The organism is Streptomyces similanensis, assembly GCF_039543625.1.
Taxonomy (GTDB): Bacteria; Actinomycetota; Actinomycetes; order Streptomycetales; family Streptomycetaceae; genus Streptomyces; species Streptomyces similanensis.
The window spans coordinates 54,491-108,570 of the sequence record NZ_BAABKC010000013.1; the positions used below are offsets into that span (position 1 = coordinate 54,491).

Here is a 54,080-nt window from a genome sequence, read left to right on the forward strand (position 1 = left end):
TCGCCGATGTGGACGAGAGCGAGCTGCGCGCCGGTCCAGAGCAGCGCGGTGAGCGTCGTACCGGCCTCGCCGGGGAAGGCGACGCCGCGTACCGCTTCCCTGGCCCGGTCGACGGCGTCCGCGAGGACGTTGAGGAGGTCGCCCGCGGGAACGCCGTCGGTCTCCAGGCGCCTGAGCGCCTCGACGGCCGCCGCGCTCGCGGGGGCGCCCTGGCTGCCGTAGCCGTCGGCGACGGCGAGCAGCCGGGAACCGGCGTGCACGGTGTCCTGGTTGCTCGCGCGGACGAGGCCCGGGTCGGACAGGGCGGCGTAACGGATCTTCAGGGGCTGGGAGGTCGCTGGCATGGCGGGGTCCTTCCTGGTCAGGTGGTCGACGAGGAAGGCGGCCAGGTCACGCCGGGCGGCGGTGTCGGCCTCGACTGCGGCCCAGAACGCCCGGATCTCCCGGGCCGCCTCGGCCGGTTCCAGCGCGCAGACATGCCGGATGCGGGCCAGCGGCAGGCCCACGCGGCGCAGCCAGGCGACCAGCCGGGCCCGGTCCAGCTGGTCCAGCGCGTAGAAGCGGTAGCCGGTGACCGGGTCGACGCGGGCGGGGGTCAGCAGCCCCAGCTCGGCGTAGAGCCGCAGCGCCTTGGGCGACAGCCGGGACGCCCTCGCGAACGCCCCGATGCTCAGCAGCTCCGTGCCCGCGCCCATGCCCAACCCCTCCTCGTACCGGGCGCCCGCCCGGCCCCACCGATGCTGTGGCTTCCCCCAAGGTGAAGGTCAAGACCGACGGAACTGTCCGGTCTCGCTCAAGGCGAGGCAGCGTGAGGACCTGACCTGGGGTGCCTCACCTTGAGCGAGACGGAGGCGGGTCGGCCGTCTCGCTCAATCCGAAATGTCGCGCTGAATGCCCGAGGTCATCTGCGTAGGGGCAGCGGCGACCAGCAGTGCGGCGAACACGATGGGGGCGGCTGTCTGGTACCCCATCCAGACTTCACCTCCGGCGCTGCTGCCCTGCCACGCCATCAGGAGGCCAGCCAGGGCCGTCAACACCCAGCCGCTGTCGTAGGCAATCATGAGTCGCGTGTAGGTGCGCATCGACCGGCTGCGTGTGTATCTGATCTCGAGTCCGCCGCCGATCAGCAGGGCCATGCCTGAGACGACCATCAGCCAGGCTGGCGTGCCGAGTAACAGCCCGAGCGGGGCGGCGCCGGCGATGTAGACAGCGGCGAGCAACACCTTGAAGGCGCCATCGGCGATGGCCCCCACCGTCTGGCGGGTCACCCGCGATGCCACGACCTGGGCCATGAGTGTTCCTCCTTGAAGCTCTCCAGACGGGTTCCGTAACAAGATTACGGTAATAATCAAGCTATGAGAATGACGAGAGCGGAGGCCAGGGAACGCAACCGCCGTGCCTTGCTGGATGCTGCGTTCCAGGTTGTTTCCCGAGACGGGTACCGGGCCAGGCTTGACGAGATCGCGGAACGGGCCGGCCTGACCACCGGCGCCATCTACTCGCTGTTCGGGAGCAAGAACGGCCTGGTGGTCGCCCTCGTCGCCGACTACCTGCGGCCGTACTACGAGGAGATCGAGCAGGCGGTTCCAGCTGGACTTGATCTGCTGGAAGCGGTGGACGCCTTTGCCCGGTACTACCGGCGCAGCTGTGACGCCCCCGACGCGCGGTCAGGTCTGTCGCTCCAGATCACCTTGCTGGACATGGCACTGCATGACCCTGACCTGGGGGCCCAGCTCGCCACGTCCATCCGGTCGCAGGAGAGCCACCTGATCGCGCTGTTCACTGGAAGATCGCACAACGGGAGCGTCGTGACGTCACATCAGGCGCAACGTCTGACCACCGCACTCAGGGCACTGTTCGTCGGCCTCAGCCAGGGCGTCCCCCTCGGCCTTGCCCCTGGTGCCGACGAGCAGTACTTCGCCGACGCTGCCCGGGCACTGGCATCTGGGATGTCCCTCATCGATCACGATGCGGATGCTTCGTGACGGGCAGTCAGGATGAGGCGTCTTCGGGTTCACCGTCGTGAGTCAGATCTGTGACGACTTCCACCAGGCCGACAAGGCCGTTGCGGAGCCAGGGGAGTGTGATGCCTCGGGGGCGGCGGTCCAGGTGGAAGGCTTGCTCGAACTCGATCTGGGTGGTGCCGGTGAGGTGTGCGACTTTGCGTTCGGTCTCCGGTCGCTGTGCCAGGGAGATGATCAGTTACGTGAACCTGGCGACCTGGGGGTAGTTGGCGGCCCGGCGGAAGCGCTGCGATCGGATGAGGTCGAAGCGGTCCGGGAGGGTCTTGGAGTCGGGCCGGTAGATGCGCGCGAGCACGGAGTCCCGGTCGCCGCGCACCAGTGCCCGTCGGTCGATCTCTCGCCAGAACCGCTCGCAGTGGCGGTAGGTGGTTCCCAGGGCGAATGCCCCATGCCGGCGTTCCAGCCGGTCAAGGAGGCGCCGGGCGCGGACGACTTCTGGAGCGTGGGAGAGGTCGATCTGCTCGAAGACGTTCGCACGACGGCAGCTGAGCCAGCGCCGGTGACGGATGCAGACGTTGTCGTGAAGCCCGCGGAGGTAGACCTGGCTGGGCTGGCCGTTGTTGCCTGAGCGCTAGCTGCAGAGATCACAGGCGGCGCGCGTGTTGAAGATGAAGACTTCGGGCGGCGCGACGACGTCCGGTGCGTGCCGCCGCAGCTCGGGAAGCGCCCAGAGCAGGGTCGTGCGGGGCTGCCCGCTGAGTATTTCCAGCCGTTCGAGTTCGTTGAGCGGGCACTGGAGCCAGCGTGAGGGGTTGTGCATGGTGCGGAATCCGGTCTGGTTCGCGGCGGCGAGGCGGTGGCGGTAGGAGTCGAGGGTCTCGTTCGCGAACGGAGTGACCGGATTCGGCAGCGGACGCAGCATGGTCGGGACGAAGGGCAGCGAGGTGACCGGAGCGAGCCCTCGGCGTCGGCCGTTCATCCGGCTGCCCTGCCGCGCCGGGCTTCACCGCGGAAGGCCCTTTCACTGGCATGGTCGACGTGGATCGTGTCGAGCTGGCGGCGGGTGATGCGCTCGCTGCCGTCAAGGATCGCGGAGATGGCGGCGGCCCGGATCAGGTGAGAGAGGCTTCCGATCATGCCTCCGGTGCGTTGGTGGAGGTAGGGGTGCAGGCTGGCGAGGGTCTCGGCCTTGTGCTGGTGGAGCCGGAGCGTGGCCTCCATCGTCGCCACCAGAGCCTCCCACTCGGAGTTGAGCGGGAACGGCCCGGTGTGCAGCAGCGTGCACCGGCCGGCGATCTGGTCGCCTCGGATGCCGGTGAACAGCCCGGAGTGTTCGACGTCGATCCCCGCATAGATGAAAGTCGCGGGCAGGTGCTCGGTGAAGTACTTGAGATGGTCCGAGAGCTCCTCGCCGGCGGTGGTGGCCAGGTTCAGAACGGTTCCGCGGCGGGGACGGCCGTCCGGAGGTGTTTGCGCGCTGTTGCAAGCGGTGTGCTTGCAATTGTTAGCGGGGTGGGTGCATGGTGGAGGCATGGCATCGCTCAACGTCGGCAACCTCGGTGAGTACCTGCGCGAGCAGCGGCGCAACGCGCAGCTGTCGCTGCGGCAGCTCGCCGACGCCGCCGGGGTGTCCAATCCGTATCTGAGCCAGATCGAGCGCGGGCTGCGCAAGCCGAGCGCGGAGGTGCTCCAGCAGGTCGCCAAGGCGCTGCGGATCTCCGCCGAGACGCTGTACGTGCGGGCCGGCATCCTCGACGCCGAGCGGGACGGGGACGAGCGCCGTCGGGAAGGCGCGACGCGCGCCGCCGTCCTCGCCGACCCCGCGCTCACCGAGGGGCAGAAGCAGGTGCTGCTCCAGGTCTACGAGTCCTTCCGCAAGGAGAACGGCTTCGGGACCGGTGAGACCGGCAAGACGGGCAAGACAGGCAAGGCGGAGACGGGGCACCGCTCGGAGCGCGCCCACGGCGACGGCGCCGACGGCCTCCGGACCACCGACGGCCCTGATGGCGCCGACAGCGCCGACGGCGTCATACGGTCCGCCGCCGTCCCCGACCCGGACGGCGGCCGTCGCGGAGCCGAAGCCGAAGCCGGAGCCGAGGCCGGGCGCCGTACGCGCAGATCCGGCGGCGACGCCGACCCGCGGGAGGCGGCCGGTTGATCCGCCGGCCCCGTGGAACCGGCCGGTGCGGCGGCTCCCCCGGGGTTGGACGGCCGGGCAGGCCACCGCGGCAGAGCACGCAGACCACAACCCTCAGCCGAAAGCGATCCGGGAGGATCATCACCATGGCCATCACCGACGACCTGCGCAAGACCCTCAGCGACCCCAAGCCGCTCTACTTCGCCGCCGGCACCGCGGACCTCGCCCTGCGGCAGGCCAAGAAGGTGCCCGCCCTGGTGGAGCAGCTGCGCGCCGAGGCCCCGGCGCGGATCGACGCCGTGCGCAACACCGACCCGAAGGCCGTCCAGGAGCGGGCCACCGCGCGCGTCAAGGAGACGCAGGAGACCGTCCAGACCCGCGTCACCGGCTTCCTGAACTCCCTGGACACCGACCTGAAGAAGTTCGGCACCAACTTCGACGCCGACCTGAAGAAGTTCGGCGAGAGCGCCCAGGACTTCGCCCTGCGCGGCGTCGGCGTCGCCGCCGAGTACGCCGTCCGGGCCCGCGAGACCTACGAGAAGCTCGCCGAGCAGGGCGAGCAGGCCGTGCGGACCTGGCGCGGCCAGGCCGCCGAGGGCATCGAGGACATCGCCGAGGGCGTCGAGGAACTCGCCGTCGCGGTCGAGCCCGAGCGCGAGCCGAAGCCGCGCCCCGCGGCCGCCGCCGCGCCGGTGAAGCCGGCCACCCCGGCCGCCGCAGCCACCCCGGCCACCGTGGCCAAGCCCGCCCCGACGGTCCAGCCGGTCCGGGTCGAGGAGGCCAAGGCCGCCGAGGCCCGGGGCGCCGAGGTCAAGGCCGCCGCCGCCCCGGCCGCGAAGAGGGCCGCCACCGCTCCGGCGGCGAAGAAGGCCCCGACTCCGCGCAAGAACGCGGCCCCCGCCGCCAAGAAGACGACGCCCCCCGCCAAGTAACGCCCCGCGCTTTCGCGGCGGACGGCGGCAGGCGTCACCCGTACGGGCGACGGACGGGCGGGCCGGGCACCCTCGGGGTGCCCGGCCCGTTCTACGGGTACGGTGACGGGACGAGTCGGAGAGAACGGGCGGTGGACGGCATGCTGATGTTGGGCTTCGCGGGCTTTCTGGGGATCATCAAGATCCTCCTGATGGCCCTGGCCGCGTTCGGGCTGTTCGACGCCGCGTTCCGGCGCGAGGACGCCTTCCGCGCGGCCGACAAGCAGAACAAGGTGTTCTGGCTGATCATCCTGGCGCTGGCGCTGATCGTGAGCTACCTGTTCTCGATCATCGGCATCCTGCCGGCCATCGGCGCGGTCGCGAGCATCGTCTACATCGTGGACGTCCGGCCCGCGCTCAAGCAGGTCTCCGGCGGCGGCAACCGCTGGGGCCGCCGCAGAGGCGGCAGCAGCAGCGACGGCCCGTACGGCCCGTACAACGGCGGCCGCTGACAACGGCGGGCGCGGAGCACCGCGCCCGCGCGGCCCCGCAGCACCGCGCCCGCGCGGGCCGGCGGGCGGCCGGGCCGCCTTACCGCTCCCGGTCCAGCAGGACCACCGCCACGTCGTCGGCCAGCTCGCCGCCGTTGAGTTCCTGGGCCTCGTTCACCGCCGCCCGCAGCAGCTCCTCGCCGCGCAGGCCCTGGTCCAGCTGGCGGCGGACCATCTCCAGCATCCCGTCCTGGCCGAGCCGCTCGCCGTCCACGCCGGTGCGGCCCTCGATCAGACCGTCGGTGTACAGCATCAGCCCCCACTCGGCGCCCAGTTCCACCTGGGTCCGGGGCCAGCGGGCGCCGGGCAGCAGCCCGAGGGCGGGGCCGTTGTTGTCGTACGGCAGCAGCCGGGCGGGCCGGCCGGGCGTGATGACCAGCGGCGAGGGGTGGCCGGCCAGGCACAGGCCGGCGCGCCGGCCGTCCGGCGCGATGTCCACCGTGCACAGCGTCGCGAAGATCTCGTCGTCCGCGCGCTCGTGCTCCAGCACCTGCTGCAACGTGTTCAGCAGCTCGTCGCCGCACAGCCCCGCCAGGGTCAGCGCCCGCCAGGCGATGCGCAGCTCCACGCCGAGCGCCGCCTCGTCGGGGCCGTGCCCGCAGACGTCGCCGATCATGGCGTGCACGGTGCCGTCGGGGGTGCGGACGGCGTCGTAGAAGTCGCCGCCGAGCAGCGCGCGCGAGCGGCCGGGCCGGTAGCGGGCGGCGAAGCGCAGCGCGGCGCCGTCCAGCAGCGGGGTCGGCAGCAGGCCGCGCTCCAGCCGGCGGTTCTCCTGCGCCCGCAGCCTGCCCTCGGCGAGCCGGCGCTCGGCGGTGTCGGAGCGCTTGCGCTCCACGGCGTAGCGGATGGCCCGGCTCAGCAGGGGGCCGTCCAGCTCGTCGCGGAGCAGGTAGTCCTGGGCGCCCACCCGTACCGCCTCGGCGCCGCGCTCGGCGTCGCCGGAGGCGGTGAGCGCGAGGACGGCGTGCCGCGGCGCGAGTTCCAGTACGTGCTTGAGCACGGCCAGCTCGTCCTCCGCCTCGCCCGCCCGGCCCGGCGCGGGCAGCGCGAGGTCGAGCAGGATGCAGTGGACGTCGTCGGTGAGCAGCCGGCCGGCCTCGGTGAGGTTGCGGGCGGTGCGGATGCGGATCGGCTTTCCGGCGGAGTCGGTCAGTTCGGGCACGATCGGCGAGCCGCCGGGGTCGTCCTCGATCAGCAGCAGCGTGAGCTGACCGCCGCCGTGGGCGTGGTGGCCGGCGGTGCGGCTGTCCTTCTCTACCGTGATGTCCTTCGTGGCTTCCTGCGGGGCCGGTGCCGCGGCGGGGCCGCCGGCACCGTGGGACACGGTCTGCGCCGGACCGCTCTCCGCGGCCGGGATCGCTCGCTGCCGCGGTACGGGCACGGGCATGTCCTGGGTTCCTTCCCTCCCCCCGAGGGCGTGGTGGGCACGAGGGACCTCGCCCCACCGACGGGGACCATAGCGGTAGTCGGCGCCGCAGCGGAATGGTGTGAGGCACGTCGCTCGCGCCGCGGCCGCTGTCATATGCCGCGATTCCTGCCGGAGTTGGACAGCGCGACCGCGGCCCCGGGATGACGTAGCTCACGCCGGCCCCTGGTTCGGCGGGGACTTGGGGTGCGGTGGGTCACATGGCCCAGGTCACCGGGCGCCTCGGGCCCGCCCCCGGCCCCTCGGGCCTACGGCCCCCGGAGTCTCAGTCCGCGTCCGGCCGGTGTCCCGGAATCTCGGTCGCGTCCGGCCGCACCACGCCCAGGATCGGCATCTCGCCCGCACCGGCGAGCGTCACCGTCCGGCCGGGGCGCGGGGCGTGCACGATCCTGCCGTCGCCGACGTACATCGCGACGTGGCTGGCGTCGCCGAAGTAGATGATCAGATCGCCCGGGCGCATGTCCTGCACGGCCACGTGCGGCAGCTGCCGCCACTGCTCCTGGGAGGTGCGCGGGATGGGCCGGCCGGCCGCCGCCCACGCCTGCGAGGTCAGCCCGGAGCAGTCGTACGTCTTCGGCCCCTCGGCGCCCCACTCGTACGGCTTGCCGATCTGCGCGGTGGCGAACCGCACCGCCGCCGTGCCCGCGCCGGTCGCCTTGCCGGCGACGTCCTTGAGGACGCCGGTGCCCAGCCAGGCCGTCTGCGCCTGCTCGGCGGCCTGCTTCTCCAGCTGCGCCAGCCGTTCCCGCTGCCGCGCCTCCAGCGCGTCCTGGAGCTTCTCCGCCTCCTCGATCCGCTCCTGGACGCGTTTTTGCGCGGCGGCCCTGGCCTTGCGGTGGGCCTCCAGGTCCTTCAGGCGGTCGGCGGCGTCGTCGGCGTAGTGCCGCAGGTCCTGCTGGGTGCGGGTCATGTCGTCGATCAGGTCGCTGGTCGCCCGCTGCCCCTGGAGCACCAGGCCGGCGCTGTCGAGGAACCGCTGCGGGTCGCCGCTGAGCATGAACTGCACCTGGGGCGGCAGTCCGCCGGTGCGGTACTGGTCGCGGGCGGCCGCGCCGGCGCGGTCCTTCATGCGGTCCAGCTTGAGCTGCCCGGCGGCGATCTTCTTGTTCAGCTCGGAGATCTCGGCGGACTGCTTGTCGGCCTTTTCCTCGGCCGCGTTGTAGGCGTCGGTGGCGACGGCGGCGTCGTGGTACAGCCCGTCCAGCTTCTTCCGGACCGCCTCCAGGTCCTTGTCCGGCGGCAGCGTGACGGAGGGGGAGGGCGACGCGGCGGCCGACCCGGACGGCGAGGACGGCGAGGACGACGCGGTGGGCGCCGCCGACGGGTCCGGCTGCCGCACGGTCGCGAACGCCGTGCCCGATGCCCCCAGCACGGTGACCGCGCAGACCACGGTCACGGCCGTCGCGAGCACAGTGCGCCTGCCCCGTCCCATACCCCAGCCCCCCACATCTGATTTACCGTCAGTAACTTAAGTGCGTCGGTGGGATCGTGCCACGCCGTCGCGCAAAACGACAGAGGCCGTCACCGTCCGGTCCATGAGAGCTACGTGAAAGCCCCGAGCACGCCCCAGACGTGACGATCTCCCGCCTGTGTGACGAATGACTCACAAAGATCGTTCCCCGCAGTTCACACGCCGGCGCGCCACCGTCACCCCCGTCACCCGCGTCACCCGCGCGGCGCCAATGCCCCCCACGCCACCGTCACTTCGCCCTGCCGCCAGCGCGCCGGCCCGTCCGTCACCGGCCAGTCGGCCGTCAGATCGCGCACCGCGCGGAGCCAGCGCTGCCGGGCGCCGTAGGAGGCGTAGGGCGCGGCGGCGGCCCAGGCGCGGTCGAAGTCGCGCAGGAAGGCGTGCACCGGCTCGCCGGGCACGTTGCGGTGGATGAGCGCCTTCGGGAGGCGTTCGGCGAGGTCGGAGGGGCGGTGCAGGGAACCGAGACGGGTGGCGAAGGTGACGGTGCGGGGGCCTTCCGGGCCGAGCGCGACCCACACGTGCCGCCGGCCGATCTCGTCGCAGGTGCCCTCCACCAGCAGCCCGCCGCGCCCGTGCCCGTCCGCCGGGGTGAGCCGCGCGCACAGCCGCTCCCAGACGGCGGCGACCTCCGCCTCGTCGTACTGCCGCAGCACGTTCGCCGCGCGGATCAGGTGCGGGCGCCGGGCGACGGGCACCTCGAAGCCGCCGTGCCGGAAGACCAGCCCGTCGCGCTCGTACGGCAGCGCCGCCGCGACCCGGGCCGGCTCGATCTCGACGCCCACCACACGGGTGCGGGGCGCGGCAGTGCGCAGCCGGTGCAGCAGCTCCACCGCCGTCCAGGGGGCGGCGCCGTAGCCGAGGTCGACGGCCACCGGATCGGCGGCGCGGCGCAGCTCGGCTCCGTGCACGGCCGCTATCCAGCGGTCCATGCGGCGCAGCCGGTTGGGGTTGGTCGTCCCGCGCGTCACCGTCCCGACGGGTCCTGCGGTGCGGGCGGCGGCGCGGGATGTCATGGATACGAGGGTATGGGGGCACTCGGTGAAGGCCGTACGGCGCGGACTCGCCCCGACGGGTCACGCCCCCCGACATCGAACGGTTGAGCGAGTATCGGCAATGATTCGGTAAAGGTCCCCGTACCGGGCCCGGCGCCGGGATGGAAGCCGGCCCGCCCGGCGTTGGGTCCCGAAGGGCGCGCCGCGACCCCCGTCCGGCACGTCCGCGACAGCAGCAGAGAGGAACGCCAGGTGAGCCAGTACGTCAACAGGCTCGGGCGTCGCTCCGCGTCGGCTCCCACGCGGCTGCGGCTCTACCGTCGCCCCCGGCGCGTCGCCATGCTCTCCGTGCACACCTCGCCCCTGCACCAGCCCGGCACGGGCGACGCCGGCGGCATGAACGTCTACATCGTGGAACTGGCCCAGCGCCTGGCCGCCCAGGGCGTCGAGGTGGAGATCTTCACCCGCGCCACCGCCGGCGGCCTGCCGCCCGCCGTGGAACTCGCCCCCGGCGTCCTGGTCCGGCACGTCGACGCGGGCCCGTACGAGGGCCTGGCCAAGGAGGAGCTGCCCGCCCAGCTGTGCGCCTTCACCCACGGCGTCATGCAGGCATGGGCCGGCCACCGCCCCGGCTACTACGACCTCGTCCACTCCCACTACTGGCTCTCCGGCCACGTCGGCTGGCTCGCCGCCCAGCGCTGGGGCGTCCCCCTGGTGCACGCCATGCACACCATGGCCAAGGTCAAGAACGCCAGCCTGGCCGCGGGCGACACCCCCGAGCCGGCCGCCCGCGTCATCGGCGAGACCCAGATCGTCGCCGCCGCCGACCGGCTGATCGCCAACACCGAGGAGGAGGCCGAGGAGCTGGTACGGCACTACGCGGGCGACCCCGCCAAGGTCGCCGTCGTGCACCCCGGAGTGAACCTCACCCGCTTCCGTCCCGGCGACGGCCGCGCCGCCGCCCGCGCCCGCCTCGGCCTGCCCGAGGACGCCCTGATCCCCCTGTTCGCCGGCCGTATCCAGCCGCTCAAGGCCCCCGACGTGCTGCTGCGGGCGGTGGGCGTCCTCCTCGACGAGCGCCCCGACCTGCGCTCGCGCATCGTCGTCCCGATCGTGGGCGGCCCCAGCGGCAGCGGCCTCGCCAAACCCGAGGGCCTGCAGAAGCTGGCGGCCCGGCTCGGCATCGCCGACGTCGTACGGTTCCGCCCGCCGGTCGGGCAGGACCAGCTCGCCGACTGGTTCCGGGCCGCGTCCGTGCTGGTCATGCCGTCCTACAGCGAGTCCTTCGGCCTGGTCGCCATCGAGGCGCAGGCCACCGGCACCCCGGTGCTCGCCGCCGCGGTCGGCGGCCTGCCGGTGGCGGTGCGCGACGGCGAGACCGGCCGCCTGGTCCAGGGCCACGACCCGGCCGCCTACGCGCGCGTGCTGCGCGACTTCGCCGACGAGCCCGGCCTCGCCGACCGCATGGGCGCCGCCGCCGCCCGGCACGCGCAGTCCTTCGGCTGGGACGCCTCGGCGGCCGCCACCGCCGACGTCTACACGGCCGCCCTGCACGCCCACCGCCGTCGCGTACGCTCCCACCATGGGTGAGGCCAGGGACGAGAGCGGGCAGCAGCGGGCGGCACAGGTCATCGAGGCCGCGCTGAAGGACGCCGAGGTGGAGTGGGAGAGCCCCCGGGCGGGCACGTACGTCGTCACACTCCCCGGCACCCGCAAACTGTCGACGACCCTCCAGATGATCGTCGGCCGCCACTCCCTGTCCCTGAACGCCTTCGTCATCCGCCACCCCGACGAGAACGAGGCGGCCGTCCACCGCTGGCTCCTGGAGCGCAACCTCAAGCTGTACGGCGTCGGTTACGCCGTCGACCGCCTCGGCGACGTCTACGTCACCGGCCGGCTGCCGCTGGCCGCGGTCACCCCCGACGAGGTGGACCGCCTGCTCGGCCAGGTGCTCGAAGCCGCCGACGGCAGCTTCAACACCTTGCTGGAACTGGGCTTCGCCGCCGCGATCCGCCGCGAGTACGCCTGGCGGGTCTCGCGCGGCGAGTCGACGCGGAACCTGGCGGCGTTCGCGCACCTGACCGAACGCCCGGCGGACTGAGCGGAGTTCGGCGCCGGCAGCTCGTCCCGCCGTCAGCGGGCGCGGTAACGCCCCGGGGTGACCCCGACCAACTTCCGGAAGTGCCGGGTCAGATGGGCCTGGTCGTAGAAACCGGCCGCGGTGGCCACCTCGGCCGCCGGCCGCCCCGCCAGGAGCAGCCGCCGGGCCCGCTCGACGCGCCGGGACATCAGGTACTGGTGCGGCGCGATGCCGTACGCCCCGCTGAACGCCCGTACCAGGTGCGCCGGATGGGCGTGCACGGCGGCCGCCGCCTCGTCGAGGGTCAGCCCCCGCGGCACCCGCTCGTCCAGCAACTCCCGCAGCCGCCGCGCCACTCCGGGATCCGGGCGCGGGTCCTTCGGCGCGCTGCGGGGCCGCAGATGGGCGCGCAGCCGCTCGCCGACCAGCGTCAGCCTGCTCTCCGCCTCCAGCTCGTCGCCGGGCAGCGCGAGCGCGGTGTGCAGCTGCCCGACCCGCCGCCGCAGCACCGGATCACGCAGCCCGGGCCCGTCCACGGCGGCCCCGATGAGATCCTCGCCGAGCCGGCTGGAGTCGAGGTACAGCACGCGCTTGCGGAAGCCGTGCGCGGTGGCCGGGGAGCCGTTGTGCGCCACGTGCGGCGGCAGCAGGGTCACCGTGTCGTGCGGGGTGCCGTGCTCGTGCCGGTCCAGGTCGTACCGCACGGCCCCGTCGTCCACGATCAGCAGCGTCCAGGCGTCGTGCACGTGCATCGGATAGGCGTACCCGGTGAAGTGCGCGTGGAAGACCTCCACCACGCCCGGGACGCGCGGGCGCCAGGCGGAGACGCTGCTCCGGGACCGCTGGGCGGGCGGAGCGGGCGGGACGGGCTGGGCGGCCATGCAAAGAACGTACAAGACCACGCCGTACGCCGTCCGCGAGGCTTCCGGCATGCCTGACACGCGTTTCGACACCAAGATCGCCGTACTGCTGCGCGAGGACCTGGAGTCCTGGCAGCGCCTGAACGTCACCACCTTCCTGGTCAGCGGCCTCGGCACGACGGTCCCCGAGGTGATCGGGGAGCCGTACGAGGACGCCGACGAGGTGCCGTACCTGCCGATGTTCCGCCAGCCGGTGCTGGTCTTCGAGGGCACGAAGGAGACGCTGACGGCGGCGCACGGACGGGCCCTGACCCGCTCCCTGCCGCGCGCCGTGTTCACCTCCGACCTCTTCACCACGGGCAACGACGAGGACAACCGCGCGGCGGTACGGGCGGTGCGGACCGCCGACCTGGACCTGGTGGGACTGGCGGTGTACGGGCCGCGCAACGCGGTGGACAAGGTGCTGAAGGGAGCACGGATGCACCCGTGAGACCGCGCGGTTCCGCGCGACCCGTCCAAAGGGGCGCGGGGAACTGCGCGAAAGGGGGTCTGGGGGCGCAGCCCCTAGGGACGCTCCAAGGGGCGCGGGGAACTGCGCGAAAGGGGGTCTGGGGGCAAAGCCCCCAGGGACGGGAAGGGAAGGGGCGGCGGGGGCGAAAACCCGCCCCGGAGGCGGCCAGCCCGGGCTCAGACCGCGTCGGCCTCGGCGGCGAAGGCGGGCCCGGTGGCGGGGGCGGCCCCGGCAGGCGCCGGAGAGGTTCCGCCGGCCGGAACCCCGGCGTCCTTGAGCACGACGCCCCCGACCGCCCCCTCCACCGGCAGCCGCCGCATCAGCACCCCGTACCCCACACCCGCCGCGGTGCCGACGGCCGCGCACATCCCCCACAGCCACGCCGCGCCGAGGCGGTCGATGACCGCGCCGGACATCAGCGGGGCGACGAGGGCGGCCAGCGACCAGGACAGGGTGTAGACGCCCTGGTAGCGGCCGCGCCCCCGGGCGGGGGAGAGGCGGACCACGAGCCCGGTCTGGGTCGGGGCGTTCACCATCTCGCCGAGGGTCCACACGCACACCGTCAGCGCGAAGACGGCGACCGACCCGGCGAACGCGGTGAGCCCGAAGCCGTACCCGGCGAGCAGCGAGGACACCACGAGCAGCCGGCGCGGGTCGCGGTGCTCGATGAGGCGGGTGAGCGGGATCTGGAGGGCGACGATCAGCAGGCCGTTGACGGCGAGGGCCGTGCCGTAGTCGGCGGGCGTGAACCCGGCCCGGCCCATGGCGACCGGCAGACCGACCGAGCCCTGCTGGAAGACCAGGGCGACCAGGAAGGACAGTCCGACGACGGCCATGAACCGCCGGTCGCGCAGCACGGTGACGAGCCCGACCCGGTCGCCAGAGCCGCCGCCCGGGGCGCCCTCCTCGTACGTCTTGTCCGGCCGGGACTCGGGCACCTTGAGGAACACCACGAGCGCGCAGGCCAGGGTCATCCCGGCCTCGATGAGGAAGCCGGCGAGGTAGCTGAACTGGGCGATGAAGCCGGCCGCCATGGAGGAGACGGCGAAGCCGAGGTTGATCGCCCAGTAGTTGAGCGAGAAGGCGCGCACCCGGTCCTCGGGCCGCACGATGTCGGCCATCATCGCCTGCACGGCCGGCCGGGAGGCGTTGGAGGCCATGCCGACCAGGAAGGCGACGGCGGCGATGGAGACGGGGTCGTGCACGAAGCCGAGCAGCGCGACGGAGACGGCCGTGGCGGACTGGGCGACGAGGAGGGTGGGCCGCCGTCCGAGCCGGTCGGCCATCACGCCGCCGCCGAGGGAGGAGACGACGCCGCCGAGCCCGTGCAGCGAGGCGACGAGACCGGCGTAGGAGGCGGAGTAGCCGCGGTCCAGCGTCAGGTACAGCGCCATGAAGGTGGCGACGAACGCCCCGAGCCGGTTGACGAGGGTGCTGGTCCACAGCCACCAGAACTCCCGGGGCAGTCCCGCGACCGTCTCGCGAGCGGCACGTCTGAGCGCGGAGACGGACATGACGGACACGAGGGACCCCCGGATGTAAGCGGCTGCGGCGTTGATCACAACTTACGAGTGCGCGCTGACCAGGGCCACTCGATTAACAGAAGCCGTCAACTGTCGGCGGCTTCGGCGGGGGCGTGCGCGGGGGCCCGTCCGCCTGCCGGGCACACGGGCGGCGCACCGTATGCGTCGATTAGGCTCGGAGACATGGCCGACGCACCGTACAAGCTGATCCTCCTCCGCCACGGCGAGAGCGAGTGGAACGAGAAGAACCTGTTCACCGGCTGGGTGGACGTCAACCTGACCGCCAAGGGCGAGAAGGAGGCGGCGCGGGGCGGCGAGCTCCTCAAGGACGCCGGCCTGCTGCCCGACGTGGTCCACACCTCCCTGCAGAAGCGCGCGATCCGCACCGCGCAGCTCGCGCTGGAGTCCGCCGACCGCCTGTGGATCCCGGTCAACCGCAGCTGGCGCCTGAACGAGCGGCACTACGGCGCGCTCCAGGGCAAGGACAAGGCGCAGACGCTGGCGGAGTTCGGCGAGGAGCAGTTCATGCTCTGGCGCCGCTCGTACGACACCCCGCCGCCGCCGCTGGACCGCGACGCGGAGTACTCCCAGTTCAACGACCCCCGCTACGCGACCCTCCCGCCGGAGCTGCGCCCCCAGACGGAGTGCCTGAAGGACGTCGTCGTCCGGATGCTCCCGTACTGGTTCGACGCGATCGTCCCCGACCTCCTGACCGGCCGCACGGTCCTGGTCGCCGCCCACGGCAACAGCCTGCGCGCCCTGGTCAAGCACCTCGACGGCATCTCGGACGCCGACATCGCCGGCCTCAACATCCCGACCGGCATCCCCCTGTCCTACGAACTCGACGCCGACTTCCGTCCGCTGATCCCCGGCGGCACCTACCTCGACCCGGACGCGGCAGCGGCGGCCATCGAGGCGGTCAAGAACCAGGGCAAGAAGAAGTAACGCCCACTGCTCGTTCTGAGGCCCCCTGTCCGCGACGGCTCGCGGCGGGGGGCTTCGGCGTACCCGCAGGCCGTGCGATCAGGTGGCCGGGAGTTGGTACGAGAGCACGTAGGCGTCGGCGGCCATGACGGTGTCGCACACCTCGACGGCCCGCCCCTGGCTGTCGTAGGCGGTCCGGATCAGGTGGATCACGGGGACGCCGGAGGCGAGCCGCAGTGTGCGTACCTCGTCGGGGGAGGGCATCCGGGCGCGGATCTCCTCGTCGAAGTGGTGGAGGTGGTGGCCGAGTTCTTCGAGGCGGGCGTAGATGCCGCCGGGGCCGGGGTTGGGTTGGGCGATGGGGGTGCCGCGGGCGATGTCGAGGGGAAGGTAGGAGGTGGCGAACTCGACGGGTCGCCCGTCGAGCAGGTACCGGCGCCGCCGCGCGAACACGCGCCGCACACCTCCGAGCCGCGCGGCCACGTCTGGGGTGGCTTTCTCTTCCTTGATCTCCAGGCTGTCGACCTGGGGATGGCTGCCGGCGGCGTCGGCTTCAACAAGGAACGCGGACTTGCCCTGTTCCCGGTGGTGGCGGGCGAAGCGATCGGAGGCGAGCCGTCGTACGGGTGGCCGGGGCCGGACGAAGACGCCCTTGCCGTGTTCGGCGTGGACGAGTCCTTCGCCCTGGAGGACGGAGAAGGAGTGCCGGACGGTCATGCGGGAGACGCCGTAGTGCTCGACGAGTTCGGCCTCGGAGGGCAGCTTCTCGCCCTCGCTGAACCGCCCGCGGCCGATGGCTTCGCGCAGTTGGTCGGCGATCTGCCGGAAGACCGCACGATCACTCGTGGGGTCGAGTTCGCCGAGGAGGCCGGACGGGAGAGGGCTCACGTCGCTATACTCCTTTAGATATCTAGACAAGTGGACGGCACTCGTTGCTACCGTGGAAGCCTAGTCAGCCGAGAGGGCCGAGGAACGTGAGCTTGGAACGCCCGCACTCCGTGAGCGTGGCCGGGGTCGTCGTGGACGACCAGGGCCGTGCCCTCTTGATCCAGCGCCGGGACAACGGCAAGTGGGAGCCACCGGGTGGTGTCCTCGAACGTGAGGAGACGATTCCCGAGGCGTTGCAGCGTGAGGTCCTGGAGGAGACCGGTATCAAGATCGCCCTCCCGGCCACCCTGACCGGCGTCTACAAGAACATGACGGGCCTGATCGTCTCCCTGGTCTTCCGCTGCGAGGCCGCCGACGGCACGCCCACCACGGGCGAGGAGACCCGCGCACTGCGCTGGGCCACCCGCGAAGAGGTCTCCGTCCTGGCCGACGAGGCCTACGCGATCCGCGTCCTGGACGCCCTGGACGCGATGTCCCCGCCGGCCGTCCGCGCCCACGACGGCATGAAACTCATCTAGCCCGAACCGCTGCATTTGGCGGTCTACCAGCACGGAGTAACTTGTATGCACGAGTATATGAGAGATGTCGGCGAGGGTGTGGGGCCTGAGCTGCCCGGGCTTTCCGGAGGAGGTCAGCAGGGCTCGCCGCTGGACGCGGGACATCCTGCGCGGCTCTCCGCTGGCTGAGGACGCGGAACTGATCGTGAGCGAGCTGAGCGCGAACGCGATCCTCCACACAGCCACCGGCCGACAGGCGGGCAGCTTCCACCTGGCCCTGGCGATGACCCCACGGGTGATCGCACTGTCGGTCACGGACGACGGCGGCACGGGGACGACCCCGAGGGCGGAGCACCGCAACGACCAGGCCGAACACGGCCGGGGCCTGAGCATGGTCAACGCCCTCGCCCACCGCGTCATCATCCACACCAGCCAGACCGGCAACACGGTCACCGCAGAACTCCTCATGGATGTCCGCCGAGAACGGGGAGCAGCCGGCCCATGCTGACGCACACGCCCGCCGACACCCCGGACCCGAACCGCCGGCCATCCCCGCACCGATGCCGAGCCACCGCCCACCTCACCGGCGAAGTGCGCTGGATCCCACTGGGGACGACCGACACAACAAGCCCGTGCTCGGCCACGCACTGGTTACGAGAACGCACTCGCCCCATCACCGACCAGCTCGACACCGCACACGCCCGACCGGGACGGCACTGGCTGACGGACGAGAGGGAACACGAACGCGCCCTCGCCTGCCTGACCGCGGGAACGGGCTACACCAGCGCCCGCTACGTGCTCGTGGTCTCCCCACCGGGGGCGACCTCATGAAGGCACCCCTCCGTGGCTACTGGTGCCAGTGCTGGACCGAGAACCTGACCACTGCGGAAGGACCCGCGCTCCGAGCATCCTTCGACGCCTACTCAGCACCACAGGCAGACCGCTGGGTAGCAGTCACCCTCCGCACGATCTCCCCGGTCCTCGACGCAGACGCCTCGGACGAAGCATGGACCTGGCTCTACGACGACCGCATCGAGACGCGCCGTGCCCTACTGCGCTGCGAACCCTGCACCGTGACCATCACCCACGCCAACACCCGCATCACTTGGGCGATCCGCCCCGTGTTCTTCCTGCCACTGGTACACCGGCAGGGCGCTGAACTCCCAGCGTGCGCATACGCCTTCAAGCCCCACGCCACGGACTGAGTTACAACTTTCTCTACTGGTTCAAGGCGGCTCGCTCCGCTCCCCGCACGCGGCCCAGCCCCCAGCCGGGCCTGCGCTCCTGCCTTCGTCCCGCTCCAGCCCGGCCGGCGCCCGTGCCGCGCGCACAGGGATCACCTACTCGCCGTAAGGGCAAACTTGCAGGCGCCCGATGTGCCGAGAGATAGAGAAGTCCCTATTACTCGTTCGAATGGCGAGTCAGTCTGATTACCTATTCCGGAGCCCAGCCCAGCTCTCGACTGTAGTTCCGAAGTTTCCTGAGGCAGTAAGCGGCGATATTTCCCCGATTTTTAGCGACCATGAAGTCACTGGCCCGCCAGGTGTACTCCAAACAAATGGCCTCCTTCTCGAAGTTGAGGGAGTTATCTGGAATCAGAGGGCAGAAGTCCAGCTTCTTTTCTGCCATGGTCGTGTAACTGAGACCTTGCGCAGAGGCGAATGCGGTCAACGCCTCAGCTAGAGCATAGTTCAGCGCCTTGTCGCGACCAGCAGTGAAGCCAGACTCGGCGAGGTATTGGAACGCGAGGAGCGATGTTGTGGTCGGCGTTCCCTTGGTCTCCAGAATCGCCTTGGACTGCCCTAGCAAGTACTTACCAAGGTCGCAACGCTCAATATTCCTTGTTACCACTGAATCGCCAGGGAGGCGCACTCCGAGGCTGTTCAGATTTTCCTTAACTTCCTCTGGCCCATATCTGCGCAAGATGCCGACAGACGCACTGGGGGGTAGGCTAAAAGCTCTCGCATCCAGTCGGACGATCGTGCTGGTTAGTAGGCCTCGCCTTGCCTTCCACCACTTCCCTACCTCGCTGTCAGGCGAAGAATCCAGCAGGGCACTGCCGTCAAGGAGTCCGAACTGATTACTGCTGGTCAAGTGCGTAAGAATTCCTGCATCGGAACTTTCGCTGGCAAAAACGATGGCAAGTCGCAACGACTTCCGCATCTCCCTGCGCATGCTGGTGACAAGCTTGGCGAAGTCGTCGGAAATTTCCCTAAGGAATCCACCTAGTGATGTGAATCCACTTGGATCGTAGCTGCTGGGCTCAACTCCCAGATCTTCAAGTGAGTCGATAGAGTTTACGAGGCGGAGGGTCGTTTTTGCGATCTCTTGCCACGTTTCCCGGGGTGGACCAGAGATGGCCACAGGGAGATCGATCGGGGGCTTTCCTGCGATATCGCTGTAGGCCCGAGACATGGCTTCCGAGAGATCTCTTTGAGTGTCCGGCCACAGGATGAGGGCCTTGGAACCACCTTCGGGATGGCGCAAGAAACGCTTGATCTCCGCCAACTCCTCTCCTGAAGGTGGACTCCCCTCGCGATGGTCAATATTGATCGGGACGATACGCTTATCGTTCACTGCAAACTTACTCAAATGATGCGCAGTTTCACGCTGCAGTGCGTCGGCGTTAACGTTTCCGGAGAAAAGGATGGTCGGCAGGAAGAGGCCGGGAAGAAACTTGTCTAGATTGTTTGCGAGGGTCGTCTTGCCAGTTCCCGAAGGGGCGTAGATGGGAAGAAATAGCCCTTCCCCGCGCGCCATTAGCCCACGCGCCGCATCTTCTAGGAGGTTCTGGGTCTCGACTTCAGGTGTCACGAGTAGCGAAGCGAGCTCCGCCCCGAGGTGCGAGGCCAGGGCTTCGTAGCGAGCAGGGAAAATGAGTTGCTCTAGCAGATGCAGGCCTGGACTCGCGTTCACGTACAACTCCCGCTTGGCGCATTGTGTGTTGACCGTTGCAGGGGTCAAGTATGTCCTCAGGTGCCCCCTGGCGTCAGACCGACGATCGGATTGGCACTCGGTGACACCTACTCGACACTGGGGGCCAAGACGGGAGGTGAGCGCGGCAGGTGGGCCGAGGCATCGTTACGCCGGGCCAGCCGCCATGACTTGCTCTGGCCGACGACATCGGCAGCGTGGCTGAGGCCGGTGAGGGTGCAGCGAGGCATACGCGTGCGTGGTCGCTCCGTGCACCTACCGTCGTGGCTGACTGTCGTCGGCTGAGGTTCGGGCTGGACGCCGCGAAAGCGCCGTGCCATTCACATGCCAGATCGGACGGGGAACAGCAGGGACCGGCCACGGGTGCGAACAAGGCTCCACGAAGCTCCGCCGCACGTCAGCACAGCAACCGCTGCAGGAAGATCCAAGCTTCCCAAGCTGAGGGCTCAGGCGCCGTCGACTCAGGTCGGCCGTCGTGGCCTGCTCTGGTGGACGCGCAGATTGCGTGGCTGAGACCGATGGGACGTAGCGAAGCACACGCGTGGCTGGATGGTCGGCGGGCCCGCCGTCGTGGCTGGCTGTCGTTGGCCGAGGTTCAGACGGGGCCATCGAAGGTGCCATTCGTCAGTTGAGTGCGTCGAAGCTGGGCCGTCCCTGGGCCGTCCGAGGCCGCTCGGCAGTGGCCAACGACGACCAACGACGATCACCAAGCGCACCAGTCCACCGCCCCTGAGCAGCGAAAACCCAGCTCACCAAGATTCCCGGAAAGCCCCAGGGCAAGAAGAAGTAACGCCCGCTGTTTTTGCCGAGGCCCCCTGTCCGCGGTTTGTCCGCGGGCAGGGGGGCCTGTTGCTGCCTCTGGGTCGTCAGGCGTCGTCCTGGCTTCTCCACACGGCGCAACCCGCTCCGCAGACCGATCCGCGAGAGCACCGCTGCGCGGACGATGGGACGAGGTGCGAGCCCGTGCTCTTCAGAACAACGGCATGCTGCGCTGACGTACCGGCGGTGTCCGCCCAGCCGCTGCGACTTCGATGCGGTGGTCGGCTGGTCCGTGGCCGTGCCGGTCGGTCGGTGTGGCCGGTCACCCGGTCTTGGGGGCGCAACGCATGCCGATGTAGACGCAGCGTGTGCCGTCGGGCAGGGCGGAGAAGATCACTGGTGTGGAGTCCGTGCTGAAGGCCGAACCCACGCCCGTGCCGGCGAAGGCCGTCTCCGTGACCGGCAGCAGGTTGATCCGCAGGGGCTTCGAGAGGTCCTTCATGCCGTCGACGAACTCGTAGAGCGCGTGCCCGGAGCCGTCCTTCTCGGTCACCGTGATGATCACGCCCTCGCGCCGGTACGTGCCGATGAGCGGTGTCCAGTCCACCACGGGTGGCGTGGCGGACGGGGCGAAGGGGGCCGGCATGGTCACCCCGGCCAGGTCGGCGAGAAGCTCGCGGTAGAGCGCCGCGTACACCTCACGCGCACCGCCGCCGTTGGTGAGCAGCGCGACGGCGACGTCGGCCGAGGGCACCACGCGCAGGTAGGCGTACTGCCCGATGGAGGCGCCGTCGTGTCCGTAGCCCTCGACGCCGTTCCAGTCGTACAGGGTCCAGCCCAGACCCCAACCGTCCGAGCTGACCGTCCACTTGTCGGGGCAGTCCACCACCCGGCGTCGCATCAGGGCGACCGTCTTCTCGGAGAGCACGCGGGTGCCGTCCTCGGCCACGCCGCCGGCAAGGTGCATGCGTGCGAGCCGGGCGAGGTCGCCCGCGGTGGCGATGACCCTGCCGTACGGGCCCGCCGATCGCGGCATCATGTCCCACTCCGGCGCCGGGTTCGGCTCCTGGCCGGGCTCGCCCAGGTGTCCCATGGCCGCGCGGAAGCGCAGCGCCTCTTCGGGCAGGGTCATGGTGCGGGTGAGGCCGAGCGGGGTCAGGAGCAGGTCCTTGAGGGCCTGGTCCCAGACCTTGCCGGTCACCACCTCGATGATCCGGCCGAGCACGTTGTAGCCGACGCTGCTGTACGAGATCGCGCTGCCGGGCGGGCAGTCGAGCGCCACGTCCTTCGCGGCCTCGACGTACTTGGCGAGGCAGTCGTCGCCGCGCCCGCTGTCGTGATTGAAGTCGCAGGTGAGACCGCTCGTGTGGCTGAGCAGCCGACGGACGGTGATCATCGCGGTCGCCGCGGGGTCACCGACGGAAAACTCCGGCAGCACGTCCGTGACCGGGGCGTCCAGGTCCAGCAGGCCCTCCTCGACGAGCCGCATGACCAGGGTGGCCGTGTAGATCTTGGCTATCGAGCCCATCTGGAAGACCGACTCGGTCGTCGTCTCCACGCCTGTGCCGCGATGCAGGACGCCGCTCGCCAGCTCGTGGACGGTCCCGTCGACGAGGACGGCCAAGGACGCTCCCGGCACGTGGTGTTCGGCGCAGAGCTGGTCGAGGCGGGCCTGCCACCGGGCGAGATCCAGCTCGCGCCCGGCCGAGTTCCGGGTGCCCCACGCCCCTTCGGCACTCCAGGCGCCCTTTTCGTCACAGCTCATACCGTTCAGCACAGCCGAATCCCCCTCCATTGAGCACGGTGATCCTCGATGCGAACACCGTACGCATTGAGGATCGACGTTCGCAATACGCGTACGGCGTGGGCTACGGTGAGGGCCGACAGCAAGCAGATCGACCGACGGGAGTGGGCGCGCATGCCTCGCGACGCCAAGCCGATCACCTCGGTGTGGACACGTCCGCATCGCCCGCAGCGCGAGCACCTGACGCGGGAGCAGATCGTGACGGCGACGATCGAGCTGCTGGACGGGGAGGGGGTGGAGGCGCTCAGCATGCGGAAGCTCGGCACTCGTCTGAAGGCCGGGGCCACTTCCCTCTACCGGCATGTGGCCAATCGGGACGAGCTGATCCAGCTGGCCGTGGACGACGTGTTCGGTGAGCTGGATCCGCCGGCCGCCGCCACCCACAGGACATGGCGTACGGCGGTCGCCCGCGCCGCCACCGACCTGCGGGCCATGGTCCTGCGCCACCCCTGGGTCGGCCCCGAACTCGGCCAGGTCGGGCTGCTCCACGTCGGCCCGAACGCCGTCCGCATGACATCGGGTCTCCTCGCGCAGTTCCAGGCGGCCGGTTTTCCCGCCGGTGAGGAGGACCAAGCCGCTGGAGCGCTCATGTCCTACGTCGTCGGGGTCGCCACCAGCGAGGCCGCGTACCTCTCGGTGATCGCCCGCAGTGGCGTCTCCGAGCGTGAATGGCTGTCGGACCACAACCCGGACTTCGGCGAGGAGGTGGACCCGCGGCAGGTGCGCGAGGACCGCTTCGCATATGGACTCGACCGCATCCTCGACGGCCTCGCCGGCCGGCTCACGCCAGGCGATGACGGTACTTCTCGCCCCACCGGGCGGTGACATCGCGAGCGAGCCCGGGAAGAGTCGCGAGGTGCGACGGCCAGACATTCATGATCCCCGCCCGCCGACGGCTACCTCCCTGCGGGCGTATCACCACCGTCTCCGGCACCACCCTGCGGAACGACTCCCACACCTCATTCGGTGCCAGCCGTTCCGCGAGGCTCCGGACTCAGGACTCGACCACGCGGCCGTTCAGATCGAAGAGAAGCCACTCCAGCCACTCCGCCGTGACTCCCAGAGACGAGGCCCAGTCGTGCATGGAGCTGACGTAGGCGGCGTACCGAGCGGGCCAGTGGCGGGTGCCGGCTGCCTCCCAGCTGGTCCACCCGAGGGCGTTGAGCGAACGAAAGACCCGGTCGTCGAGGATCAGGGCCCGGTCGCACGGGGCGTCGCGGTCGTCCACGGCGGCGAACCACTTGGTGAAGAAGGACCGTCCCACCCCGTCGAGGGCGAATCGCCGGTAGGCCCCGCTCAGGTCGCCCTTTCGGACCGCGTCGCGCGTGGTCCGCAGGACAGCGGGCATGCGCGGGTCGGACAGAGCCGCCTCCGTGTACCTCGGGCCACGTCCGTTCGTGGTGCCCGAGCCCCAGATCATCACGGCCACGAACAGGTCACGCAGACCGCCGGGATCGTCGTCACCGACGCGGTCACGGAGCCGGGCCAGGTCGCCCCGGCTGATGAGGCGGTCACCGCTCGACCCGCCCGCACCCTCGACGCCGATGTCGAGTACGTGCGCCGCTCCGTGCGGCTCCAACCGCGAGCGCCACGTTTCCGGACGGAAGCGCACGGGCTTCTGTTCGAGGTCGCCGTAACGGGCGACAAGCTTCTCAAGCTGCTCCATCGTGCTCCCCCGGCCATCACAGCGGCGTGCCGTGCGCCACAGCGTAAGGGAGGAGACGCCAACGGGACCCGCCTACCGGCGATGACGGACGAACCTGGCCAATGAATAAGGCATGTTGATTCGCGTGCGAAGTTCGGGCAGTGGGCGAGCAACGGCGGTCAACCGTGGTCAGCTTGGCGTGTGGAGTCCATCATCGCCAGTGCCATAGCCGTCCTGGGGGCCCTGCTCGGGTCGGGGATCACTCTGGCGTTTCAGCAGCGCACCACCGAGCGGAGTCACCAGTTCACCCGCCGCGAGAGGCTTCGGCAGGAGCGGCTGGACGCTTGGTCCGTCTACGCCGGCACGTTGCTCAACTACCGCCGCTGCCTGGTCCATCTCTGGATCTGCGAGCACGAGCAGTCGCCACCGGAGGAACCCGCCGTGGTGCGTGTCCGCGCCTACGACCTGCGCTCCCGCGCGCAGGAGGCCCTCTTCCGGGTGCAGATGCTGACGGATGACGGCAGGCTCAGTCGGACTGCGGAGGATGTCCTCGCCGACATCATGAAGCTGCCCAAGGTGGGCAGCAGGGCCGAGCTGGACGAGCTGCGAGCACGGTCACTTGACGGCATCAACCGGCTTGTCGGATCCGCGAAGCAGCACCTCTGAGGGGGACCAGCGTGCTGCTGGTGCCAGATCATGCTGCCGGCGGACGATCTCCACGACGCCATGGGCCGCTGGCTGCGCGGGGTGAGGGGGCGGGCTCAAGGGCCTTTGTGCAAGAAGCCGTTGTTCAGCGGGTCGGGCGTCACGCCCCCGCCGCACCCTCCGGCTCCTCCGCCCGTCCCGCCGGCAGCAGCCACACCCCCGCCCAGCAGCAGGCCCGTACGATCACGGCCGCCGCGATCGCCCATCCCACGTTCGTCACCTGGACGTCGGTCAGCCAGGTGATCAGGTACCAGACCAGGGTGTCCTGGGCCACGCCGACGACCGCCAGGATCACCAGGAGCAGCGGGGCCTGGTGGGCGTCGCGCGGGGTGGACCAGATCGCCGTGCTGACGCCCGCGAAGACGATGAAGGAGAAGAGGTAGCCGAACATCGGGCCGGAGTCGGTGTCGGCGAGGGTGATGCCGGGGAGCGCTGCGGCCAGGGCCACGCCGGGCAGCAGGCCCAACTGCTGTCTTCTGGTGTCTTTCATGATCCGGACTCTGGCAGGAGCCGTTCTCGCCCGGAAGAGTGGCGGACCGGGTTGTGGAGAGGCCGTTACGCAATGGCGGTGCGCCGGTCCGCCCGTCCGTTCCGTGCCGGGTGCTCCGGCGAAGGGGAAAGCCCCCTCCCCGTGACAGGACGGCGGGGAGGGGCTTTCGGGAGCCGGCTGGGGTCAGCGCCGGCCGTCGTGGTGCTCGGTGTGGCGCGGGCCGGAACGCTCGTCGTGGTGGGCGCCGGGGTGCTCCGCGTGCCGCGGGGCCGGGCGGGGTACGTGGCGCTGGCCGCCCCAGGCGACCGAGTCGACGAAGCGGCGGTTCGCGTCGCGCAGGGTGGCGGTGTCGGCGTGCTTGTCCCAGACCGCGACGCGGCGGTCCTGGTAGAGGTCCGTGCGGGTGTCTTGGCCGTAGCCGGTGTGGACGCGGACCGTGGCGTGGCCGGCGAGGCGGTAGTGGCGGAAGGTGTAGGTGTGGCCCTGCCGGTCGGACAGCGTCCAGCCGTTCAGGTTGACGTCGCGGCGGCTGTCGTTGCTGATCGTCACCCACTCGTTGTTGAGGGAGCGGTTGGAGCGGTGGGCGCGGGTCTCGTTGTCGAGGTGCAGGCCGCTGATCACCACGCCCTGGCGGTGCGAGCGCGGGGTGTGGTCGGCCGCGGACGCCGGCAGCGTCGCCATCCCGACCAGCGCTCCGGCCACGGCTGCGGCTGCGGTCAGGCGGCGGGCGGTCACAGAGACGGAAACGGACACAGGCTCTCCCTGCTTGGTGCGAGCGCGCCCTCGTCCGCGGATCTCGCCGCGTGCGGTGGGTGCGCTGTGTGCGGGTGGCGGCCGGGTTGGCCGCGCCCTCACACTGTGTCCGTCCTGCGGGGAGATGAGACCGATCCTCGTACGGTGTTACCTGTTGTGCATATTTCTGTGACTCTCGGGTGTAGCACCCATTTACGCCGTGTATGCGACATGTTGACGAGGTGTCGGACGCGGCGGCCTTGGGCGGGTTGGGGCGGGGGCTGCGGCCGCCAGGGTGCGCCACCCCGGGCGGGGCGGCGTCGTCACTCCTGAGTGGGTAACGGGCCGGGCGCGGGCCCGTCACCCGGACGGGTGGCGGACGGGGCGCGGGAAGCAGACAGGGGCGTACGGGGAGTGCGGAGGGTGTCAGCGGGGAGTACGGGCGTACGCAGCACAGGGCCCCGGCGGTCTGCGCGCCGGGGCCCTGCGTTGACGAACGGCGACGACGAACGGCGTTGACGAACGGCGATGACGAGCGGCCACCACGAATGACGGGGGCGTACGTCGCCGTACGACGACGTACGCCCCCTACGGGTGGGGCGTCCTCGTCAGCTCAGCCGCACTGACAGGCGCCGCCCGATTGGCAGCCGCAGCCGCAGCCCGAACCGCAGCCGCAGGCCGCCAGGAGCGGGAGGATTCTCGGCTCGGCGGGCTGCTCGGTCTCGCGGATCCGGGTGGGGTCGGGGGCGGTGCTGGGGGATTCGGCCATGGGTCCCTCCTAGAGGCTGAGTGCCTTCGCCCATTCCATGCCCGCCGCGCCGGGCGCATCAACGGCGCACAGTGGCTCGGGCACGCCCACGAGACCCCGGGACTCCGCCCCCGTCACGGCTGGACGTCCTGCTGCTGCAACTCGTCGGCGTGTTCGCCCGTGACCAGGTAGACGACCCGCTTCGCGACCGCCACCGCGTGGTCGGCGTACCGCTCGTAGTAGCGGCCCAGCAGGGTGACGTCCACGGCCGTCTCGATGCCGTGCTTCCAGCGGTCGTCGATCAGGTGCTGGAACAGGGTGCGGTGCAGCAGGTCCATCTCGTCGTCGTCCTGCTCCAGCTGGAGCGCCAGGTCGACGTCCTTGGTGATGATCACCTCGGCGGCCTTCGCCATCAGGCGCTGCGCGAGCTGACCCATCTCCAGGATGGTGGCGTGCAGGTCGTAGGGGACCGCCCGCTCGGGGAAGCGCAGCCGGGCGAGCTTGGCGACGTGCTGGGCGAGGTCGCCCGCGCGCTCCAGGTCCGCGGACATCCGCAGCGAGGTGACGACGATCCGCAGGTCGGTCGCCACCGGCTGCTGCCGGGCCAGCAGGGCGATCGCCCTCGCCTCCAGGTCGTGCTGGAGCTCGTCGACCTTCTGGTCGGCCTCGATCACGTTCTCGGCCAGCTTCAGATCGGTGTCGAGGATGGCGGTCGTGGCGCGTCCGATCGCCGACCCGACCAGCCGGGCCATCTCCACCAGGCTGTCGCCTATCGAGTCCAGTTCCTCGTGGTACGCGTCCCGCATCTTCGGTTCCCTCTCGTGCGTCTTCGTCAGGGGTTGCAGGGGTCTGCCGGGAGTGCCGGGGCGGCGGCCCGCCGGTCACGGCCGGCGAGGCCCGCGGTGACGACCGGCGGTGCGAACCCCACGCTCCCACGGTCCGGCCTCCACGCGTCCGTTTCCGTCACCCCAAATGAACCATCGCTGGCCCCAAGGTGAACTCTGGGCGACGAGTGTTCGAGGTCGCACTCGGATGGGTGCGGGCATGTCGTGCCCCGTGCCTAACCTTGAGGCATGGACGTGAACGCGGCGGTCGCCGCAGCGGCAGCGATCGCCGGAGTGCTCACCGGTGTCATCGCCATGCTCGCGTTCCGCTTCAGCGAGCGCGAGCAGAAGCGCCCGACCCGCACCTCCCTGCACACCGACGCGGTGCTGCCGCCGGGCGTGGACACCGTCCTGTCCGTGCTGCGGTCCTCCGCCGTCGTCCTCGACGAGGGCGACGCCGTCGTCAAGGCAAGCTCCGCCGCGTACGCCCTCGGGCTCGTCCGCGGCGGCAAGCTGGCCGTGGAGCCGATGCTCCAGATGGCCCGGGAGACCCGGCGGGACGGGGAGATACGCCAGGTCGAGCTGGACCTGCCGCGGCGCGGCACCGGGCGCGGCGAGGCCCTCGCCGTCTCCGCGCGAGTCGCCCCGCTCGGGTCGCGGCTGGTGCTGCTGCTGGTGGAGGACCTGACCGAGGCCCGGCGCATCGAAGCGGTACGACGCGACTTCGTCGCCAATGTGAGCCATGAACTGAAGACACCCGTCGGCGCGCTCTCCCTGCTGTCCGAGGCCGTCATGGACGCCTCCGACGACCCGGAGGCCGTACAGCGGTTCGCCGGGCGGATGCAGATCGAGGCGACCCGGCTGACCAACCTCGTGCAGGAGCTGATCGACCTGTCGCGGGTGCAGAACGACGACCCGCTGGAGGACGCCGAGCCGGTGCGCGTGGACGAACTGGTCGCCGAGGCCATCGACCGCTGCCGCCACCAGGCCGGCACCAAGCAGATCACCATGGCCGCCGGAGGCACCGCCGACCTGCACGTGTGGGGCAACCGCGGCCAGCTCGCCGCCGCCCTCGGCAACCTCGTCGAGAACGCGGTCAACTACTCCCCGGTCCGCACCCGCGTCGGCATCGCCGCCCGCCGGATCACCGCGCCCGGCGGCGACCTGATCGAGCTGGCCGTCACCGACCAGGGCATAGGCATCTCCGACAAGGACAAGGAGCGCATCTTCGAGCGCTTCTACCGCGTCGACCCGGCCCGCTCGCGCGCCACGGGAGGCACCGGACTCGGCCTCGCGATCGTCAAGCACGTGGCCGCCTCGCACGGCGGCGAGGTCACGGTCTGGAGCGCCGAGGGACAGGGCTCCACCTTCACCCTGCGGCTGCCGGAGGCCGCCGCGGCCCGCGCCGCCCGCGACCGGGACCGCGACCGGGCCCAGCAGCACCCCGCCCTCGACGAAGAGGCCGGGCAGCGATCCACCGCACCATCCCCGTACGAACCGCTTCCCGCCCCGGAGGTCCTTCCGTGACCCGAGTGCTCGTCGTCGAGGACGAGGAGTCCTTCTCCGACGCCCTGTCGTACATGCTCCGCAAGGAGGGCTTCGAGGTCGCCGTCGCGGCCACCGGGCCCGACGGACTCGACGAGTTCGAGCGCAACGGCGCCGACCTCGTGCTCCTCGACCTGATGCTGCCGGGCCTGCCCGGCACGGAGGTGTGCCGGCAGCTGCGCGGCCGCTCCAACGTCCCCGTGATCATGGTGACCGCCAAGGACAGCGAGATCGACAAGGTCGTCGGTCTGGAGATAGGAGCCGACGACTACGTCACCAAGCCCTTCTCCTCGCGCGAGCTGGTGGCCCGGATCCGCGCGGTGCTGCGCCGGCGCGGCGAGCCGGAGGAGGTCACCCCGGCGGCGCTGGAGGCCGGCCCGGTCCGCATGGACGTCGACCGGCACGTGGTGACGGTGTCCGGCTCCAAGGTCGACCTGCCGCTCAAGGAGTTCGACCTCCTGGAGATGCTGCTGCGCAACGCCGGCCGCGTGCTGACCCGGATGCAGCTCATCGACCGGGTCTGGGGCGCCGACTACGTGGGCGACACCAAGACCCTCGACGTCCACGTCAAGCGGCTGCGCGCCAAGATCGAGCCGGACCCGGGCGCGCCGCGGTTCCTGGTGACGGTGCGGGGCCTCGGATACAAGTTCGAGCCGTAGGTCGGTCCGACCGGACCGACCGGTCGGACCGGTCCGACCGGACCGGCCTGCCCGGCTGCTCCGGCTCCGGTGACGCCGAAGGGCGGCGCACTCCCCTTGAGGAGTGCGCCGCCCTTCGGCGTGTGCGCGGGCGGTCGCGGGTGCCGGACCGCCCGCCGCGTCAGTGGCCGGCGATCGACTGGGACGCCGAGTCGCTCGGGGTGGCCGGGTTGCCGCCGGCCTTCGACGAGGCGGACCCGGAGGCGTTCGGCAGGCCGGACGCCGACTCGCCGGACTTCGGCTTGTCCGACTTCGGCTTGCCGGAGGCGCCCGTGGAGGCGGAGGCCGAGGAGGAGGGCGAGGCGGGCTTGGCGCCCGGCGCGGCCGGCATGTTGCTCGGGCCCCACTTGTCGAAGTAGCTCTCGGCCGGGACGACGAAGGCGCGCAGGCTCACGTCACCGGTCTTGCTGAAGGTGAAGGTGATCTTCTGCGCGTTGCCGTCGGCGACGTTGCCGCCGGGGGTGGACAGCGCGGCGGAGGCGTTGCCCTTGCCGCCGATGATCAGGGAGCCGCCGGCCGGGACGGTCAGCTTGCCCTTGCCCTGGGCCGGGGTGAGCTGCGCGGTGCCGTCGCCGTCGACGCGGATCGCGTCGAGGGTCTGGTCGTGGCTGTCGTTGTTGAACAGGGTCGCGGAGATGACGGCCGGGCCCTTGGTCTGGGTGCCGGGCTGCGTGATGACCACCGCGTTCTGCACCTTGATGGGTCCGACGGTGACGGCCGCGTTGTCCGGCTTGACCTCAAGGGTCTGGGCGTCGTTGCCGGCGCCGCACGCGGCGAGCGAGGCGATCGAGAACGCGATGGCGGCGACGCCGAGGGCGCCGCGTCGAAGGCTGCTGCTCACGGCGGCGGCAACTCCTTGAACGTGGACGGTACAGGGCGACTCCCTTATAAAGCCGCCCTAAGTGTCTGTCAGCGGCCTTAGGTTACCGAGCCGTTCCCGAGGCCCCGCACCCGACCCGCCCCAGCGCGCCCCACGGCATCCGGACACCGCCCTGGACCCGGCTTCGGGGACGCCGTCCGGGGCGCCTCCGGGAACCCCCTGCCGTCGCGCCTCCGGGACCCCCGCCCGCGCCCTGGCCCACCCCGCGGACCGCCATTCGCATAAGCGCGCTCCGGTATGCCGAACCGCATAGTCGGTACCCAAAGCCGCCGCCTTACCCGCACCCTCCGCCGCGGCCCCCTCTCCGGGATTTCCGGCTCTCGGGGATTTCCGGTCGCGGAATGCGCGGTCGGCACGGAACCCGCGACGGAAATTGATCACGGCCCGCGGCGCCGGCCGCCGCACCGTGGCGTGATCAATTTCGGATTCGTCCCGAACGCGACGCGGCTCACCGAACGGAGTAGCGGAAGTCGGACACATGGAACCGGACAAATCGGGACGTTCGGCCGTTTGGTGGGGCGGCCGGATGTGTGTAACGTGGGCGTTTCTCCCTGTGCGGGCAGCCCCTCCCACCTGCGAATACCCGGCTCCCCTTGGCCCGGCGACCCCTTCCGAAGCACGTTCCGGTTGCTGTTGTCAAGCCCTGAGATATGCCCTGACCTGCGAAAACGCCATTCAGAAGACGCCGTATCCGTGTTACTCTGGATAGCCACGGAAGGGGTACCTGTCACATGACGTTCAAGGTTGGCGACACCGTGGTCTATCCCCATCACGGGGCCGCGCTGATCGAGGCTATCGAAACTCGCCAGATCAAAGGCGTGGACAAGACCTACTTGGTGCTGAAGGTCGCCCAGGGTGACCTGACGGTACGTGTGCCAGCGGACAATGCGGAGTTCGTCGGCGTGCGTGATGTGGTCGGTCAGGACGGGCTGGACCGAGTCTTCGAGGTGCTGCGCGCTCCGTACGCCGAGGAGCCCACGAACTGGTCCCGTCGCTACAAGGCAAATCTGGAGAAGCTCGCCTCCGGCGATGTCATCAAGGTCGCGGAAGTCGTGCGTGACCTGTGGCGTCGCGAGCGCGAGCGCGGACTCTCCGCCGGAGAGAAGCGCATGCTCGCCAAGGCCCGCCAGATCCTGGTGAGCGAGCTCGCCCTCGCGGAGAACACGAACGAGGACAAGGCCGAGGCCCTGCTCGACGAGGTTCTCGCGTCCTGACGCGCGAGGTGCCCTGACAGGACACGGGCGGCCACGACGACCGCCTCCGTCCAGCGCAGCACAGCCAAGCAACGCGCCAAGCAATGCCGCGGTGCCCGATGACTCGACCGCCGTCGCCGGGCACCGCGGCATACGCGTGTCCGCGACGCGGCATGCCCGTATCCGCAGCTACGGCGGTGTCCCGGTCCCCACCGGCGCACCACCGTCGCACCGCTCGGCGCGGTACGCCGGGGTACGGGGCGTACGCGCGCCTCGCGGCGCTGTGAGCGGCAGGTACCCGCACGCGCGGCGGCCATGCCGTACGGCGGGGGAAGTCCCCCGATACTGTGTGCCGGGCCCGGGCAGTCGGCTCGACCGGGGTCACGGAAGGGTCCGGTCGAGGCGTCGTGCCCGGCACGGTGTGGCCATACCCACGTAGGCACCGCCGCCAAACCGGCGCCTGACGGGCGGACGGCGCGGACCGGCGGCACGGCCTCCAGCACACGACCCCGACAGGATCCGATGTCTGACGAATCGCGCCCTTCGCCCGCGGCCGCCCCGCCGGGAACCCCCGTCGCCGCGGTGATCCCGGCCGCCGGCCGCGGAGTACGCCTCGGCCCGGGCGCCCCCAAGGCGCTGCGCACGCTGAACGGCACGCCCATGCTCATCCACGCGGTGCGCGCCATGGCCGCCTCCCGCGCGGTCTCCCTGGTCGTCGTCGTCGCCCCGCCCGACGGCGCTGCCGAGGTCAAGTCGCTCCTGGACGCGCACGCGCTGCCGGAGAGGACGGACTTCCTGGTCGTCCCCGGCGGCGAGAGCCGCCAGGAGTCGGTGCGGCTCGGCCTGGCGGCGCTGCCGCCGGGCCACGACATCGTCCTGGTGCACGACGCGGCCCGCCCGCTGGTCCCGGTGGACACCGTGGACGCGGTGATCGAGGCCGTACGCGACGGCGCCGGGGCCGTCGTGCCCGCGCTGCCCCTCGCGGACACCGTCAAGCAGGTCGAGCCGGCCGCCGCGCCGGGCGGGGCCGAGCCGGTCGTCGCCACGCCGGACCGTTCCCTGCTGCGCGCGGTGCAGACCCCGCAGGGCTTCGACCGCGCCACGCTGGAACGCGCCCACCGGACGGTCACCGACGACGTCACCGACGACGCGAGCATGGTCGAGCAGCTCGGCGAGCGGGTCGTGGCCGTGCCCGGCCACGAGGAGGCGTTCAAGGTCACCCGCCCCCTCGACCTCGTCCTCGCCGAAGCGGTCCTGGCCCGCCGGAGGCTGAACGATGGCTTCTGAACACCCCGCGGACGCCGTCGCCGTGCCGCTTCCCCAGGTCGGCATCGGCACCGACATCCACGCCTTCGAGGACGGCCGCGACCTGTGGTGCGCCGGACTGAAGTGGGAGGGCGAGGGGCCGGGACTGGCCGGCCACTCCGACGCCGACGTCGTCGCGCACGCCGCGTGCAACGCGCTGTTCTCGGCCGCCGGACTCGGCGACCTGGGACAGCACTTCGGCACCGGACGCCCCGAGTGGTCGGGCGCCTCCGGCGTCACCCTGCTGACGGAGGCCGCCCGGATCGTGCGCGCCGCGGGCTTCCGGATCGGGAACGTCGCCGTCCAGGTCGTCGGCCCCCGGCCGAAGATCGGCAAGCGGCGCGACGAGGCGCAGGAGATCCTCTCCGAGGCGGCCGGCGCGCCGGTGTCCGTCTCCGGCGCGACCACCGACGGGCTGGGCTTCCCGGGGCGCGGCGAGGGACTGATGGCGGTGGCCACGGCTCTCGTGGTGCGGGTGGACTGAGGGCGTGCGAGGGTACCCGCAACGTCACCAGTGACCGATGACCCAGTGACCGATGACCCGGAGGGTGCCCCCATGTCCGCCGTACTGTCCGACCGGCTCAAGAACCTTCTCGACGGCCCCGCTTTCATCGTCGTCGGCACCGTCCAGCCCGACGGCAGCCCCCAGTTGTCGCCGGTGTGGGTGAAGCGGGACGGCGACGACCTCCTCTTCTCCACCACCGTGGACCGCCGCAAGAAGAAGAACCTCGACCGCGACCCGCGGGTGAGCGTCGTGGTCCAGGACCCCGACAACCCCTACGAGTACGCCGAGATCCGCGGCACCGTCGAGATGACCACCGAGGGCGGGCGCGAGCTCATCGACGAACTGTCCCTGAAGTACACCGGCAAGAAGTACGCCGAGTTCAACCCCTCCTCCGCGCAGGACGCCGAGCGGGTGGTCGTCCGCATCCGGGCCCGCAAGGCCGTGGGCAGCCTGTAAACCCGCCGCCGCGGTTCACCGGAGGGCCTCCGGCCGCCCGTCGGGGCGGGCCCGGAGGCCGCGGCCCGCCCCCCGGCGGGCCGCGCCGGGACACGAATGCGCGCCCTTGTGCCCAAGGGGCGCGAGGCACACCCCGCGGCCCACTACCCTGGAGTGGTGACTATTCGCCTGTACGACACCAGTGCCCGGCAGATCCGTGACTTCACCCCGCTCAAGCCGGGCTGCGTCTCGATCTACCTGTGTGGTGCCACCGTGCAGGCGGCCCCGCACATCGGTCACATCCGGTCGGGACTGAACTTCGACATCATGCGCCGCTGGTTCGCCCACCGCGGCTACGAGGTGACGTTCATCCGCAACGTCACCGACATCGACGACAAGATCATCGCCAAGTCGCGCGAGCAGCACCGCCCGTGGTGGTCGATCGGCTACGAGAACGAGCGCGCGTTCAACGACGGTTACACCGCCCTCGGCTGCCTGCCGCCCACCTACGAGCCCCGCGCCACCGGCCACGTGCCGGAGATGGTCGAGATGATGCGGCGGCTCATCGACCGCGGGCACGCCTACGCCGCCGACGGCAACGTCTACTTCGACGTGCGCTCCTTCCCCGGCTACCTTCAGCTGTCCCGGCAGGAGCTGGACAACCTGCTCCAGCCCGAGGGCGACGGCGAGACGGGCAAGCGCGACGCGCGGGACTTCGCCATGTGGAAGGCGGCCAAGCCGGGCGAGCCGACCTGGCCCACCCCGTGGGGCGAGGGCCGTCCCGGCTGGCACCTGGAGTGCTCGGCCATGGCGCACAAGTACCTGGGCAGTGCCTTCGACATCCACGGCGGCGGCCTGGACCTGATCTTCCCGCACCACGAGAACGAGATCGCCCAGGCCAAGGCCTACGGCGACGAGTTCGCCCGGTACTGGGTGCACAACGCCTGGGTGACCATGGCCGGCGACAAGATGTCCAAGTCGCTGGGCAACAGCGTCCTGGTCGCCGAGATGGTCAAGCAGTGGCGGCCCATCGTGCTGCGCTACTACCTCGGCACCCCGCACTACCGGTCGATGATCGAGTACAGCGAGGAGGCGCTGCGCGAGGCGGAGTCCGCGTTCGCGCGGATCGAGGGCTTCATCCAGCGCGTGGTGGAGAAGGCCGGCCCGGTGGAACCCTCCGCCGAGGTGCCGCCCGCCTTCGCCGAGGCGATGGACGACGACCTGGGCGTACCGCAGGCGCTCGCGGTGGTGCACACCACCGTCCGGCAGGGCAACAGCGCGCTGGCGGCCGACGACAAGGAGGCCGCGGTGGCCCGGCTCGCCGAGGTGCGGGCCATGCTCGGCGTCCTCGGTCTCGACCCGCTGGACGAGCAGTGGGCCGGCGAGGGCGGCGACCGCGGCGACGACCTGCACGGGGTGGTGGACACCCTGGTCCGGATGGTGCTCGACCAGCGCGAGGCCGCCCGGACGCGCAAGGACTGGACGACCGCGGACGCCATCCGCGACCAGCTCGGCCAGTCCGGCCTGGTCATCGAGGACAGCCCGCAGGGCCCCCGCTGGAGCCTCGGCCCCCGCTGAGCCCGCCCGCGGTCCGAGTGACCGACGGTGCCGCCCGGCCCGCCCGGGCGGCACACTCCACAGACGTGACAGACGTACGCGATGAAGAACGTGCGTACGACGCTTTCGACAGACAGGTAGAGCCATGGCCGCGAACAACCGCCGCATGTCCGGCAAGAAGGGCGCGCAGGTCGGCAGCGGCGGCCAGCGGCGCCGAGGCCTGGAGGGCAAGGGCCCCACGCCGCCCGCCGAGATGCGCAAGGGCCACGCCAAGCAGCGGGCCGCGCAGGCGAAGTCCCGCCGCGCGCAGGGCGCCCGCCCGCAGCAGCGGCGCGGCGCGGGCCGCTCGGCCTCCGAGCTGGTCGTCGGCCGCAACCCGGTCTTCGAGGCGCTGCGCGAGGGCGTGCCCGCCACCACCCTCTACGTCCAGCAGTTCATCGACAACGACGAGCGGGTGCGCGAGGCGCTCCAGCTCGCGGCGGAGCGCGGCGGCATCAACCTCATGGAGGCGCCGCGCCCCGAGCTGGACCGGATGACCAACGGGCTCAACCACCAGGGCCTGGTCCTCCAGGTCCCGCCGTACGAGTACGCCCACCCCGAGGACCTGGCCGGCGCCGCCGCCGACGCGGGCGAGGACCCGCTGATCGTGGCGCTCGACGGGGTGACCGACCCGCGCAACCTCGGCGCGGTCGTCCGCTCCGTCTCCGCCTTCGGCGGGCACGGCGTGGTCGTCCCGGAGCGGCGCGCGGCCGGCATGACCGCCGGCGCCTGGAAGACGTCCGCGGGCACCGCCGCCCGCACGCCCGTCGCCCGCGCCACCAACCTGACGCGCGCGCTGGAGCAGTACCAGAAGGCGGGCCTCACCGTGGTCGGGCTGGCCGCGGACGGCGAGGCCGAACTCGGCGACCTGGAGGCCCTGGGCGGGCCGGTCGTCATCGTCGTCGGCAGCGAGGGCAAGGGCCTGTCCCGGCTCGTCGGCGAGACCTGCGACGTGCGGGTGCGCATCCCGATGCCGGGCGGCGCGGAGTCCCTGAACGCCGGTGTGGCCGCGGGCATCGTCCTGTACGAGGCGGCGCGCCGCCGCCGCTGAACCATGTCGGGCGCCCGAACGGCCGTGCGATCAGCACGGGGTGACGGGCGCCCGGACGGCGGTACGGCTCGTCGGCCCCGGGTGCCGGAGCGGGCGCGACGCGCCGGTGCGGGCGTTCGTACGGACGTACGGGAGTTCACCCGCGCGGGTAAACCCAGCAGGTCGCCGCATCCTTGACGCGGTCCGGACAGATCCGCCCCGGTCAAGGCAGTGTCCTAACTCCGCATCACTCGGTTAGATGAGTGTGGACACCAGAACACCCCGCACACCCACGGGGGACCGCTCGTCGGGATACGACGACGCTCCCGCGCTGAGCATGGTGAAGGTGCCGAGCGATCCGGCGCAGGTCATCGTCACGCACGCGAGCTTCCGCGTGCAGCTGGGCGCCGCATCGTGGCGCGCCCGGTCCCCGCGCCCCGCCCGGTTCCAGAGCGCCACCGAGAGCACCGCCCGCGTGCCCGTCGCCGGGACCGCCGCCCCCCGCCGCCCCCTCGTCTGGAGCGGCAAGTCCGCCCCCGACGACACCGGCGCCCACCGGCTGCTCCAGGCCGTGCGCAGCGGCAGCGTGGGCCACACCGAGGAGTCCGCCGCCGACCCCGGGGCCACCCAGGTCATCCCGCGCGTCGACGCCGCGCCCGACTCCGGCGGAACCCGGCTGCTGCCGCACATGCGCACCGCCGAGTCCGGCTACGCGCCCGGCGCGTACGGCGCCTCCGCGTACACCGGCGGATACGCCACGCCGCCGTACGCCCGCCCCGGATACGACGACTTCGCCCACGACGGCCGGCCGTACGACGGCCAAGGCGACCACGACGGCTACGACGGCGTCCACGACGGCTACGACGGTGCCTACGACGACCAGGACCACGGCCGGGACGAGGCCCTGGAGGACGGGCCCCGACGGGCGGGCCGGCGGGGCGACGACCCGGCCCGCCACGCCTACTACCCCGGCCGCCGGATGAACCTCGGCGTCGTCCTGCTCCCGCTGCGGGTCTTCCTCGGCTTCATCACCATCTACGCCGGCATGGGCAAGCTGTGCGACCCGCTCTACTTCGACGGCGGCAAGCGCGGCTCCATGGTCAAGTGGCTCGACTCGCTGCACCCCTGGGAGGCCGCGGAGCCGCTGCGCCAGTTCGCCCTCCAGCACCCGGTCGGCTCCGGCCTCGTCATCGCCTTCCTCCAGGTCATCGTCGGCGTGCTGACCATCCTGGGCTGCTGGCAGCGGGTCGCCGCGGTGTTCGGCGCGCTGCTCTCGGCCGCGCTCATCGTCACGGTCAGCTGGCGCACCCTGCCCGTCTACGACGCGCCCGACATCATCTACCTCGCCGCCTGGTCGCCGCTGATCATCGCGGGCGCCCCGGTCTACTCCGTCGACGGGCGCCTCGCCGCGTCCGCCTGGCGGCGGCTCGGACCGCGCGCCGACATCTGGGACCTGCGGCGGTTCGTGCTGCGGCGCGGCGCGCTGCTCACGGTGGTCGTCACCGGCCTCACCCTGCTGACCGGGTCGCTGCTCGGCGACGCCGTGCGCGACGCCGACCAGGTGGTCGCGCCCCGGCCCGGCGAGGCCCCGCGCAACGCGCTGCCCGGCTCGCCGCTGCCGCAGGAGTCCGGCGGCAAGCGGCACGGCGAGTCGCCGACGGCCCCCGCCGCGCCCAGCCGCCGCGGTACGACGGCCGGCCCGTCCGGCGGCCCCGCCACCACGCCGGGCACCGCCCGCGAGAGCGGCGGCGCCGCCACCGGGGGCGCGCCCAGCCAGACCCAGGGCGCCACGGGACACACCACGCCGCGCCGCTCCGCCCCGGTGCGGCAGGCGCCCAGCACCAGCGCGGGCCCGACCTCCGGCGGCGGTGGCGGCACGAGCGGCGGCTCCGGCTCGACCGGCGGCGACTCGTCCTCCGGCGGCTCGTCCTCCGGGCGGCCGGGGCTGGTGGGCGGCCTGCTGGGGTAGCCCGCGGCCGTCCGCGCCCACGACGAGACGGGGTCCCGCACAGCTGCTGTGCGGGACCCCGTCTTAGTGCGGCGGTGGCGCGGCGCGCTTCCGCGGTGGGCGGTGTGTGGCGCGTGGTGGGCGGTGCGTGGCGCGTGGTGGGCGGGCGGTCAGGTACGGCCCAGGGCGGACAGTTCCTTCGCGGCCTCGGTGAGGTCCTTGGCGGTGTCGATGGCCCGCCAGTAGGCGCCCTGCGGGATCGGGAAGCCGGCCAGGCCCAGTTCCCGGGCCAGCCGCGGGAACGTGGTCCGCTCGTGGTCGCCGCGCTCGGGGAGCAGGCCGGCGAACTCGGGGGAGAAGACGTAGACGCCCGCGTTGATCTCGAAGGTGGAGGGCGGCGCCTCGATGAAGTCCGTGATGTGCCCGAACCCGTCCGTCTGCACGGCGCCCCACGGGATGCGCGGCCGGGCCAGCGCGAGGGTCGCCACCGCGTCGCGCTCGGTGTGGAAGTCCGCCATGTCGCGCAGCGAGAAACGGGTCCAGATGTCCCCGTTGGTGGCGTACCAGGACCGGTCCGGGTGGGGGAGGTGAGCGGCGGCGAACTTCAGGCCGCCGCCGCGGCCGAGGGGCTCCGTCTCCACGGCGGTGGTGACGTTCACAGGCAGCGCGGCCGACTTCAGCCAGTCCTGCAACACCTCGGCGAGGTGCCCGCAGGAGATCACCACGTCGGTGACGCCCTCCTCGGCGAGCCAGGCGAGCTGGTGCCCGATGATCGGGGTGCCTGTGCCGGGGATCTCGACCATCGGCTTGGGCCGGTCGTCGGTGTAGGGCCGCAGCCGCGAGCCCTGGCCCCCGGCCAGGACGACGGCTTGAGTGGGGCGCGAAGCCGCATTCGGATGGGTCATGGGGGCACTGTACGTGCCCGTGCGGGGCCGCTCTGAGCGGGTGACGGGCGGACGACGGGGTGCGTGCGGGGGCCCGCGGAGCGATCCCGCGACCCGGGCCGGAGGCCGGCTCCGCGACCCGGGCCGGAGGCGACCCCGAGGCCCGGGCCGGAGGGTCGTCCCCCTCGCCCGGGCCGGAGGAACAAGTCCTCGGGGTCAGTGGTGCGTTGCCAGGACGCCGGAGGCGAAGGAGGTGTCGCAGACCGGGCGGGCGTAGGACTGGGCGCGGGAGGCGCCGTAGAGGCGGACCGCGGCGCGGCCGAGGGTGCGGGCGATCGACGTGCAGTGCGCGGCCAGGGACGGGCGGCCGTTCACCGCCTGCTGGAGGTGGGTGAGTGCGACGCCCGGGTCCTTCTCCCGCAGTTCCGTCAGCAGCCGGTCGCGCAGCACGTCCTGCGGGGCGCGGGCGCGGGTCTGGATCCCGGCCACCGACGTGTCGGACGCGGTGAGCACCGAGGACGAGTCCCCAGACCAGTCGACTCGGGTGACCGCGAGGGTCCCGGAGAGCACCAGGACGACGGGCAGGACAAGGGCGAGGGAGCGGCCGATCCGGTGGGCGGGGCCCCGGCCGCGTCGCGTGGGGTGGGTGGTGGAGTGCTTCACGCGTCGCAGCGTAGCCCCCGGTAATGATTTGGCGACATTTAGTCACCCTTTCGAGGGAGCACAATCTGCGGCGCGCCGGGCCGGATGTTGACGAACACCGCTCGAAATGTCCGCTGCCGTAGGGGATTCCGGGGAAACCGGAAAGGGCCCCGCGCCAGTTCGCGGGGCCCTTCTCGTCAACCTGAGCGAATCGCCCGGGAACGTCCCGAGGTTTCAGCCGTAAGGGTGTCAGTCGGAGAGACGCTCGCCCGTGGAGGTCGAGAACACGTGGGTCTCGCCCGGCCGCGGCACGACGTGCACGGTGGCGCCCTTCTCCGGGACGGCGCGGCTGCTGACGCGGACCACGAGGTCCCGCTGCTCGCCGCCGACCGCGACGGTGCCGTAGATGTAGCCGTCGGCGCCGGTCTCCTCGACCACGTTCACGGTGACGGCGAGGCCGGCCGGGGCGTCGGAGGCGTCCTTGGACAGGGAGGCCGCGGCGGCGCCGCCGCCCAGCTCGACCACGTCGAAGTGCTCGGGGCGCACGCCCACGGTCACCGTGCGGTCACCCTTGTCGGAGGCGGCCTTGAGCGCGTCCCGGTTGACCGGCACCACGCTGTTGCCGAACTTCACACCGCCGTCGATGATCGGCACGTCGATCAGGTTCATGGCGGGGGAGCCGATGAAGCCGGCGACGAAGACGTTGGCGGGCTTGTCGTACATGTTCCGCGGCGAGTCCACCTGCTGGAGGAGGCCGCCCTTGAGCACGGCCACCCGGTCGCCCATCGTCATGGCCTCGACCTGGTCGTGGGTGACGTAGACGGTGGTGATGCCGAGGCGGCGCTGGAGCGAGGCGATCTGGGTGCGGGTCGACACGCGGAGCTTGGCGTCGAGGTTCGACAGCGGCTCGTCGAAGAGGAACACCTGCGGGTCGCGGACGATGGCGCGGCCCATGGCGACCCGCTGGCGCTGACCGCCGGACAGGGCCTTCGGCTTGCGGTCCAGGTACTCGCTGAGGTCCAGCATCTTGGCGGCCTCTTCGACCTTGCGCCGGATCTCCGTCTTGTTGACGCCGGCGATCTTGAGCGCGAAGCCCATGTTGTCGGCGACCGTCATGTGCGGGTAGAGCGCGTAGTTCTGGAACACCATGGCGATGTCCCGGTCCTTGGGCGGCAGGTGGGTGACGTCGCGGTCACCGATGCGGATGGCGCCGCGGTTGACGTCCTCGAGTCCCGCGAGCATCCGCAGCGAGGTGGACTTGCCGCAGCCGGACGGACCGACCAGGACGAGGAACTCGCCGTCCGCGATGTCGATCTCCAGAGCGTCGACGGCGGGCTTCTCGGAACCCGGGTAGATCCGGGTCGCCTTGTCGAACTGAACAGTGGCCATGGTGAATGGGCCCCCTTCTACCGGCAGGAACGTGCCGGACGATCCGTTGTAGGAAGGTGGTCGCCACTACGGGTGTTCCGTTGTGGTGGTTTTCCTGTGGTCCACACGAGTGAACTGGATCAGGACGGTACCTGGCGTTCACCTGCTCTGTCAGTACTTCGAGGCCGGTGAACTTCGCGGAAATTTTCGAGGCCCCCGCCCGCGACCCGGGTACACTGCACGGGCGCGACCGCGTCGCCTCCTTAGCTCAGATGGCCAGAGCAACGCACTTGTAATGCGTAGGTCGTCGGTTCGAATCCGACAGGGGGCTCGGTGGAACCCCAGGTCAGGCTAACCCTGACCTGGGGTTTCTTCCATCTTGACCAAGGTGTGTCCGCTGAACCGAAGGGGTGCTCGTGGCACAGGTTGTGCGGCGGCAGCGGGTAAGTGCGTACGTGGGGTACTACGCGTTCGGGCTGCAGGACTCCGATGACGCGGCCCTTCCCGTGCCGTTCCCCGATGACTTCCACCGTGACGCTTTCCTCGGGACGCATCCGGGGCGGCTGGACATCACCAGTGGTGGCCACACCCACACCGCGACGGTTGACGTTGAGGTGTGGGATGCGGTTCCGCCGCCACAGGACTTGGCGGACTGGGACGAGCAGGCTGAAGCTGAACTCGAGTCGGCGAGCGGACAGCTTGCGGTGTGGTCGATGCACACGGGCCGGATGGACCAGACCATCACTCTGGCGGACTCAGGCGGCTCCTGGCGCGTCCGCGTCAGCTGTACCGGCAGGGCCGATGCGGCTGCGCTGTCGGAAGCGGAAGGGACCGGTGTCGGCGTGGAGCGCTACCTCATCCAGTTCTGGTCAGCCGACGCATAGTCACTGGTAGCGCCGCGACGGGAACGGTGTGGTGGCCGCCCCCGTCGGTGAAGTGTCAGGTCACGCGATGACCTGGACGACAAAGCCGTCTTCCAGTCCGTCGATGATGCGGTTCTTGGCGTAGAAGCTCTTCAGGATCAGGCCGCCGGCCTGGTTGTCGTCCCGGGAGATCGGCTTCGCGGAGAAGTTGAACTTCTTGGCGTCGGGGTCGTACTGGGGTTGGGCGGCTCCTTCGTAGGTGCTGGCGAATGGATACTCATCGCACTCTTTGCCGCCGCTGGCGTAGTCGGGCCCCCAGTAACGCTTGCACTGCTTGACAGCTTCCCCCCTGTTCTTGTCGATGCGGGCGCTGCTCACCGTACGGTGCAATGGATCAGCGGCCGTCTGGCCCGGCACCTTCTTCGCGGACATGTATGGCTTGGTGTCTTGCGGGACGAGGAAAGCCTGACGTATGTGCGCAGCCTCGGCCTGTTCCTGCGCGCCCTGTCTGGCGCTGAGGGTCAGCCCCGTGGCGTAGCTGAATGTTGCGGCGCCCTTCTTTGCCGGGTTGCCGCCACCGGTGGAGTTGGCCAGGTAGGTGGCGGCGTCCCAGCGTGGGGCGAGCATGAACAGCTTGCCGCCAGTGGATCCGCTGAGCTTCCAGGGCGCCGGAGCCGTGTAGGACACGGCTGGCTCATAGACCGCGAAGATCAAGTCGGTGGTGCCGCTGCTGCCCTGACCCGGCGCGGCGGTGACCGCCTCCTTGAACGTGCCCGTCGCCTTCAGCTGAGCGAACGTCCTGCTGCTGGCCGGTAGATTGCCGCCGCGGGCGTAGCGCACGCGGGAGGGCCAGCTTTGCGGAATGTTCCCCTTGGTGGTGATTGGCATGGAGGCAGCGCCAGTCTTGCCGGTGGTGACGAAGTCGGTGAAGAAGTACTGGAAGGTAATGGTCCGGCTGTTGGCCGGAATGGTGCCGATCACGCGGACGTTGAACATGCTCTCGCCTACGGGGCGGTTGTTCTGCACCCACGTCTGCAGGAATGATGCCCCGTCGCACACCGCGAAGCGTGACTTGACGAAGAACTTCTTGTCGCTGCCCAGGCCCTTCTTGCACTCAGCGAAGGTCATCGTCCGGGCCGGCTCGGGAGCGGTCGCCTGCGGTGCTGCAACAGACGCGGACCGGCCCCTGACCCGGTCTACGGCGGCAGGCGTGCCGGCCGGCCGCCGCGCCAAGGACGCGTATGAGGCAGCCGGTCCCACCGTTTCCTGCGGTATCTGAGCGTGCGGCTCTGACGCGGCAGCAAGTTGTCTCAGCCGTGCCAGACCATCTCCATCCTGGAGTTCACCAAGTGCTGGTTTCGCCGCGCCGACGGGCAGCACGTACGTCTCCACCCGCAGATCGCCGACGCCGTCCGCGCTCGCCGCCGACGGCATCGCCGTGACAGCCGCCACCGGTAGCATCACGGCCGCGATCTGGCCCGCAAGACGTCTCACCCATCTGCTGTTCATCGAGTCGAACCCCCGAACTCGTGCAGCGCCGGACCTGATGCCCGGCGCCGGTTCGGAAGAACATCTATCGAATAAATGATCGATACGTCGGCCAGCGCAACTGACATGGCGTGATATCGGCTCTACACGGCCGACATCACGCAATGACCGTCGCTGGGGGCCAGCGGCGGATGCGCGCATCTGCGTAGGTCGTCGGTTCGAATCCGACCGGGGGCTCGGGGAAAAGGCCAGGCCGGATGATGTCCGGGCTGGCCTTTTCGGTGTGTTCGGGTGGGGTCAGGCGGTGTGCAGCAGGTTTTTCAGGGCCTCGCGCAGGGTTGCCTCCGGGTCCGGGGACGCGGAGGGGGTACGCCAGGCGATGAAGCCGTCGGGGCGGACCAGGACCGCGCCGTCCAGGGTGGTGCCGTGGGCCGCCGACCAGTCGGGGGCCGGGGCCGCGTCGGTGCCCTCGGGCTCGTGGACGAGGTCGGCGCCGAAGCGGTACGAGACCAGGCGCACGCCCTCGGTCTCGGCGATGCGGCGGGCGGCGGTGTGCCAGCCGGCCTCCGAGCGGCCGTCGCTGAGCAGGACCAGGGAGCGTTCGTACAGGTCCAGGGTGGAGACGCGCTCGCCCTCGTGGCGCAGCCACAGGTGCGGGGCGCGGGTGCCCGGCTCGCCGGTCAGGCGTACGGCGTCGGGGACCACCTCCTGGCTCCGGTCGGCGCCGACGACCGCGCCCTCGGGGTAGCGGTAGCCGAGGACGACGTTGAGGATGCCGCCGCGCCGGCCGCCGCCGATGCCGGGGGCCGGGGCGAAGCCGGGGTGGCTGTGCTCGACGGAGCGGGCGGAGGCGCGGGCGCTGGTGGCCAGGGCGACCGGGCGGCGTTCGGCGTCGTAGGTGTCCAGCAGGCCGGGGCCGGCCCAGCCGTCCAGGACGGCGGCGAGTTTCCAGGCGAGGTTGTGGGCGTCCTGGATGCCGGTGTTGGAGCCGAAGGCGCCGGTCGGGGACATCTCGTGGGCGGAGTCGCCGGCGAGGAAGACCCGGCCGGCGGCGTAGCGGTCGGCGACGCGTTCGGCGGCGCGCCAGGACGCCTTGCCGGTGATCTCGACGTCGAGGCCGGCGACGCCGATGGCGCGGCGGATGTGCCGCTGGAGGCGTTCCTCGGTGAACTCGTCGAGGCTCTCGCCGCGCTCGGGGTGCCAGGGGGCGTGGAAGACCCAGTGCTCCTTGTTGTCGACGGGCAGCAGCGCGCCGTCGGCCTCCGGGTCGGTGAGGTAGCAGCAGATGAAGCGGCGGTCGCCGACGACGTCGGCCAGCAGCTTGGAGCGGAAGGTGACGCTGACGTTGGCGAACAGGTCGCCGGGGCCGCTCTGGCCGATGCCGAGGCGGCTCCGGACGGGGCTGCGGGGGCCGTCGGCGGCGACGAGGTAGTCGGCGCGGACGGTGTAGCGCTCGTCGGTGGCGCGGTCGCGGACGGTCGCGGTGACGCCGTCGCCGTCCTGCTCGAAGGTCTCCAGCTCGTGGGAGTAGCGCAGGTCGCCGCCGAGCCGGCGGGCGCCTTCGAGGAGGACGGGCTCCAGGTCGTTCTGGCTGCACAGGCACCAGCCGGTGGGGCTGAAGCGGGCCAGGCCGCCGCCCGGGTCGATGTGCTTGAACAGCCATTCGCCGGCGTCCCCGACGAGGGTGGGGGTCTGGAGGATGCCGTGGTTGTCGGCCAGCAGGGAGGCGGCGGCCTTGATGTCGTCCTCCAGGCCGGCCACCCGGTACAGCTCCATCGTGCGCACGTTGTTGCCGCGGCCGCGGGGGTGGATGGAGGTTCCGGAGTGCCGTTCGACCAGCAGGTGCGGCACGCCGAGGCGGCCAAGGAACAGCGAGGTGGACAGGCCCACCAGGGAGCCGCCGACGATGAGGACGGGTACCCGGTGGTCGGCTTCTTGGCGCATCGATGCCTCCAGGAGCGGGGTGCGGGGGTGCGGGCGGTGCGGGCGCATCGGTGTCTCCATGCCCGCCGGGCGCCCCGTCCGCGTGCGTTCGCGGGGTCTATCACCCGCGTGATCACCCTTGTGGTGCATACGAGTCGCGCGTTGATCGCGCCCGGCACAGGATCGAGATCACGCTGACGTCGCGTCATCCGCGGCCGGCGCCTTCCGTTCCCGTACCCGTGCGCACCGCCGATCCCGCCAAGGAGTCGTACGCAGATGACCGCCATTTCCGAGCGTGTGTCAGACCCGGCCGAGCAGCAGGCCGCGAAACGTGTCTCCCAGTCCGTCTTCGACGGCTCCCGGCTCCGCGTGATCCTGCTGGTGGACGTCTGCGACGGCGCCCAGCAGCAGTTCCTGGAGGCGTACGAGCAGATGGGCAAGCAGGTCTCGGCCGTGCCGGGGCATGTCAGCGACCAGCTGTGCCAGTCCATCGAGAACCCTTCCCAGTGGCTGATCACCAGCGAGTGGGAGAGCGCCCCGCCGTTCCTCGCCTGGGTGAACAGCGAGGAGCACGTGCGGATGGTGCAGCCGATGCACAGCTGCATCCGCGACACCCGTTCGCTGCGCTTCCACATCGTGCGCGAGACCGGCGGCGGCCACCGCCAGGAGTCGGCCGACCGGCGCCTGCAGACCTCGCCGCGGATCGGCGACGGGGTGATCCGGCACGCGCTGACGTTCACGGTGAAGCCGGGCAGCGAGGCGAAGGTGGCCGCGCTGCTGGCGAACTACGAGGCGCCCGACGCGCGGGTCGACGACACCACGCGGCTGCTGCGCACCTCGCTGTTCATGCACGGCAACCGGGTGGTGCGGGCCATCGAGGTGCGCGGCGACCTGCTGGCGGCGCTGCGGCACGTGGCCCGGCAGCCCGGCATCCGGGCGGTCGAGGAGGCCATCAACCCGTACCTGGAGCAGGACCGCGACCTCAACGACCAGGAGTCGGCGCGGGTGTTCTTCACCCGGGCGGCGCTGCCGGCCGTGCACCACGTGACGACCGGTCAGGAGGACGAGCGGGTCGAGCGGCACGCGCTGTTCTACCCGGCGCGGCCGGGCCAGGGCATGAAGCTGGCCGAGCTGCTGGCCCGGGAGGACGAGCGGGCCGCGGACGACCCGGCGAGCCCGGTGCGGCGCAGCACGGTCTTCGAGCGCGACGACGTGGTCGTACGGCTGATCGACGTGCGGGGCGCGCTGGAGGACGACCCGGCCGCCGCGCTCGGCGTCCGGGACTCCGCCCGGGTGGCCGAGCTGACGACGCTGCTCGACGAGGGCGCCGCGAAGAAGGACGGCGACGTCTCCCGGCTGCTCACGCTCGCCCGGATGGACCTCGTCACCGACCGCCGGTCCGCGCCGGACGCCTGACGCTCCCCCCAGCCGACGTACTCACCACCGGAGGAAGACGTGATCAAACCCAGGCCCAGGATCGTGGACCTCAGCGAGACCGAGCCCAACACCAAGCGCGGCGGTGATCTGCGCGCCATGCTCACCCCGGCCACGGTGGGCTCCACCAGCGGCTTCATGGGCGTGGCCCTCGTGCAGCCGGGCGACCGCATCGGCGAGCACTACCACCCCTACTCCGAGGAGTTCGTGTACGTCGTCTGCGGCGAGCTGGAGGTGGACCTGGACGGCGAGCCGCACCCGCTCAAGCCCGAGCAGGGGCTGATGATCCCCGCCTACATGCGCCACCGGTTCCGCAACGTGGGTGACACGGAGGCGCGGATCGTGTTCCACCTGGGGCCGCTGGCGCCGCGCCCGCAGCTGGGCCACGTGGACACCGAGGGCACCGAGGCGGCGTCGGTCCCGGCCGGCGCGCGGGAGGCCGAGCCGGCCGACGCGGCGGCCGAACCGGCCGAGGTGCGGTCGTGACCAGGCGGGTCGCGGTCACCGGCATAGGCATCGTGGCGCCGGGCGGCATCGGCGCCCCCGCCTTCTGGGACCTGCTGGCGCACGGGCGTACCGCGACGCGCGGCATCACGTTCTTCGACCCGTCGGGCCTCAGGTCCCAGATCGCCGCCGAGTGCGACTTCGACCCGGCGGCGGCGGGCCTGGAGGCCGAGCAGGTGGCGCGCTGCGACCGCTACATCCAGTTCGCGCTGGCGGCCGGCCAGGAGGCGGTGCGCGACTCGGGGCTCGACCTCGCCGGGGAGAACCCCTGGCGGGTCGGGGTCTCGCTGGGCACCGCGGTCGGCGGCACCACCCGGCTGGAGAGCGACTACGTGCTGGTCAGCCATGGCGGCGAGCGCTGGGACGTGGACCACGAGCGGGCCCAGCCGCACCTGGAGCGGGCGTTCACGCCGAGCACGCTGGCCTCGACGGTGGCGGAGCGGTTCGGGGCGCGCGGCCCGGTGCAGACGGTGTCCACCGGCTGCACCTCCGGGCTCGACGCGGTCGGCTACGCGCTGCACACCGTGGAGGAGGGCCGCGCCGACATCTGCATAGCCGGGGCGTCGGACTCGCCGATATCGCCGATCACGATGGCGTGCTTCGACGCGATCAAGGCGACGTCGCCGAACAACGACGACCCGGCACACGCCTCCCGCCCCTTCGACAACGACCGTGACGGCTTCGTCATGGGCGAGGGCGGCGCGGTGCTGGTGCTGGAGGAGCTGGAGCACGCCAAGGCGCGCGGCGCGCACGTGTACTGCGAGCTGAGCGGCTACGCCACCTTCGGCAACGCCTACCACATGACCGGTCTGACCAGTGAGGGCGTGGAGATGGCGCGGGCCATCGAGACCGCGCTGGACCACGCCCGGCTGGACGGCTCGGCGATCGACTACGTCAACGCGCACGGCTCGGGCACCCGGCAGAACGACCGGCACGAGACGGCCGCGGTGAAGCGGGCGCTGGGCGAGCACGCCTACGGCACGCCGATGAGCTCCATCAAGTCGATGGTGGGCCACTCGCTGGGCGCCATCGGGGCGATCGAGGTGGTGGCGTGCGTGCTGGCCCTGGCCCACCAGGTGGTCCCGCCGACCGCCAACTACGAGACCCCCGACCCCGAGTGCGACCTGGACTACGTCCCGAAGGTGGCGCGCGAGCGGAAGCTGGACGCGGTGCTCTCCGTGGGCAGCGGGTTCGGCGGTTTCCAGTCGGCGGTGATCCTGACCCGGCCGAGGGAGAGATCACGATGAGCCAACCGAGCACACGGCGGGCGGTCGTCACCGGTATCGGTGTCGTCGCCCCCAACGGAACCAGTACCGAGACGTTCTGGAAGGCCACCCAGGAGGGCGTGAGCGTCCTGGACCGGGTGACCCGCGAGGGCTGCGAGCAGCTGCCGCTGAAGGTGGCGGGCGAGGTGCGGTCCTTCGACCCGGCGGCGGCGATCGAGGAGCGCTACCTCGTCCAGACGGACCGGTACACGCACTTCGCGATGGCCGCGGCGGACGCCGCCCTGGAGGACGCGCGGCTGGGCCGGGCGGACACCGAGGGCGCGCCGTTCTCGGCGGGCGTGGTGACGGCGGCCGGCTCCGGCGGCGGCGAGTTCGGCCAGCGGGAACTGCAGAAGCTGTGGGGCAAGGGCCGCCGCTACGTCGGCCCCTGGCAGTCCATCGCGTGGTTCTACGCGGCCAGCACCGGCCAGGTCTCCATCCGGCGCGGCTTCAAGGGCCCGTGTTCCGTGGTGGCCGCCGACGAGGCGGGCGGCCTGGACGCGCTCGCGCACGCGGCGCGCGCCGTGGGGCGGGGCACGGACGTGATCGTGGCCGGTTCCACCGAGGCGCCGCTGGCCCCGTACTCGATGGTGTGCCAGCTCGGGTACGGCGAGCTGAGCCCGGTGACCGATCCGGGGCGGGCGTACCGGCCGTTCACCGGGGAGGCGTGCGGGTTCGTGCCGGCCGAGGGCGGCGCGATGCTCGTCGTGGAGGAGGCGGCGGCGGCCCGGGAGCGGGGCGTGCCGGTGCGGGCGGCCGTGGCCGGGCACGCGTCGACCTTCACCGGGGCCTCCCGCTGGGAGCTGTCCCGGCAGGGTCTCGCGGAGGCGATCCGGGGCGCGCTGGCGGAGGCGGGCTGCGCGCCGGAGGAGGTCGACGTGGTCTTCGCCGACGCCCTCGGCGTGCCCGAGGCGGACCGGGCGGAAGCGCTGGCGATCGCCGACGCGCTCGGCGCGCACGGCCGGCGGGTGCCGGTGACGGCGCCCAAGACGGGCATCGGCCGGGCGTACTGCGCGGCGCCGGTGCTGGACGCGGCGGCGGCGGTGCTGGCGATGGAGCACGGTGTGATCCCGCCCACCCCCAACGTCTTCGACATCTGCCATGACCTCGATCTGGTGACCGGCAGCGCGCGTGCCGCGCGGGTGCGCACGGCGCTGGTCCTCAGCCGGGGGCTCATGGGCTCGAACTCGGCGCTGGTGCTGCGGCACGGCACCGCCGACGCCCCCTAGGTCCTGTCGCCGACAGGGCCCGACGGGGCGGCCGGAGCAACCAGCCGGGAGCACAAAGAGAGGAACGACCGCATGAGTGACCGCATCACCGTGGAAGAACTGTCCGAACTCATGAAGAAGGCCGCGGGCATCACCGTGAGCCCGCAGGAGCTGACGGACCGGGCCGAGGTCTCGTTCGAGGAGCTCGGCATCGACTCGCTCGGCCTGCTCGGCATCGTGGGCGAGCTGGAGAACCGGCACGGCATGCCGATGCCGGCCGACGCGGAGCGCTGCAAGACGCCCCGGAAGTTCCTCGACCTCGTCAACAGCACCCTTCTGGCAGGAGCGTAGAGATGGCAGGGCACACCCAGAACGAGATCACGATCGCCGCGCCGCTGGACCTGGTCTGGGACATGACCAACGACGTGGCGAGGTGGCCGGAGCTGTTCAGCGAGTACGCCTCGGCCGAGATCCTGGAGCAGGACGGGAACAAGTGCACCTTCCGGCTGACGATGCACCCGGACGAGAACGGCACGGTGTGGAGCTGGGTGTCCGAGCGTGAGCCGGACCCGGCGACCCGTACCGTGCGGGCCCGCCGGGTGGAGACGGGGCCGTTCGCGCACATGGACATCCACTGGCGCTACGAGGAGGAGCCGGGCGGCACGCGGATGATCTGGACGCAGGACTTCGCGATGAAGCCGGAGGCGCCGGTCGACGACGACTGGATGACCGACAACATCAACAAGAACTCCAAGGTCCAGATGGCGCTGATCCGGGACAAGATCGAGCGGGCCGCCGCCGGCCGCCGTCCCGAGCCGGCCCTGACCACCGACTGAGCCGGCCCGGACGAGCACCGGAAAACACCGGAGAAGCACCGGAAGGCACCGGACGAGCACCGGAGGAGAAGGAGTAGGTCCATGCACCAGGCCCTGATCGTGGCCCGGATGGCGCCGGGGTCGGCCCCGGACATCGCCAAGATCTTCGACGAGTCGGACCGGGGGGAGCTGCCGCACCTGATCGGCGTCACCCGGCGCAGCCTCTTCCAGTTCGGCGATGTGTACATGCACCTCGTCGAGGCGGACCGGGACCCGGGCCCGGCCATCGCGAAGGTGGCGAAGCACCCGGAGTTCCAGGGCATCAGCGAGCGGCTGTCGGCGTACGTCAGCGCGTACGACCCCGAGACGTGGCGCTCGCCCAAGGACGCGATGGCGCACCGCTTCTACCTGTGGGAGCGCGACGCCCAGTCGTGAGACCACCGCCCGGCCCCGCGCGGGGGCCGCGGACACACAACCGGTCGCCGGGCCCGCAGCGTCGCGGGCCCGGCGACCGGTGTCCGGGTGTTCGGGTGTTCGGTCTACGGGGGGCTTCCGAGTGCGGGCGCCGTCAGACCGGCACGGTGCAGTCGAAGGCGTGCAGATAGGGGTTGACCGGGCTGATGTCGTCGATGACCAGGCCCGCCCCCTTCAGCCGGCTCACCATGGATTCGGTGGTGTGCTTGGCGCCGCCGACGTTGAGCAGCAGCAGCAGGTCCATCGCGGTGCTGAACCGCATCGACGGGGTGTCGTCGACCAGGTTCTCGATGACCACGACCCGGGCCTTGGGGCCGCCGGCCGCCATCACGTTGCGCAGGCAGCGGGCGGTGGACTCGTCGTCCCACTCCAGGATGTTCTTGATGATGTAGACGTCGGCCGTGACCGGGACGGCCTCGCGGCAGTCGCCGGGCACGATCGACACCCGGTCGGCGAGCGCGCCGCCCGGCCGCAGCCGCGGGTCGGCGTTGTCCACCACGCGCGGCAGGTCCAGCAGGGTGCCGTGCATGGCCGGGTACTTCTCCAGCAGGCTGGCCACCACATGGCCCTGGCCGCCGCCGATGTCGGCGACCGAGGCGGCGCCGGAGAGGTCCAGCAGGTCGGCGACGTCCTGGGCGGACTGCTTGCTGGAGGTCGTCATGGCCTTGTTGAAGACGTCCGCGGACTCCGGGGCGTCCTCGTTGAGGTAGACGAAGAACTCCTTGCCGAACAGGTCCTGGACGACGTTGTGGCCGGTGCGCACCGCCTCGTCCAGCTTCGGCCACGCCTGCCAGGTCCACGGCTCGGTGCACCACAGGGTGATGTTGCGCAGGCTGGCGGGGTCGTCCTCGCGCAGCAGCCGGGACATGTCGGTGTGCGCGAACGTGCCGTCGCTCCGCTCGGTGAAGACGCCGTAGCAGGTGAGGGCGCGCAGCAGCCGGCGCAGCGGCTTGGGCTCGGTCTTCACCGCGGCGGCGAGGTCCTCCACGGCGGCGGGCCGGTCGCCGAGCGCGTCGGCCACGCCGAGGCGGGCGGCGGCGCGCAGGGCGGCGGCGCAGGCCGCCCCGAACACGAGCTCCCTGAGCCGCATGGACGGCGGTGGTGCGGTCTGAGCGGTCGTCATGTGCCGCCTGTTCCTTCCGTGTCGGTCGGGTGCGGTGCCGTGCGCGGCCGGGGCCTCAGCACAGTCCCGCGGGCTTGGAGGCGTGGCAGGAGTTCGCCTGGAACGTGTTGCCGCGCTTGGTGCTCTCCTGGTTGACCAGGTCGGCGGGGGAGTTGCCCTGGAGGGCGTTGTCGCGGACCCGGTTGCGCTCGTTGGCGGCGCCGACGAAGCTCTTGAAGAGGACGATGCCGCCGGACAGCGGGGACTTCCCGGAGTTGCCGAGGACCGTGTTGTGGCTGACCTCGGTGGCCTCGGCGCCGGTCAGGACGATGCCGGAGCCCTGGAGGTAGGGCAGCCGGGCGGTCTTGGGGCAGTACTTGTTGTTCCGGGTGACCAGGTTGTCGCGCACGCTCAGGGCGCCCGCCCGGGGCTTGTTCTCGTCGCCGACGACGAAGACGCCGGTGCAGTTGGCGGTGACGTAGTTGCCGGCGACGGTGAGGTCGCGCAGGCGGCGGACGGTGACGCCGATCCGGTTGTCCTCCAGCCGGTTGTGGGCGATGACGGTGCCGGCGGTGTCGAGGGCGCCCTGTTCGGCGGTGATCGTGTTGGCGAGGAAGATGCCGGCGTCGCCGTTGCCGCGGGCCAGGTTGTCGCGGAACGCGCTGCGCTTGGAGCGCTCCTCGGCGATGCCCCACAGCCCGTTCTTGACGGCGGCCACGTGCCGCACGGTCAGCCCTTCGGTGCCCACCGCCATCACTCCGGCGCGGGAGTAGCCGGTGACGGTGAGGTCGGCGACGGTGACGTCCTTGAGGCGCTTGTTCTTGGTGCCCGCCACGCAGATGCCGTTGCCGCGCTTGCCGCAGTCGTTCGCGTTCGCCCCGGTGGCCGGCTTCAGGACGGTGGTCTCCGGGCCGGTGCCGCGCAGGGTGATGCCGCGGGTGGAGATCTTGACGCTCTCGCGGTAGGTGCCGGGCAGCAGCAGGACGGTGTCGCCCGGCTTCGCGGCGTTCACCGCCTTCTGGATCGACTGGCCCGCGTGCACCAGGCGCACCTTCGGCACGGAGATCGGCGGGGCGGCGGCTACGCCGGAGCCGACGAGTGCCGCGGCACTCAGGAGCAAGGCGATGTGGCGTTTCGTCATATTCTGTACGCTATGACCCGATAGTCCGCAAATGGCGGGATAGGCCGTCCGGCGGCGTGTCACGGCGGGCCGCGGCCGCCCACCGCGGGGGAGACCCGGCAGGCGGGGGAGACCCGGCAGTCGGGGGAGACCCGGCAGTCGGGGCGGCCCGGCAGGCGGGGCGGCGGACTCCGCGGGGATACTGGTGAGGGTGAGCGCGGTCATCGGGATACGGCGTGTGCCGAGGGCGGTGGCGGGATACGTCCGCAGCGCCCCGGGGACGTACATCTGGCTGGCGATCCTGTTCGTCACGACCGTCGCCCTGCACCACATGCCGCCGCAGTTCGAGACGGCCTTCCTGCGGCAGCGCTCCACCAACCTGCACGAGCTGTCCGCACACCCGGCGCGGGTGCTGTTCGCCAGCGCCATGTGGATCGCGGGCGGCCGCTGGCTGCCGTACGCGGTGCTCTTCACGG

General features: G+C 71.4%; 58 protein-coding genes and 1 tRNA gene (2 of these 59 running past the window's edge). 34 read left to right on the forward strand and 25 right to left on the reverse strand.

What is annotated here, in order from left to right:
• Together ABEB07_RS05335 and ABEB07_RS05340 are read right to left on the reverse strand one after the other, a co-directional pair.
• A protein-coding gene (locus ABEB07_RS05335; protein WP_345667236.1) for a MerR family transcriptional regulator crosses the window boundary here: on the reverse strand, positions 1-695 show its 5' portion. Its footprint begins 379 nt before the window's first position; 695 of the gene's 1,074 nt are visible here — the first part of the coding sequence; its start codon is at positions 693-695; the stop codon falls past the left edge of the window.
• A gap of 174 nt (positions 696-869) precedes the next feature.
• A complete protein-coding gene (locus ABEB07_RS05340; RefSeq protein ID WP_345667237.1) occupies positions 870-1,292 on the reverse strand; it encodes a hypothetical protein in 423 nt (140 codons plus the stop codon).
• Positions 1,293-1,361: 69 nt separating this feature from the next.
• Here ABEB07_RS05340 and ABEB07_RS05345 point away from each other — a divergent pair, with 69 nt between their 5' ends.
• Both ABEB07_RS05345 and ABEB07_RS05350 read left to right on the forward strand, forming a co-directional pair.
• Positions 1,362-1,985 carry a TetR/AcrR family transcriptional regulator gene (locus tag ABEB07_RS05345; RefSeq protein WP_345667238.1) on the forward strand — a complete coding sequence of 208 codons (624 nt, stop codon included), beginning with the start codon at positions 1,362-1,364 and terminating at the stop codon, positions 1,983-1,985.
• A 37-nt stretch (positions 1,986-2,022) separates the two neighbouring features.
• Positions 2,023-2,592, forward strand: coding sequence for a hypothetical protein (locus ABEB07_RS05350; protein ID WP_345667239.1), 570 nt, complete (start codon positions 2,023-2,025; stop codon positions 2,590-2,592).
• 3 nt (positions 2,593-2,595) lie between these two features.
• Here ABEB07_RS05350 and ABEB07_RS05355 read toward each other — a convergent pair whose 3' ends face one another.
• Positions 2,596-2,943 carry a hypothetical protein gene (locus tag ABEB07_RS05355; protein ID WP_345667240.1) on the reverse strand — a complete coding sequence of 116 codons (348 nt, stop codon included), beginning with the start codon at positions 2,941-2,943 and terminating at the stop codon, positions 2,596-2,598.
• Positions 2,940-3,509, reverse strand: coding sequence for a hypothetical protein (locus ABEB07_RS05360; RefSeq protein ID WP_345667241.1), 570 nt, complete (start codon positions 3,507-3,509; stop codon positions 2,940-2,942). The genes ABEB07_RS05355 and ABEB07_RS05360 overlap by 4 nt, the downstream gene beginning before the upstream one ends.
• Here ABEB07_RS05360 and ABEB07_RS05365 point away from each other — a divergent pair.
• The 3 genes from ABEB07_RS05365 (at position 3,496) to ABEB07_RS05375 (ending at position 5,524) form a co-directional block, all read left to right on the forward strand.
• A complete protein-coding gene (locus ABEB07_RS05365; RefSeq protein ID WP_345667242.1) occupies positions 3,496-4,122 on the forward strand; it encodes a helix-turn-helix domain-containing protein in 627 nt (208 codons plus the stop codon). The genes ABEB07_RS05360 and ABEB07_RS05365 overlap by 14 nt on opposite strands.
• A gap of 125 nt (positions 4,123-4,247) precedes the next feature.
• Positions 4,248-5,033: a hypothetical protein gene (locus ABEB07_RS05370; RefSeq protein WP_176149523.1), complete on the forward strand. Its 786-nt coding sequence runs from the start codon at positions 4,248-4,250 to the stop codon at positions 5,031-5,033.
• 140 nt (positions 5,034-5,173) lie between these two features.
• A complete protein-coding gene (locus tag ABEB07_RS05375) occupies positions 5,174-5,524 on the forward strand; it encodes a DUF2516 family protein (RefSeq protein ID WP_176149522.1) in 351 nt (116 codons plus the stop codon).
• Between the two features lie 79 nt (positions 5,525-5,603).
• Here ABEB07_RS05375 and ABEB07_RS05380 read toward each other — a convergent pair whose 3' ends face one another.
• The 3 genes from ABEB07_RS05380 to ABEB07_RS05390 form a co-directional block, all read right to left on the reverse strand.
• Positions 5,604-6,950 carry a PP2C family protein-serine/threonine phosphatase gene (locus tag ABEB07_RS05380; RefSeq protein ID WP_345667243.1) on the reverse strand — a complete coding sequence of 449 codons (1,347 nt, stop codon included), beginning with the start codon at positions 6,948-6,950 and terminating at the stop codon, positions 5,604-5,606.
• 304 nt (positions 6,951-7,254) lie between these two features.
• A complete protein-coding gene (locus tag ABEB07_RS05385; RefSeq protein WP_345667244.1) occupies positions 7,255-8,421 on the reverse strand; it encodes a C40 family peptidase in 1,167 nt (388 codons plus the stop codon).
• A gap of 233 nt (positions 8,422-8,654) precedes the next feature.
• Complete coding sequence (locus tag ABEB07_RS05390; protein ID WP_345667246.1) at positions 8,655-9,476, reverse strand: class I SAM-dependent methyltransferase; 822 nt, start codon at positions 9,474-9,476, stop codon at positions 8,655-8,657.
• Between the two features lie 231 nt (positions 9,477-9,707).
• On the opposite strand from ABEB07_RS05390, the gene mshA reads away from it, so the two are divergent.
• The gene (mshA, locus tag ABEB07_RS05395) at positions 9,708-11,045 is read left to right on the forward strand and encodes a D-inositol-3-phosphate glycosyltransferase (protein WP_176149518.1); all 1,338 of its coding nucleotides are present in this window, start codon (positions 9,708-9,710) and stop codon (positions 11,043-11,045) included.
• The gene (locus ABEB07_RS05400) at positions 11,038-11,556 is read left to right on the forward strand and encodes a type III secretion system chaperone family protein (protein ID WP_176149517.1); all 519 of its coding nucleotides are present in this window, start codon (positions 11,038-11,040) and stop codon (positions 11,554-11,556) included. Before mshA ends, ABEB07_RS05400 begins: the two co-directional genes overlap by 8 nt.
• A gap of 32 nt (positions 11,557-11,588) precedes the next feature.
• On the opposite strand, the gene ABEB07_RS05405 is transcribed toward ABEB07_RS05400, so the two are convergent.
• Positions 11,589-12,416, reverse strand: a complete 828-nt coding sequence (locus ABEB07_RS05405; RefSeq protein ID WP_345667247.1) for an AraC family transcriptional regulator — start codon at positions 12,414-12,416, stop codon at positions 11,589-11,591.
• Between ABEB07_RS05405 and ABEB07_RS05410 the strand changes: the two genes are divergently transcribed.
• Positions 12,415-12,885: a DUF2000 family protein gene (locus tag ABEB07_RS05410; protein WP_425588954.1), complete on the forward strand. Its 471-nt coding sequence runs from the start codon at positions 12,415-12,417 to the stop codon at positions 12,883-12,885. The two genes, ABEB07_RS05405 and ABEB07_RS05410, sit on opposite strands and share 2 nt — an antisense overlap.
• Before the next feature lie 197 nt (positions 12,886-13,082).
• On the opposite strand, the gene ABEB07_RS05415 is transcribed toward ABEB07_RS05410, so the two are convergent.
• Positions 13,083-14,420 carry an MDR family MFS transporter gene (locus tag ABEB07_RS05415; RefSeq protein ID WP_345667249.1) on the reverse strand — a complete coding sequence of 446 codons (1,338 nt, stop codon included), beginning with the start codon at positions 14,418-14,420 and terminating at the stop codon, positions 13,083-13,085.
• 192 nt (positions 14,421-14,612) lie between these two features.
• On the opposite strand from ABEB07_RS05415, the gene ABEB07_RS05420 reads away from it, so the two are divergent.
• Complete coding sequence (locus ABEB07_RS05420; RefSeq protein WP_345667250.1) at positions 14,613-15,374, forward strand: phosphoglyceromutase; 762 nt, start codon at positions 14,613-14,615, stop codon at positions 15,372-15,374.
• A gap of 78 nt (positions 15,375-15,452) precedes the next feature.
• Here ABEB07_RS05420 and ABEB07_RS05425 read toward each other — a convergent pair whose 3' ends face one another.
• The gene (locus ABEB07_RS05425; protein WP_345667251.1) at positions 15,453-16,241 is read right to left on the reverse strand and encodes a GntR family transcriptional regulator; all 789 of its coding nucleotides are present in this window, start codon (positions 16,239-16,241) and stop codon (positions 15,453-15,455) included.
• A gap of 110 nt (positions 16,242-16,351) precedes the next feature.
• Here ABEB07_RS05425 and ABEB07_RS05430 point away from each other — a divergent pair, with 110 nt between their 5' ends.
• The 4 genes from ABEB07_RS05430 to ABEB07_RS05445 all read left to right on the forward strand — a co-directional run bounded on the left by ABEB07_RS05430 (position 16,352) and on the right by ABEB07_RS05445 (position 17,943).
• Entirely contained in the window at positions 16,352-16,759 is a 408-nt protein-coding gene (locus tag ABEB07_RS05430) for an NUDIX hydrolase (protein ID WP_176152006.1), read from the forward strand.
• Positions 16,760-16,823: 64 nt separating this feature from the next.
• The gene (locus tag ABEB07_RS05435) at positions 16,824-17,246 is read left to right on the forward strand and encodes an ATP-binding protein (protein WP_425588955.1); all 423 of its coding nucleotides are present in this window, start codon (positions 16,824-16,826) and stop codon (positions 17,244-17,246) included.
• Positions 17,240-17,569, forward strand: coding sequence for a hypothetical protein (locus ABEB07_RS05440; protein ID WP_345667252.1), 330 nt, complete (start codon positions 17,240-17,242; stop codon positions 17,567-17,569). The genes ABEB07_RS05435 and ABEB07_RS05440 overlap by 7 nt, the downstream gene beginning before the upstream one ends.
• Complete coding sequence (locus ABEB07_RS05445; RefSeq protein ID WP_345667253.1) at positions 17,566-17,943, forward strand: hypothetical protein; 378 nt, start codon at positions 17,566-17,568, stop codon at positions 17,941-17,943. Before ABEB07_RS05440 ends, ABEB07_RS05445 begins: the two co-directional genes overlap by 4 nt.
• A 229-nt stretch (positions 17,944-18,172) precedes the next feature.
• Here ABEB07_RS05445 and ABEB07_RS05450 read toward each other — a convergent pair whose 3' ends face one another.
• On the reverse strand, positions 18,173-19,654 hold the full coding sequence (locus ABEB07_RS05450; RefSeq protein WP_345667255.1) for a hypothetical protein: 1,482 nt from the start codon (positions 19,652-19,654) through the stop codon (positions 18,173-18,175).
• Between the two features lie 1,099 nt (positions 19,655-20,753).
• Positions 20,754-22,196, reverse strand: a complete 1,443-nt coding sequence (locus ABEB07_RS05455) for a serine hydrolase domain-containing protein (protein ID WP_345667256.1) — start codon at positions 22,194-22,196, stop codon at positions 20,754-20,756.
• A 153-nt stretch (positions 22,197-22,349) separates the two neighbouring features.
• Between ABEB07_RS05455 and ABEB07_RS05460 the strand changes: the two genes are divergently transcribed.
• Positions 22,350-23,060: a TetR/AcrR family transcriptional regulator gene (locus ABEB07_RS05460; RefSeq protein WP_345667257.1), complete on the forward strand. Its 711-nt coding sequence runs from the start codon at positions 22,350-22,352 to the stop codon at positions 23,058-23,060.
• Positions 23,061-23,229: 169 nt separating this feature from the next.
• On the opposite strand, the gene ABEB07_RS05465 is transcribed toward ABEB07_RS05460, so the two are convergent.
• Positions 23,230-23,901: an 8-oxoguanine DNA glycosylase OGG fold protein gene (locus ABEB07_RS05465; protein ID WP_345667258.1), complete on the reverse strand. Its 672-nt coding sequence runs from the start codon at positions 23,899-23,901 to the stop codon at positions 23,230-23,232.
• Positions 23,902-24,081: 180 nt separating this feature from the next.
• On the opposite strand from ABEB07_RS05465, the gene ABEB07_RS05470 reads away from it, so the two are divergent.
• The gene (locus tag ABEB07_RS05470) at positions 24,082-24,546 is read left to right on the forward strand and encodes a hypothetical protein (protein ID WP_345667259.1); all 465 of its coding nucleotides are present in this window, start codon (positions 24,082-24,084) and stop codon (positions 24,544-24,546) included.
• Positions 24,547-24,685: 139 nt separating this feature from the next.
• On the opposite strand, the gene ABEB07_RS05475 is transcribed toward ABEB07_RS05470, so the two are convergent.
• From ABEB07_RS05475 to phoU, 4 genes are all read right to left on the reverse strand, one after another.
• Positions 24,686-25,075: a hypothetical protein gene (locus tag ABEB07_RS05475; RefSeq protein ID WP_345667260.1), complete on the reverse strand. Its 390-nt coding sequence runs from the start codon at positions 25,073-25,075 to the stop codon at positions 24,686-24,688.
• Positions 25,076-25,258: 183 nt separating this feature from the next.
• Entirely contained in the window at positions 25,259-25,828 is a 570-nt protein-coding gene (locus ABEB07_RS05480; RefSeq protein ID WP_345667261.1) for a lamin tail domain-containing protein, read from the reverse strand.
• Positions 25,829-26,420: 592 nt separating this feature from the next.
• Positions 26,421-26,576 (reverse strand): hypothetical protein, encoded by a 156-nt coding sequence (locus ABEB07_RS05485; RefSeq protein WP_203634109.1) that lies wholly within the window; start codon positions 26,574-26,576, stop codon positions 26,421-26,423.
• A 113-nt stretch (positions 26,577-26,689) separates the two neighbouring features.
• Positions 26,690-27,361 carry a phosphate signaling complex protein PhoU gene (gene phoU, locus ABEB07_RS05490; RefSeq protein ID WP_164584944.1) on the reverse strand — a complete coding sequence of 224 codons (672 nt, stop codon included), beginning with the start codon at positions 27,359-27,361 and terminating at the stop codon, positions 26,690-26,692.
• A gap of 267 nt (positions 27,362-27,628) precedes the next feature.
• Here phoU and ABEB07_RS05495 point away from each other — a divergent pair, with 267 nt between their 5' ends.
• Both ABEB07_RS05495 and ABEB07_RS05500 read left to right on the forward strand, forming a co-directional pair.
• On the forward strand, positions 27,629-28,906 hold the full coding sequence (locus ABEB07_RS05495; protein WP_345667262.1) for a sensor histidine kinase: 1,278 nt from the start codon (positions 27,629-27,631) through the stop codon (positions 28,904-28,906).
• Positions 28,903-29,583: a response regulator transcription factor gene (locus ABEB07_RS05500; protein WP_009189308.1), complete on the forward strand. Its 681-nt coding sequence runs from the start codon at positions 28,903-28,905 to the stop codon at positions 29,581-29,583. Before ABEB07_RS05495 ends, ABEB07_RS05500 begins: the two co-directional genes overlap by 4 nt.
• Before the next feature lie 160 nt (positions 29,584-29,743).
• Here the strand turns inward: ABEB07_RS05500 and ABEB07_RS05505 are convergent, their stop codons facing one another.
• Positions 29,744-30,463, reverse strand: coding sequence for a copper chaperone PCu(A)C (locus tag ABEB07_RS05505; protein ID WP_345667264.1), 720 nt, complete (start codon positions 30,461-30,463; stop codon positions 29,744-29,746).
• Positions 30,464-31,233: 770 nt separating this feature from the next.
• On the opposite strand from ABEB07_RS05505, the gene ABEB07_RS05510 reads away from it, so the two are divergent.
• From ABEB07_RS05510 to ABEB07_RS05540, 7 genes are all read left to right on the forward strand, one after another.
• Entirely contained in the window at positions 31,234-31,716 is a 483-nt protein-coding gene (locus ABEB07_RS05510; protein ID WP_003953493.1) for a CarD family transcriptional regulator, read from the forward strand.
• 501 nt (positions 31,717-32,217) lie between these two features.
• Positions 32,218-32,982: a 2-C-methyl-D-erythritol 4-phosphate cytidylyltransferase gene (ispD, locus tag ABEB07_RS05515; RefSeq protein ID WP_164584941.1), complete on the forward strand. Its 765-nt coding sequence runs from the start codon at positions 32,218-32,220 to the stop codon at positions 32,980-32,982.
• Positions 32,972-33,484, forward strand: coding sequence for a 2-C-methyl-D-erythritol 2,4-cyclodiphosphate synthase (gene ispF, locus ABEB07_RS05520; protein WP_345667265.1), 513 nt, complete (start codon positions 32,972-32,974; stop codon positions 33,482-33,484). The genes ispD and ispF overlap by 11 nt, the downstream gene beginning before the upstream one ends.
• 72 nt (positions 33,485-33,556) lie before the next feature.
• Positions 33,557-33,961 (forward strand): PPOX class F420-dependent oxidoreductase, encoded by a 405-nt coding sequence (locus tag ABEB07_RS05525; RefSeq protein ID WP_164584939.1) that lies wholly within the window; start codon positions 33,557-33,559, stop codon positions 33,959-33,961.
• A 156-nt stretch (positions 33,962-34,117) separates the two neighbouring features.
• Positions 34,118-35,518, forward strand: coding sequence for a cysteine--tRNA ligase (gene cysS / locus ABEB07_RS05530; RefSeq protein ID WP_176149501.1), 1,401 nt, complete (start codon positions 34,118-34,120; stop codon positions 35,516-35,518).
• A gap of 124 nt (positions 35,519-35,642) precedes the next feature.
• Entirely contained in the window at positions 35,643-36,587 is a 945-nt protein-coding gene (gene rlmB, locus ABEB07_RS05535) for a 23S rRNA (guanosine(2251)-2'-O)-methyltransferase RlmB (RefSeq protein ID WP_176149500.1), read from the forward strand.
• A 238-nt stretch (positions 36,588-36,825) separates the two neighbouring features.
• Positions 36,826-38,535 carry a DoxX family protein gene (locus ABEB07_RS05540; RefSeq protein WP_345667266.1) on the forward strand — a complete coding sequence of 570 codons (1,710 nt, stop codon included), beginning with the start codon at positions 36,826-36,828 and terminating at the stop codon, positions 38,533-38,535.
• Between the two features lie 149 nt (positions 38,536-38,684).
• On the opposite strand, the gene ABEB07_RS05545 is transcribed toward ABEB07_RS05540, so the two are convergent.
• The 3 genes from ABEB07_RS05545 to ABEB07_RS05555 form a co-directional block, all read right to left on the reverse strand.
• The gene (locus ABEB07_RS05545; protein ID WP_164586951.1) at positions 38,685-39,419 is read right to left on the reverse strand and encodes a nucleotidyltransferase family protein; all 735 of its coding nucleotides are present in this window, start codon (positions 39,417-39,419) and stop codon (positions 38,685-38,687) included.
• 195 nt (positions 39,420-39,614) lie between these two features.
• The gene (locus tag ABEB07_RS05550; protein ID WP_345667267.1) at positions 39,615-40,061 is read right to left on the reverse strand and encodes a hypothetical protein; all 447 of its coding nucleotides are present in this window, start codon (positions 40,059-40,061) and stop codon (positions 39,615-39,617) included.
• A gap of 228 nt (positions 40,062-40,289) precedes the next feature.
• Positions 40,290-41,429 carry an ABC transporter ATP-binding protein gene (locus ABEB07_RS05555; RefSeq protein ID WP_176149497.1) on the reverse strand — a complete coding sequence of 380 codons (1,140 nt, stop codon included), beginning with the start codon at positions 41,427-41,429 and terminating at the stop codon, positions 40,290-40,292.
• A gap of 236 nt (positions 41,430-41,665) precedes the next feature.
• Here ABEB07_RS05555 and ABEB07_RS05560 point away from each other — a divergent pair.
• Positions 41,666-41,739 (forward strand) — tRNA-Thr (locus ABEB07_RS05560).
• 85 nt (positions 41,740-41,824) lie between these two features.
• A complete protein-coding gene (locus ABEB07_RS05565; protein WP_345667268.1) occupies positions 41,825-42,292 on the forward strand; it encodes a hypothetical protein in 468 nt (155 codons plus the stop codon).
• 60 nt (positions 42,293-42,352) lie between these two features.
• Here ABEB07_RS05565 and ABEB07_RS05570 read toward each other — a convergent pair whose 3' ends face one another.
• Together ABEB07_RS05570 and ABEB07_RS05575 are read right to left on the reverse strand one after the other, a co-directional pair.
• On the reverse strand, positions 42,353-43,780 hold the full coding sequence (locus ABEB07_RS05570; RefSeq protein WP_345667269.1) for a NucA/NucB deoxyribonuclease domain-containing protein: 1,428 nt from the start codon (positions 43,778-43,780) through the stop codon (positions 42,353-42,355).
• Between the two features lie 276 nt (positions 43,781-44,056).
• On the reverse strand, positions 44,057-45,703 hold the full coding sequence (locus tag ABEB07_RS05575) for an FAD-dependent oxidoreductase (RefSeq protein ID WP_176152002.1): 1,647 nt from the start codon (positions 45,701-45,703) through the stop codon (positions 44,057-44,059).
• Between the two features lie 255 nt (positions 45,704-45,958).
• Between ABEB07_RS05575 and ABEB07_RS05580 the strand changes: the two genes are divergently transcribed.
• From ABEB07_RS05580 to ABEB07_RS05610, 7 genes are all read left to right on the forward strand, one after another.
• A complete protein-coding gene (locus tag ABEB07_RS05580; RefSeq protein WP_345667270.1) occupies positions 45,959-47,098 on the forward strand; it encodes a SchA/CurD-like domain-containing protein in 1,140 nt (379 codons plus the stop codon).
• Between the two features lie 39 nt (positions 47,099-47,137).
• The gene (locus tag ABEB07_RS05585) at positions 47,138-47,602 is read left to right on the forward strand and encodes a cupin domain-containing protein (protein WP_345667271.1); all 465 of its coding nucleotides are present in this window, start codon (positions 47,138-47,140) and stop codon (positions 47,600-47,602) included.
• The gene (locus tag ABEB07_RS05590) at positions 47,599-48,867 is read left to right on the forward strand and encodes a beta-ketoacyl-[acyl-carrier-protein] synthase family protein (RefSeq protein ID WP_176149495.1); all 1,269 of its coding nucleotides are present in this window, start codon (positions 47,599-47,601) and stop codon (positions 48,865-48,867) included. Before ABEB07_RS05585 ends, ABEB07_RS05590 begins: the two co-directional genes overlap by 4 nt.
• On the forward strand, positions 48,864-50,114 hold the full coding sequence (locus ABEB07_RS05595; protein ID WP_176149494.1) for a beta-ketoacyl synthase N-terminal-like domain-containing protein: 1,251 nt from the start codon (positions 48,864-48,866) through the stop codon (positions 50,112-50,114). Before ABEB07_RS05590 ends, ABEB07_RS05595 begins: the two co-directional genes overlap by 4 nt.
• Positions 50,115-50,186: 72 nt before the next feature.
• A complete protein-coding gene (locus ABEB07_RS05600; RefSeq protein ID WP_164585467.1) occupies positions 50,187-50,444 on the forward strand; it encodes an acyl carrier protein in 258 nt (85 codons plus the stop codon).
• A 2-nt stretch (positions 50,445-50,446) separates the two neighbouring features.
• Complete coding sequence (locus ABEB07_RS05605) at positions 50,447-50,929, forward strand: SRPBCC family protein (protein ID WP_164585466.1); 483 nt, start codon at positions 50,447-50,449, stop codon at positions 50,927-50,929.
• A gap of 81 nt (positions 50,930-51,010) precedes the next feature.
• The gene (locus tag ABEB07_RS05610; RefSeq protein ID WP_164585465.1) at positions 51,011-51,343 is read left to right on the forward strand and encodes a TcmI family type II polyketide cyclase; all 333 of its coding nucleotides are present in this window, start codon (positions 51,011-51,013) and stop codon (positions 51,341-51,343) included.
• Positions 51,344-51,476: 133 nt separating this feature from the next.
• Here ABEB07_RS05610 and ABEB07_RS05615 read toward each other — a convergent pair whose 3' ends face one another.
• A complete protein-coding gene (locus ABEB07_RS05615) occupies positions 51,477-52,505 on the reverse strand; it encodes a methyltransferase (protein ID WP_176149492.1) in 1,029 nt (342 codons plus the stop codon).
• Between the two features lie 55 nt (positions 52,506-52,560).
• Positions 52,561-53,625, reverse strand: coding sequence for a right-handed parallel beta-helix repeat-containing protein (locus ABEB07_RS05620; protein ID WP_345667272.1), 1,065 nt, complete (start codon positions 53,623-53,625; stop codon positions 52,561-52,563).
• Positions 53,626-53,815: 190 nt separating this feature from the next.
• Here ABEB07_RS05620 and ABEB07_RS05625 point away from each other — a divergent pair, with 190 nt between their 5' ends.
• On the forward strand, positions 53,816-54,080 hold the 5' end (the start) of the coding sequence (locus tag ABEB07_RS05625; protein WP_345667273.1) for a rhomboid-like protein. It continues 374 nt past the right edge of the window; only the first 265 of its 639 coding nucleotides appear in the window; its start codon is at positions 53,816-53,818; the stop codon falls past the right edge of the window.

Bases quoted from the DNA above. Each gene is read 5' to 3' on its own strand.
- ABEB07_RS05340 (WP_345667237.1), bottom strand. From the start codon at position 1,292: ATGGCCCAGGTCGTGGCATCGCGGGTGACCCGCCAGACGGTGGGGGCC.
- ABEB07_RS05345 (WP_345667238.1), top strand. From the start codon at position 1,362: ATGACGAGAGCGGAGGCCAGGGAACGCAACCGCCGTGCCTTGCTGGAT.
- ABEB07_RS05355 (WP_345667240.1), bottom strand. From the start codon at position 2,943: ATGAACGGCCGACGCCGAGGGCTCGCTCCGGTCACCTCGCTGCCCTTC.
- ABEB07_RS05365 (WP_345667242.1), top strand. From the start codon at position 3,496: ATGGCATCGCTCAACGTCGGCAACCTCGGTGAGTACCTGCGCGAGCAG.
- ABEB07_RS05370 (WP_176149523.1), top strand. From the start codon at position 4,248: ATGGCCATCACCGACGACCTGCGCAAGACCCTCAGCGACCCCAAGCCG.
- ABEB07_RS05375 (WP_176149522.1), top strand. From the start codon at position 5,174: ATGCTGATGTTGGGCTTCGCGGGCTTTCTGGGGATCATCAAGATCCTC.
- ABEB07_RS05380 (WP_345667243.1), bottom strand. From the start codon at position 6,950: ATGCCCGTGCCCGTACCGCGGCAGCGAGCGATCCCGGCCGCGGAGAGC.
- ABEB07_RS05385 (WP_345667244.1), bottom strand. From the start codon at position 8,421: ATGGGACGGGGCAGGCGCACTGTGCTCGCGACGGCCGTGACCGTGGTC.
- ABEB07_RS05390 (WP_345667246.1), bottom strand. From the start codon at position 9,476: ATGACATCCCGCGCCGCCGCCCGCACCGCAGGACCCGTCGGGACGGTG.
- ABEB07_RS05400 (WP_176149517.1), top strand. From the start codon at position 11,038: ATGGGTGAGGCCAGGGACGAGAGCGGGCAGCAGCGGGCGGCACAGGTC.
- ABEB07_RS05410 (WP_425588954.1), top strand. From the start codon at position 12,415: ATGCAAAGAACGTACAAGACCACGCCGTACGCCGTCCGCGAGGCTTCC.
- ABEB07_RS05405 (WP_345667247.1), bottom strand. From the start codon at position 12,416: ATGGCCGCCCAGCCCGTCCCGCCCGCTCCGCCCGCCCAGCGGTCCCGG.
- ABEB07_RS05415 (WP_345667249.1), bottom strand. From the start codon at position 14,420: ATGTCCGTCTCCGCGCTCAGACGTGCCGCTCGCGAGACGGTCGCGGGA.
- ABEB07_RS05420 (WP_345667250.1), top strand. From the start codon at position 14,613: ATGGCCGACGCACCGTACAAGCTGATCCTCCTCCGCCACGGCGAGAGC.
- ABEB07_RS05435 (WP_425588955.1), top strand. From the start codon at position 16,824: ATGTCGGCGAGGGTGTGGGGCCTGAGCTGCCCGGGCTTTCCGGAGGAG.
- ABEB07_RS05440 (WP_345667252.1), top strand. From the start codon at position 17,240: ATGCTGACGCACACGCCCGCCGACACCCCGGACCCGAACCGCCGGCCA.
- ABEB07_RS05445 (WP_345667253.1), top strand. From the start codon at position 17,566: ATGAAGGCACCCCTCCGTGGCTACTGGTGCCAGTGCTGGACCGAGAAC.
- ABEB07_RS05455 (WP_345667256.1), bottom strand. From the start codon at position 22,196: ATGAGCTGTGACGAAAAGGGCGCCTGGAGTGCCGAAGGGGCGTGGGGC.
- ABEB07_RS05460 (WP_345667257.1), top strand. From the start codon at position 22,350: ATGCCTCGCGACGCCAAGCCGATCACCTCGGTGTGGACACGTCCGCAT.
- ABEB07_RS05465 (WP_345667258.1), bottom strand. From the start codon at position 23,901: ATGGAGCAGCTTGAGAAGCTTGTCGCCCGTTACGGCGACCTCGAACAG.
- ABEB07_RS05475 (WP_345667260.1), bottom strand. From the start codon at position 25,075: ATGAAAGACACCAGAAGACAGCAGTTGGGCCTGCTGCCCGGCGTGGCC.
- ABEB07_RS05485 (WP_203634109.1), bottom strand. From the start codon at position 26,576: ATGGCCGAATCCCCCAGCACCGCCCCCGACCCCACCCGGATCCGCGAG.
- phoU (WP_164584944.1), bottom strand. From the start codon at position 27,361: ATGCGGGACGCGTACCACGAGGAACTGGACTCGATAGGCGACAGCCTG.
- ABEB07_RS05495 (WP_345667262.1), top strand. From the start codon at position 27,629: ATGGACGTGAACGCGGCGGTCGCCGCAGCGGCAGCGATCGCCGGAGTG.
- ABEB07_RS05510 (WP_003953493.1), top strand. From the start codon at position 31,234: ATGACGTTCAAGGTTGGCGACACCGTGGTCTATCCCCATCACGGGGCC.
- ispD (WP_164584941.1), top strand. From the start codon at position 32,218: ATGTCTGACGAATCGCGCCCTTCGCCCGCGGCCGCCCCGCCGGGAACC.
- ispF (WP_345667265.1), top strand. From the start codon at position 32,972: ATGGCTTCTGAACACCCCGCGGACGCCGTCGCCGTGCCGCTTCCCCAG.
- ABEB07_RS05525 (WP_164584939.1), top strand. From the start codon at position 33,557: ATGTCCGCCGTACTGTCCGACCGGCTCAAGAACCTTCTCGACGGCCCC.
- rlmB (WP_176149500.1), top strand. From the start codon at position 35,643: ATGGCCGCGAACAACCGCCGCATGTCCGGCAAGAAGGGCGCGCAGGTC.
- ABEB07_RS05540 (WP_345667266.1), top strand. From the start codon at position 36,826: ATGAGTGTGGACACCAGAACACCCCGCACACCCACGGGGGACCGCTCG.
- ABEB07_RS05545 (WP_164586951.1), bottom strand. From the start codon at position 39,419: ATGACCCATCCGAATGCGGCTTCGCGCCCCACTCAAGCCGTCGTCCTG.
- ABEB07_RS05555 (WP_176149497.1), bottom strand. From the start codon at position 41,429: ATGGCCACTGTTCAGTTCGACAAGGCGACCCGGATCTACCCGGGTTCC.
- ABEB07_RS05570 (WP_345667269.1), bottom strand. From the start codon at position 43,780: ATGAACAGCAGATGGGTGAGACGTCTTGCGGGCCAGATCGCGGCCGTG.
- ABEB07_RS05575 (WP_176152002.1), bottom strand. From the start codon at position 45,703: ATGCGCCAAGAAGCCGACCACCGGGTACCCGTCCTCATCGTCGGCGGC.
- ABEB07_RS05580 (WP_345667270.1), top strand. From the start codon at position 45,959: ATGACCGCCATTTCCGAGCGTGTGTCAGACCCGGCCGAGCAGCAGGCC.
- ABEB07_RS05595 (WP_176149494.1), top strand. From the start codon at position 48,864: ATGAGCCAACCGAGCACACGGCGGGCGGTCGTCACCGGTATCGGTGTC.
- ABEB07_RS05600 (WP_164585467.1), top strand. From the start codon at position 50,187: ATGAGTGACCGCATCACCGTGGAAGAACTGTCCGAACTCATGAAGAAG.
- ABEB07_RS05605 (WP_164585466.1), top strand. From the start codon at position 50,447: ATGGCAGGGCACACCCAGAACGAGATCACGATCGCCGCGCCGCTGGAC.
- ABEB07_RS05610 (WP_164585465.1), top strand. From the start codon at position 51,011: ATGCACCAGGCCCTGATCGTGGCCCGGATGGCGCCGGGGTCGGCCCCG.
- ABEB07_RS05615 (WP_176149492.1), bottom strand. From the start codon at position 52,505: ATGACGACCGCTCAGACCGCACCACCGCCGTCCATGCGGCTCAGGGAG.
- ABEB07_RS05620 (WP_345667272.1), bottom strand. From the start codon at position 53,625: ATGACGAAACGCCACATCGCCTTGCTCCTGAGTGCCGCGGCACTCGTC.